General features: G+C 69.5%; 56 protein-coding genes and 4 tRNA genes (2 of these 60 only partly in view). 28 read left to right on the forward strand and 32 right to left on the reverse strand.

Annotation, left to right across the window (positions count from 1 at the left end; translation table 11 throughout):
- The 6 genes from AC0NZN_RS02145 to AC0NZN_RS02170 form a co-directional block, all read left to right on the forward strand.
- Window positions 1-466, forward strand: partial view of an ABC transporter ATP-binding protein gene (locus AC0NZN_RS02145; RefSeq protein WP_474590614.1) — the 3' end only. Its footprint begins 656 nt before the window's first position; 466 of the gene's 1,122 nt are visible here — the last part of the coding sequence; its start codon lies beyond the left edge, outside the window; its stop codon occupies window positions 464-466.
- Between the two features lie 28 nt (window positions 467-494).
- Window positions 495-1,676, forward strand: a complete 1,182-nt coding sequence (locus tag AC0NZN_RS02150) for an ABC transporter substrate-binding protein (RefSeq protein WP_474590615.1) — start codon at window positions 495-497, stop codon at window positions 1,674-1,676.
- Window positions 1,676-2,578: an ABC transporter permease gene (locus AC0NZN_RS02155; RefSeq protein ID WP_474590616.1), complete on the forward strand. Its 903-nt coding sequence runs from the start codon at window positions 1,676-1,678 to the stop codon at window positions 2,576-2,578. The genes AC0NZN_RS02150 and AC0NZN_RS02155 overlap by 1 nt, the downstream gene beginning before the upstream one ends.
- An 11-nt stretch (window positions 2,579-2,589) precedes the next feature.
- Entirely contained in the window at window positions 2,590-3,384 is a 795-nt protein-coding gene (locus AC0NZN_RS02160; protein ID WP_474590617.1) for an ABC transporter permease, read from the forward strand.
- 112 nt (window positions 3,385-3,496) lie between these two features.
- A complete protein-coding gene (valS, locus tag AC0NZN_RS02165) occupies window positions 3,497-6,073 on the forward strand; it encodes a valine--tRNA ligase (protein ID WP_474590618.1) in 2,577 nt (858 codons plus the stop codon).
- Between the two features lies 1 nt (window position 6,074).
- Complete coding sequence (locus AC0NZN_RS02170) at window positions 6,075-6,314, forward strand: hypothetical protein (RefSeq protein WP_474590619.1); 240 nt, start codon at window positions 6,075-6,077, stop codon at window positions 6,312-6,314.
- A gap of 27 nt (window positions 6,315-6,341) precedes the next feature.
- Here AC0NZN_RS02170 and AC0NZN_RS02175 read toward each other — a convergent pair whose 3' ends face one another.
- Genes AC0NZN_RS02175 through AC0NZN_RS02185 form a run of 3 tightly spaced genes read right to left on the reverse strand, consistent with a single transcriptional unit; the run spans window position 6,342 to window position 8,516 of the window.
- On the reverse strand, window positions 6,342-7,673 hold the full coding sequence (locus tag AC0NZN_RS02175) for an MFS transporter (RefSeq protein ID WP_474590620.1): 1,332 nt from the start codon (window positions 7,671-7,673) through the stop codon (window positions 6,342-6,344).
- Window positions 7,670-7,888: a hypothetical protein gene (locus AC0NZN_RS02180; RefSeq protein ID WP_474590621.1), complete on the reverse strand. Its 219-nt coding sequence runs from the start codon at window positions 7,886-7,888 to the stop codon at window positions 7,670-7,672. Before AC0NZN_RS02180 ends, AC0NZN_RS02175 begins: the two co-directional genes overlap by 4 nt.
- Window position 7,889: 1 nt before the next feature.
- On the reverse strand, window positions 7,890-8,516 hold the full coding sequence (locus AC0NZN_RS02185) for a winged helix-turn-helix domain-containing protein (RefSeq protein ID WP_474590622.1): 627 nt from the start codon (window positions 8,514-8,516) through the stop codon (window positions 7,890-7,892).
- Between the two features lie 94 nt (window positions 8,517-8,610).
- Between AC0NZN_RS02185 and AC0NZN_RS02190 the strand changes: the two genes are divergently transcribed.
- Complete coding sequence (locus AC0NZN_RS02190; RefSeq protein ID WP_474590623.1) at window positions 8,611-10,668, forward strand: M3 family metallopeptidase; 2,058 nt, start codon at window positions 8,611-8,613, stop codon at window positions 10,666-10,668.
- Here the strand turns inward: AC0NZN_RS02190 and AC0NZN_RS02195 are convergent.
- From AC0NZN_RS02195 to AC0NZN_RS02225, 7 genes are all read right to left on the reverse strand, one after another.
- Window positions 10,643-11,833 carry an epoxide hydrolase family protein gene (locus AC0NZN_RS02195; RefSeq protein WP_474590624.1) on the reverse strand — a complete coding sequence of 397 codons (1,191 nt, stop codon included), beginning with the start codon at window positions 11,831-11,833 and terminating at the stop codon, window positions 10,643-10,645. The genes AC0NZN_RS02190 and AC0NZN_RS02195 overlap by 26 nt on opposite strands.
- A gap of 44 nt (window positions 11,834-11,877) precedes the next feature.
- Complete coding sequence (locus tag AC0NZN_RS02200; protein ID WP_474590625.1) at window positions 11,878-13,080, reverse strand: benzoate/H(+) symporter BenE family transporter; 1,203 nt, start codon at window positions 13,078-13,080, stop codon at window positions 11,878-11,880.
- Between the two features lie 4 nt (window positions 13,081-13,084).
- Window positions 13,085-14,353 carry an ATP-dependent Clp protease ATP-binding subunit ClpX gene (clpX, locus tag AC0NZN_RS02205; protein WP_474590626.1) on the reverse strand — a complete coding sequence of 423 codons (1,269 nt, stop codon included), beginning with the start codon at window positions 14,351-14,353 and terminating at the stop codon, window positions 13,085-13,087.
- Window positions 14,354-14,498: 145 nt separating this feature from the next.
- Window positions 14,499-15,218, reverse strand: coding sequence for an ATP-dependent Clp protease proteolytic subunit (locus tag AC0NZN_RS02210; RefSeq protein ID WP_474590627.1), 720 nt, complete (start codon window positions 15,216-15,218; stop codon window positions 14,499-14,501).
- Between the two features lie 28 nt (window positions 15,219-15,246).
- Window positions 15,247-15,831 carry an ATP-dependent Clp protease proteolytic subunit gene (locus tag AC0NZN_RS02215; protein ID WP_474590628.1) on the reverse strand — a complete coding sequence of 195 codons (585 nt, stop codon included), beginning with the start codon at window positions 15,829-15,831 and terminating at the stop codon, window positions 15,247-15,249.
- Window positions 15,832-15,985: 154 nt separating this feature from the next.
- A complete protein-coding gene (gene tig / locus AC0NZN_RS02220; RefSeq protein ID WP_474590629.1) occupies window positions 15,986-17,413 on the reverse strand; it encodes a trigger factor in 1,428 nt (475 codons plus the stop codon).
- Between the two features lie 71 nt (window positions 17,414-17,484).
- Window positions 17,485-17,558, reverse strand: a tRNA-Pro gene (locus AC0NZN_RS02225).
- Between the two features lie 147 nt (window positions 17,559-17,705).
- Between AC0NZN_RS02225 and AC0NZN_RS02230 the strand changes: the two genes are divergently transcribed.
- Window positions 17,706-17,779 (forward strand) — tRNA-Gly (locus tag AC0NZN_RS02230).
- Between the two features lie 37 nt (window positions 17,780-17,816).
- Here the strand turns inward: AC0NZN_RS02230 and AC0NZN_RS02235 are convergent.
- Window positions 17,817-19,016 carry a site-specific integrase gene (locus AC0NZN_RS02235; protein ID WP_474590630.1) on the reverse strand — a complete coding sequence of 400 codons (1,200 nt, stop codon included), beginning with the start codon at window positions 19,014-19,016 and terminating at the stop codon, window positions 17,817-17,819.
- Window positions 19,016-19,675 (reverse strand): hypothetical protein, encoded by a 660-nt coding sequence (locus AC0NZN_RS02240; protein ID WP_474590631.1) that lies wholly within the window; start codon window positions 19,673-19,675, stop codon window positions 19,016-19,018. Before AC0NZN_RS02240 ends, AC0NZN_RS02235 begins: the two co-directional genes overlap by 1 nt.
- Window positions 19,676-19,759: 84 nt before the next feature.
- On the opposite strand from AC0NZN_RS02240, the gene AC0NZN_RS02245 reads away from it, so the two are divergent.
- From AC0NZN_RS02245 to AC0NZN_RS02265, 5 genes are all read left to right on the forward strand, one after another.
- Window positions 19,760-19,990 (forward strand): hypothetical protein, encoded by a 231-nt coding sequence (locus AC0NZN_RS02245; protein WP_474590632.1) that lies wholly within the window; start codon window positions 19,760-19,762, stop codon window positions 19,988-19,990.
- 123 nt (window positions 19,991-20,113) lie between these two features.
- Window positions 20,114-21,910: an AAA family ATPase gene (locus tag AC0NZN_RS02250; RefSeq protein ID WP_474590633.1), complete on the forward strand. Its 1,797-nt coding sequence runs from the start codon at window positions 20,114-20,116 to the stop codon at window positions 21,908-21,910.
- A 225-nt stretch (window positions 21,911-22,135) separates the two neighbouring features.
- Window positions 22,136-22,381 (forward strand): hypothetical protein, encoded by a 246-nt coding sequence (locus AC0NZN_RS02255; protein WP_474590634.1) that lies wholly within the window; start codon window positions 22,136-22,138, stop codon window positions 22,379-22,381.
- Between the two features lie 219 nt (window positions 22,382-22,600).
- Entirely contained in the window at window positions 22,601-22,903 is a 303-nt protein-coding gene (locus AC0NZN_RS02260; protein WP_474590635.1) for a hypothetical protein, read from the forward strand.
- A gap of 16 nt (window positions 22,904-22,919) precedes the next feature.
- Entirely contained in the window at window positions 22,920-23,906 is a 987-nt protein-coding gene (locus AC0NZN_RS02265) for a hypothetical protein (RefSeq protein ID WP_474590636.1), read from the forward strand.
- Window positions 23,907-23,971: 65 nt separating this feature from the next.
- Here AC0NZN_RS02265 and AC0NZN_RS02270 read toward each other — a convergent pair whose 3' ends face one another.
- The 3 genes from AC0NZN_RS02270 to AC0NZN_RS02280 all read right to left on the reverse strand — a co-directional run bounded on the left by AC0NZN_RS02270 (window position 23,972) and on the right by AC0NZN_RS02280 (window position 25,669).
- Window positions 23,972-24,481, reverse strand: coding sequence for a hypothetical protein (locus AC0NZN_RS02270; protein WP_474590637.1), 510 nt, complete (start codon window positions 24,479-24,481; stop codon window positions 23,972-23,974).
- A gap of 157 nt (window positions 24,482-24,638) precedes the next feature.
- Window positions 24,639-24,995 (reverse strand): hypothetical protein, encoded by a 357-nt coding sequence (locus tag AC0NZN_RS02275; protein ID WP_474590638.1) that lies wholly within the window; start codon window positions 24,993-24,995, stop codon window positions 24,639-24,641.
- A 38-nt stretch (window positions 24,996-25,033) separates the two neighbouring features.
- Window positions 25,034-25,669 carry a hypothetical protein gene (locus AC0NZN_RS02280; protein ID WP_474590639.1) on the reverse strand — a complete coding sequence of 212 codons (636 nt, stop codon included), beginning with the start codon at window positions 25,667-25,669 and terminating at the stop codon, window positions 25,034-25,036.
- Window positions 25,670-26,096: 427 nt separating this feature from the next.
- Here AC0NZN_RS02280 and AC0NZN_RS02285 point away from each other — a divergent pair, with 427 nt between their 5' ends.
- Window positions 26,097-26,999 carry an alpha/beta fold hydrolase gene (locus tag AC0NZN_RS02285; protein WP_474590640.1) on the forward strand — a complete coding sequence of 301 codons (903 nt, stop codon included), beginning with the start codon at window positions 26,097-26,099 and terminating at the stop codon, window positions 26,997-26,999.
- A 14-nt stretch (window positions 27,000-27,013) separates the two neighbouring features.
- Here the strand turns inward: AC0NZN_RS02285 and AC0NZN_RS02290 are convergent, their stop codons facing one another.
- Window positions 27,014-27,859, reverse strand: a complete 846-nt coding sequence (locus AC0NZN_RS02290; RefSeq protein WP_474590641.1) for a LysR substrate-binding domain-containing protein — start codon at window positions 27,857-27,859, stop codon at window positions 27,014-27,016.
- A gap of 114 nt (window positions 27,860-27,973) precedes the next feature.
- Here AC0NZN_RS02290 and AC0NZN_RS02295 point away from each other — a divergent pair, with 114 nt between their 5' ends.
- Window positions 27,974-29,314 carry an MFS transporter gene (locus tag AC0NZN_RS02295; protein ID WP_474590642.1) on the forward strand — a complete coding sequence of 447 codons (1,341 nt, stop codon included), beginning with the start codon at window positions 27,974-27,976 and terminating at the stop codon, window positions 29,312-29,314.
- Window positions 29,315-29,321: 7 nt separating this feature from the next.
- On the opposite strand, the gene AC0NZN_RS02300 is transcribed toward AC0NZN_RS02295, so the two are convergent.
- Genes AC0NZN_RS02300 through AC0NZN_RS02320 form a run of 5 tightly spaced genes read right to left on the reverse strand, consistent with a single transcriptional unit; the run spans window position 29,322 to window position 33,577 of the window.
- Entirely contained in the window at window positions 29,322-29,858 is a 537-nt protein-coding gene (locus tag AC0NZN_RS02300; RefSeq protein WP_474590643.1) for a gamma carbonic anhydrase family protein, read from the reverse strand.
- Between the two features lie 46 nt (window positions 29,859-29,904).
- On the reverse strand, window positions 29,905-31,389 hold the full coding sequence (locus AC0NZN_RS02305; RefSeq protein ID WP_474590644.1) for an amidohydrolase: 1,485 nt from the start codon (window positions 31,387-31,389) through the stop codon (window positions 29,905-29,907).
- Entirely contained in the window at window positions 31,386-32,030 is a 645-nt protein-coding gene (locus AC0NZN_RS02310; RefSeq protein ID WP_474590645.1) for an FMN-binding negative transcriptional regulator, read from the reverse strand. The genes AC0NZN_RS02305 and AC0NZN_RS02310 overlap by 4 nt, the downstream gene beginning before the upstream one ends.
- Window positions 32,031-32,039: 9 nt before the next feature.
- A complete protein-coding gene (locus AC0NZN_RS02315) occupies window positions 32,040-33,038 on the reverse strand; it encodes an Fpg/Nei family DNA glycosylase (protein WP_474590646.1) in 999 nt (332 codons plus the stop codon).
- Entirely contained in the window at window positions 33,038-33,577 is a 540-nt protein-coding gene (locus tag AC0NZN_RS02320; RefSeq protein ID WP_474590647.1) for a ribose-5-phosphate isomerase, read from the reverse strand. Before AC0NZN_RS02320 ends, AC0NZN_RS02315 begins: the two co-directional genes overlap by 1 nt.
- A 99-nt stretch (window positions 33,578-33,676) precedes the next feature.
- On the opposite strand from AC0NZN_RS02320, the gene pepN reads away from it, so the two are divergent.
- From pepN to AC0NZN_RS02340, 4 genes are all read left to right on the forward strand, one after another.
- Window positions 33,677-36,235, forward strand: a complete 2,559-nt coding sequence (pepN, locus tag AC0NZN_RS02325; RefSeq protein WP_474590648.1) for an aminopeptidase N — start codon at window positions 33,677-33,679, stop codon at window positions 36,233-36,235.
- A 139-nt stretch (window positions 36,236-36,374) separates the two neighbouring features.
- Window positions 36,375-37,466, forward strand: a complete 1,092-nt coding sequence (locus AC0NZN_RS02330; protein WP_474590649.1) for a mechanosensitive ion channel family protein — start codon at window positions 36,375-36,377, stop codon at window positions 37,464-37,466.
- Window positions 37,463-37,900: a globin gene (locus AC0NZN_RS02335; RefSeq protein ID WP_474590650.1), complete on the forward strand. Its 438-nt coding sequence runs from the start codon at window positions 37,463-37,465 to the stop codon at window positions 37,898-37,900. The genes AC0NZN_RS02330 and AC0NZN_RS02335 overlap by 4 nt, the downstream gene beginning before the upstream one ends.
- Window positions 37,897-39,561, forward strand: a complete 1,665-nt coding sequence (locus AC0NZN_RS02340) for an FAD-binding dehydrogenase (protein ID WP_474590651.1) — start codon at window positions 37,897-37,899, stop codon at window positions 39,559-39,561. The genes AC0NZN_RS02335 and AC0NZN_RS02340 overlap by 4 nt, the downstream gene beginning before the upstream one ends.
- A 29-nt stretch (window positions 39,562-39,590) precedes the next feature.
- On the opposite strand, the gene AC0NZN_RS02345 is transcribed toward AC0NZN_RS02340, so the two are convergent.
- Window positions 39,591-40,262 (reverse strand): DUF8185 domain-containing protein, encoded by a 672-nt coding sequence (locus AC0NZN_RS02345; protein ID WP_474590652.1) that lies wholly within the window; start codon window positions 40,260-40,262, stop codon window positions 39,591-39,593.
- Window positions 40,263-40,363: 101 nt separating this feature from the next.
- Between AC0NZN_RS02345 and AC0NZN_RS02350 the strand changes: the two genes are divergently transcribed.
- The gene (locus AC0NZN_RS02350; RefSeq protein WP_474590749.1) at window positions 40,364-41,212 is read left to right on the forward strand and encodes an acyl-CoA thioesterase; all 849 of its coding nucleotides are present in this window, start codon (window positions 40,364-40,366) and stop codon (window positions 41,210-41,212) included.
- Between the two features lie 10 nt (window positions 41,213-41,222).
- Here AC0NZN_RS02350 and AC0NZN_RS02355 read toward each other — a convergent pair whose 3' ends face one another.
- The 4 genes from AC0NZN_RS02355 to AC0NZN_RS02370 are packed head-to-tail and all read right to left on the reverse strand — an operon-like array spanning window position 41,223 to window position 44,628.
- Window positions 41,223-41,732, reverse strand: a complete 510-nt coding sequence (locus AC0NZN_RS02355) for an acyl-CoA thioesterase (protein WP_474590653.1) — start codon at window positions 41,730-41,732, stop codon at window positions 41,223-41,225.
- Complete coding sequence (gene ettA / locus AC0NZN_RS02360; protein ID WP_474590654.1) at window positions 41,725-43,404, reverse strand: energy-dependent translational throttle protein EttA; 1,680 nt, start codon at window positions 43,402-43,404, stop codon at window positions 41,725-41,727. Before ettA ends, AC0NZN_RS02355 begins: the two co-directional genes overlap by 8 nt.
- A gap of 36 nt (window positions 43,405-43,440) precedes the next feature.
- Window positions 43,441-44,001, reverse strand: a complete 561-nt coding sequence (locus AC0NZN_RS02365; protein WP_474590655.1) for a DUF6993 domain-containing protein — start codon at window positions 43,999-44,001, stop codon at window positions 43,441-43,443.
- 51 nt (window positions 44,002-44,052) lie between these two features.
- Window positions 44,053-44,628 carry a single-stranded DNA-binding protein gene (locus AC0NZN_RS02370; RefSeq protein WP_474590656.1) on the reverse strand — a complete coding sequence of 192 codons (576 nt, stop codon included), beginning with the start codon at window positions 44,626-44,628 and terminating at the stop codon, window positions 44,053-44,055.
- Between the two features lie 233 nt (window positions 44,629-44,861).
- On the opposite strand from AC0NZN_RS02370, the gene AC0NZN_RS02375 reads away from it, so the two are divergent.
- Entirely contained in the window at window positions 44,862-45,122 is a 261-nt protein-coding gene (locus tag AC0NZN_RS02375; protein ID WP_474590657.1) for a hypothetical protein, read from the forward strand.
- A gap of 25 nt (window positions 45,123-45,147) precedes the next feature.
- Here the strand turns inward: AC0NZN_RS02375 and yczR are convergent, their stop codons facing one another.
- Window positions 45,148-46,584: a MocR-like transcription factor YczR gene (gene yczR / locus AC0NZN_RS02380; protein ID WP_474590658.1), complete on the reverse strand. Its 1,437-nt coding sequence runs from the start codon at window positions 46,582-46,584 to the stop codon at window positions 45,148-45,150.
- A gap of 61 nt (window positions 46,585-46,645) precedes the next feature.
- Here yczR and yczE point away from each other — a divergent pair, with 61 nt between their 5' ends.
- From yczE to AC0NZN_RS02415, 7 genes are all read left to right on the forward strand, one after another.
- Complete coding sequence (gene yczE, locus AC0NZN_RS02385; RefSeq protein WP_474590659.1) at window positions 46,646-47,278, forward strand: membrane protein YczE; 633 nt, start codon at window positions 46,646-46,648, stop codon at window positions 47,276-47,278.
- Window positions 47,269-47,341 (forward strand) — tRNA-Arg (locus tag AC0NZN_RS02390). The genes yczE and AC0NZN_RS02390 overlap by 10 nt, the downstream gene beginning before the upstream one ends.
- A 64-nt stretch (window positions 47,342-47,405) precedes the next feature.
- Window positions 47,406-48,032 (forward strand): oligoribonuclease, encoded by a 627-nt coding sequence (gene orn, locus AC0NZN_RS02395; RefSeq protein ID WP_474590660.1) that lies wholly within the window; start codon window positions 47,406-47,408, stop codon window positions 48,030-48,032.
- A gap of 39 nt (window positions 48,033-48,071) precedes the next feature.
- Window positions 48,072-48,147, forward strand: a tRNA-His gene (locus tag AC0NZN_RS02400).
- Between the two features lie 53 nt (window positions 48,148-48,200).
- On the forward strand, window positions 48,201-48,551 hold the full coding sequence (locus tag AC0NZN_RS02405; RefSeq protein ID WP_474590661.1) for a metallopeptidase family protein: 351 nt from the start codon (window positions 48,201-48,203) through the stop codon (window positions 48,549-48,551).
- On the forward strand, window positions 48,548-48,838 hold the full coding sequence (gene clpS / locus AC0NZN_RS02410; protein WP_474590662.1) for an ATP-dependent Clp protease adapter ClpS: 291 nt from the start codon (window positions 48,548-48,550) through the stop codon (window positions 48,836-48,838). Before AC0NZN_RS02405 ends, clpS begins: the two co-directional genes overlap by 4 nt.
- On the forward strand, window positions 48,835-49,329 hold the full coding sequence (locus tag AC0NZN_RS02415; RefSeq protein WP_474590663.1) for a DUF2017 family protein: 495 nt from the start codon (window positions 48,835-48,837) through the stop codon (window positions 49,327-49,329). The genes clpS and AC0NZN_RS02415 overlap by 4 nt, the downstream gene beginning before the upstream one ends.
- A 17-nt stretch (window positions 49,330-49,346) precedes the next feature.
- On the opposite strand, the gene AC0NZN_RS02420 is transcribed toward AC0NZN_RS02415, so the two are convergent.
- The 5 genes in view from AC0NZN_RS02420 to gatA are tightly spaced (at most 48 nt apart) and all read right to left on the reverse strand, a layout consistent with a single transcriptional unit that may run on beyond the window.
- Window positions 49,347-49,940 carry a nucleoside/nucleotide kinase family protein gene (locus AC0NZN_RS02420; protein ID WP_474590664.1) on the reverse strand — a complete coding sequence of 198 codons (594 nt, stop codon included), beginning with the start codon at window positions 49,938-49,940 and terminating at the stop codon, window positions 49,347-49,349.
- Window positions 49,918-50,256 (reverse strand): hypothetical protein, encoded by a 339-nt coding sequence (locus AC0NZN_RS02425; RefSeq protein ID WP_474590665.1) that lies wholly within the window; start codon window positions 50,254-50,256, stop codon window positions 49,918-49,920. Before AC0NZN_RS02425 ends, AC0NZN_RS02420 begins: the two co-directional genes overlap by 23 nt.
- Window positions 50,257-50,304: 48 nt before the next feature.
- Entirely contained in the window at window positions 50,305-51,561 is a 1,257-nt protein-coding gene (locus AC0NZN_RS02430; protein WP_474590666.1) for a DNA polymerase IV, read from the reverse strand.
- Window positions 51,562-51,608: 47 nt separating this feature from the next.
- Window positions 51,609-53,123, reverse strand: a complete 1,515-nt coding sequence (gatB, locus tag AC0NZN_RS02435; protein ID WP_474590667.1) for an Asp-tRNA(Asn)/Glu-tRNA(Gln) amidotransferase subunit GatB — start codon at window positions 53,121-53,123, stop codon at window positions 51,609-51,611.
- Window positions 53,123-54,349, reverse strand: the 3' portion of a protein-coding gene (gatA, locus tag AC0NZN_RS02440) for an Asp-tRNA(Asn)/Glu-tRNA(Gln) amidotransferase subunit GatA (protein ID WP_474590668.1). It continues 294 nt past the right edge of the window; the window shows 1,227 of its 1,521 coding nt (coding positions 295-1,521); its start codon lies beyond the right edge, outside the window; the stop codon is at window positions 53,123-53,125. The genes gatB and gatA overlap by 1 nt, the downstream gene beginning before the upstream one ends.

The raw sequence follows: 54,349 nt of genomic DNA on the forward strand, positions 1-54,349 counted from the left end.
CGTCTTCAACGCCGGGCGTATCGAACAGCTGGGCACTCCTGCCGAGCTCTACGAGCGACCCGCTTCGCACTTCGTCGCCGACTTCGTCGGCACATCGAACCTCTTCGACGAGACGATGTCGTTCTCGCTGCTCGGGCGACACGGCACCCACTCCCTGCGACCCGAGAAGATCACGGCCTCGACCGAGGCGGCCACGGGCCCGGGCGTCCGCAGCGCCCGCGGGACGATCGCCGAGGTCATCTACCTGGGCAGCGCCGTGCGGATCGTTGTCGACCTCGACGCGGGCATGCGCATCACGGCCCTGGAGCAGAACGTCCGCGGTCGCGCCGTCGGCGGGCGGGGCGACGCCGTGCACGTCTCGTGGCACGACGACGACGTCGTGGCGATCGCCGGATCGCCGGGCGCGCCCCTGGACCCCATCACCGCAGAACCTCTCACCTCGCTTCTGCCGGGCGTGTCCGGCTGAAGCACCACCCGAAAGACAGGAGAACCCCATGATCGGATCGACGGCGCGACGACGCGCCACGATCATCGGCGTCGCCGTGGCATCCCTCGCGCTGCTCACGGCATGCGGTACCAGCGGCGCCTCGAACAGCGCGGCGACGAGCTCAGCCGCGCAGAAGCTCGGCAAGAACGAGGGCTCGATCTCGATCCTCGCGTGGCCGGGCTACGTCGAGGACGGCTCCAACGACCCGAAGGTCGACTGGATCCACCCGTTCGAGAAGGCGACGGGCTGCCAGGTCAACGCCAAGACGTTCGGCACGTCCGACGAGGCGTTCAACCTCATGAAGACCGGCGAGTACGACGTCGTGTCGGCCTCCGGAGACGCCTCCCTGCGGCTCATCGCCTCGGACACCGTGCAGCCGGTGAACACCGCCCTCATCCCGAACTACAAGGACGTCTACCCGTTCCTCAAGATGCAGAAGTGGAACTCGTTCGCGGGCAAGTCGTACGGCGTCCCGCACGGCTACGGCGCGAACGTGCTCATGTACAACACCGACAAGTTCACGACGGCCCCCACCTCGTGGGACGTCGTCTTCGACAAGTCGTCCCAGAACGCGGGCAAGGTCACCGCGTACGACTCGCCGATCTACATCGCGGATGCCGCGCTGTACCTGATGAAGCACAAGCCCGAGCTCAAGATCACGAACCCGTACGCGCTCGACAAGGATCAGCTCGCGGCATCCGTCGCCCTCCTGAAGCAGCAGCGACCGAACATCGGCGAGTACTGGTCGGACTCCGTCAAGGAGGGCTCGTCGTTCCAGTCCGGTGACACGGTCGTCGGCACGTCGTGGCAGATCGTGCAGAACACGATCGCGAGCGACGGAGCCAAGACCGCCGTCACGATCCCCTCCGAGGGCGCGACCGGCTGGTCGGACACGTGGATGATCGCATCCAAGACCAAGCACCCGAACTGCGCGTACGCGTGGCTGAACTACATCATCAGCCCCCAGGCCAACGGCGAGGCGACCGGCTACTTCGGCGAGGCCCCGGCGACCCCGAAGGCGTGCGACTACCGCACCGACTGCGCGGACTACCACGCCGGCGACGCCGACTACGCGTCCAAGATCTGGTACTGGACGACGCCGATCGCGAAGTGCGTCGACGGGCGCACCGACGTGCAGTGCACGGACTACTCCGCCTGGACCCAGGCGTGGCAGGAGATCAAGGGCTGATGACGGCTCTCACCGCGGTCCCCCGCCCGCGTCGCACGGCGGCGCGGGCGGGCTCCGCCTTCCTCGCGACGCATCCCCGCGTGCGTCTCGGGCTGCTGCTGACCGCACCCCTCTTCTGGCTGGGCATCGTCTACATCGTGGCGCTCGCGCTGCTGCTCGTGACGGCCTTCTGGTCGGTCGACAGCTTCACGGGCGAGATCCACACGACGTTCACGCTCGACAACATCATCGAGGTGCTCACCGGGTCGCTCTATCAGACCGTGACGCTGCGCACCGTCGGGGTAGCCGTCGCGGTCACGGCCATCGACGTCATCGTCGCCCTGCCGATCGCGTTCTTCATGGCGAAGGTGGCCTCGCCGCGGTGGCAGCGCATCCTCCTCATCATGGTGCTGATGCCCCTGTGGGCGTCGTACCTGGTCAAGGCGTACGCGTGGCGCTCCGTGCTCTCGCACGACGGCATCCTGCAGTGGATCCTCGCGCCCTTCGGCGGCCACACCCCCGGCTACGGACTGACCGCCACCATCATCACGCTCTCGTACCTCTGGCTGCCGTACGTGATCCTGCCGATCTACGCGGGGTTCGAGCGCGTGCCGGACAACCTCCTCGAGGCGTCGGCCGACCTGGGCGGCAAGACGTGGAAGACCGTGCGCTTCGTCGTCCTCCCCATGGCCATGCCCGCCATCATCGCGGGCACGATCTTCGCGTTCTCGCTCTCTCTGGGCGACTACATCACGGTGACCATCGTCGGGGGCACGAGCCAGATGCTCGGAAACCTCGTGTACACGAACGTGGGCGCGGCCAACAACCTCCCGCTCGCGTCGGCGATCGCGCTCATCCCGATCGTGATCATCTTCGGCTACCTGCTCCTCGTGCGCCGCACCGGCGCCCTCGACAACCTGTAGGAGCGCGGCCCATGCGTCTGTCCCGCACCGCCCGGATCGTCCTCGGCGTCGTCGTCGTCGCGATCCTCGTAGTCGTCTACGTCCCTCTGTTCGTCGTGCTCGTGAACTCCTTCTCGACGTCGAAGTCGCTGGCCTGGCCGCCCCCGGGCTTCACGCTCGAGTGGTGGGCCAAGGCGTTCCGCAGCGAGGGTGCCCTGACCGCCGTGGGCACGAGCGTCGTCGTGGCGATCGTGGCGACCGCGGTGGCGCTCATCCTGGGCACGCTCATCTCGCTCGCCCTGCAGCGGTTCGCGTTCTTCGGCCGCGACGCCATCAGCCTGCTCGTCATCCTTCCCATCGCCCTTCCCGGCATCATCACCGGCATCGCGCTGAACAACTTCTTCCGCACGATCATGGGCGTGCCGCTGTCGATCTGGACCGTGGTCATCGCGCACGCGACGTTCTGCATCGTGACCGTGTTCAACAACGTCATCGCGCGGCTGCGCCGCACGGGCACCAATCTCGAGGAGGCGTCGGCCGACCTGGGCGCCGGCGTGTGGACGACCTTCCGACTGGTGACCTTCCCTCAGCTGCGATCGGCTCTGCTCGCCGGCGGTCTCCTGGCCTTCGCCCTGTCGTTCGACGAGATCATCGTGACGACCTTCACCGCCGGATCGGGCGTCGAGACCCTGCCCATCTTCATCCTCGACAACATGTTCCGACCGAACCAGGCGCCCATCGTCTCCGTGATCGCGGTCGTCCTCGTCATCGTCTCCATCGTCCCCATCTGGATCGCGCAGCGTCTCTCCGACGACAAACGGGCGTAGCACGTGGGCATGCCGGCCGCGGACTCGGCGGGGGCCACCCGGTAGACTGGCCGGACATCCCACACTCAGGCACGCTCACACAGTGCCGCACATATCGCTCGAGGAGAGACGCATGAGCATTCCCGAAAAGCCGGCACTGGAAGGCCTCGAGCAGAAGTGGGATGCCGCGTGGCAGGAGCGGGGCACGTACCTGTTCGACCGCGCCCAGGCGAAGCAGCGCGGCCGCGCCGGCGTCTACTCGGTCGACACGCCTCCTCCCACCGCCTCAGGGAGCCTGCACATCGGGCACGTCTTCAGCTACACGCACACCGACATCAAGGTGCGGTTCGAGCGGATGCGGGGCAAGACGGTGTTCTATCCGATGGGCTGGGACGACAACGGCCTGCCCACCGAGCGCCGTGTGCAGAACTACTACGGCGTGCGCTGCGACCCCGGCCTGCCGTACGACCCCGGCTTCGCTCCCCCCTTCGAGGGCGGCGAGGGCAAGTCCAGCAAGCCGGGCGACCAGCTGCCGATCAGCCGCCGCAACTTCATCGAGCTGTGCGGCCGGCTGACCGTCGAGGACGAGAGGCAGTTCGAGGAGCTCTTCCGCCAGCTCGGTCTCAGCGTCGACTGGACCCAGACGTACCGGACGATCTCCGACGAGACGATCCGCACGAGCCAGTTCGCGTTCCTGCGCAACCTCGAGCGCGGTGAGGCCTACCAGTCGCTCGCGCCGACACTGTGGGACATCGACTTCCGCTCCGCGATCGCCCAGGCCGAGCTCGAGGACCGCGACCAGCCCGCGGCGTACCACCGCATCGCCTTCCACGGCGCCGGCGGCGACGTGTTCATCGAGACCACCCGTCCGGAGCTGCTGCCCGCGTGCGTCGCGCTCGTGGCGCACCCGGATGACGAGCGCTACCAGCCCCTTTTCGGCACGACGGTGCGCACGCCGCTGTTCGACGTCGAGGTGCCGGTCCTCGCCCACCCCCTCGCCCAGCAGGACAAGGGCTCCGGCATCGCCATGATCTGCACCTTCGGCGACGTGACCGACATCATCTGGTGGCGGGAGCTCGATCTCCCGAACCGCACGATCCTCGGCCAGGACGGCCGGGTCATCGCCGACGCCCCGGACGTCATCGTCTCCGACGCCGGCAGGGCGGCCTACGCGGAGCTCGCGGGCAAGACGGTGTTCAGCGCCAAGAAGCGCATCGTCGAGCTGCTGCAGGAGTCCGGCGAGATGGTCGGCGACCCGAAGCCGTTCACGCACGCCGTGAAGTTCTACGAGAAGGGCGACCGCCCGCTCGAGATCGTCTCGACACGCCAGTGGTACCTCCGCAACGGCGCGCGCGACGAGGGGCTGCGCGACCGCCTCGTGGAGTTGGGCCGCACCATGTCGTGGCATCCCGATTTCATGCGCGTGCGCTACGAGAACTGGGTCGGCGGCCTCACCGGCGACTGGCTCGTCAGCCGCCAGCGCTTCTTCGGCGTGCCGATCCCGGTCTGGTACGGCTTGGACGAGCACGGCGAGCGCGACTACGACCGTGTGATCGTGCCGGATGCCGCGAGCCTTCCCGTCGACCCCACCACCGATGTGCCCGCCGGCTACACCGAGGACCAGCGCGGCGTGCCGGGCGGGTTCGATGCCGAGCGCGACATCTTCGACACCTGGGCGACCTCCTCGCTGACCCCGAAGCTCGCGGGCGGCTGGCAGCGCGACGAGGAGCTCTGGAGCCTCGTGGCGCCCTTCGATGTGCGCCCGCAGGGCCAGGACATCATCCGCACCTGGCTGTTCTCCACCATGCTGCGCAGCGTCCTCGAGCACGACCGGGCGCCGTGGACGGACGCATCCATCTCCGGCTTCATCGTCGACCCGGACCGCAAGAAGATGTCGAAATCGAAGGGCAACGTCGTCACGCCCGCCGACATCCTCACGCAGCACGGGACGGATGCGGTGCGCTACTGGGCCGCGTCGAGCCGGCTCGGTGCGGACGCGGCGTTCGACCCGCAGAACCCGACGCAGGTGAAGATCGGCCGCCGCCTGGCGATCAAGGTGCTCAACGCCGCGAAGTTCGTGCTGTCGTTCCCCGTGCCCGAGGACGCCGAGATCACGCACGCGCTGGATGCGTCGATGCTCGCGACGCTCCACCGGGTCGTGCGCGAGGCCACGAGGGCGTTCGAGGCGTACGACCACGCCCGCGCGCTCGAGGTCACGGAGTCGTTCTTCTGGACGTTCTGCGACGACTACCTCGAGCTGGTCAAGGAGCGCGCGTACGATCGCACCGACGTCGGCCAGCCGTCGGCGGCGCTCGCGCTGCGACTCGCGCTCTCTGCCCTCCTGCGCCTGCTCGCCCCGGTGATCTCGTTCGCCGCCGAGGAGTCCTGGTCGTGGTTCAACGACGGCTCTGTGCACACCGCCCCGTGGCCGGTCGCGCCCGACGAGGAGTCCGGCGACCCGGCGATCCTCTCCACCGTGGGCGAAGCACTCATCGGCGTCCGCCGCGCGAAGACGGAGGCGAAGGCGTCGCAGAAGACCCCGGTCGCGCGCGTCGTGATCGCCGCGCCCGCTGAGGCGATCCAGCGGCTGCGCCTCGCGGAGGGCGACCTCCGGGCCGTCGGCCGCATCCGGGCCGTGGAGTACGTCGAATCCGACAGCATCGGCGTCGCCGAGATCGAGCTGGCGCCCGAGCACGTGACGGAGGCCTGACATGCAGCTCGGCACACGCTGGACCGCCGGCGACCAGCCGCCGGCGGCGGTCCCCGCATCCCTTCACCCGCAGATCTCGGCGGTCGAGGCGACCCTGCCTCCCGGAACCCCCGCGCCGCGCTGGACGCTCACGTGGCTCGAGGGCCGGCCGGTGGTCGAGCTCGACACCGGCGTGATCGTCACCCTCGACCGCGACGGCTCGGTCGTGGTGCGCCACGACGACGAGGACGACTTCGCCTGATCCGCGACCGTCGCGCGTCGCGGCCGCTCAGACGGCCGCGGCGTCTCCGGCCTCGGCACCCGCGCGGCGCGTCCCCGTGACGAGCAGCTTCAGGGCGAGCAGCGTCGCGACGGCCACGACGACTCCCGAGATGATGAACGGCAGCTGAAGGCTCGCGCGCGAGACCAGGCCGCCCAGCAGCGTCGCGATCGGGAACAGTCCCCAGGTGAGCATCCGGATGATGCCGAGCACACGCCCGAACATGTGCGGCGGGACGATCTGCTGGCGCAGCGCTCCCCACGGCACGTTCCAGATCGAGACCGCGAAGGCCATGAGCGCGTAGGCCGCGATCGCGCCGTAGAGGTTCGGGGCGAGGCCGGTGAGCACCGATGACACCGCGACGATCACGTTCGCGGCGACCATCACGGGGCCCCGTCCGAAGCGGGCGACGAACCGCGAGGCGACGATCGATCCGACAAGCGCGCCGATCCCGATGCCGGCCGTGACGAAGCCGATGGCCGGCGCAGCGACGTGGTGCACGTCGAGGAAGAAGAGGATGGTGGCGGCCTGCGCGAACGACAGGCAGCATCCGACGACAGAGGTGAAGAGCACCATCGCCCGCAGGTAGTGGTTGTTCCAGAGGAAGCGCACAGCCTCGCGCGCCGACACCGACGTGTGCGCGATCGGCGTGGCGACCGGCTCGGCGATGACGGAGACCTCGACGTCCGGCGCATCCGGATCGGGCACCGTCACGCGCTCCCGCTGGCTGGCGGGCGCCCGGAGCGAGTGGGCGGCCGCGGCCGGCAGCATCAGGGCGAGCGCGATCGGCACCAGGTACGCTGCGCCGCCGATCCACAGCGGGAGGGCCAGCGCCACACCGAACAGCACCCCTCCGATGGGCGTGGCGATGAAACTGTCGATCGTGACCTGGGCGGCCTGCATCCATCCGTTCGCCCTGTCCAGCTGTTCGCGCGTGACCACGCCCGGGATGACGGCGTTGGTGGCGTTGTCGAAGAGCGTCTCGCCGAGCCCGAAGACGAGCGTGCCGGCGAACAGCGCCCAGATCGACAGGGTGCCTGTGACGGTGAACACCGCGAGCGCGAGTGCGGCGCCGCCGCGCACGGTGTTTGCGACGGCCATGACGATGCGTCGGTCGAAGCGGTCGACGATCATGCCCGCGGGCAGCCCGAAGAGGAGCCACGGCAGGAACGCGAGCGCGCCGATCACCGAGATCAGGAACGGGTCGTCCGTGAGCGTCGTGGCGATGAGCGGGACCGCCGTGCGTCCGATGCCGTCGGCCAGGTTGCTGAATGCCGCAGCCGTCCACAGCTCGCCGAACGCCCGCCCGAGCGTGGTACGCGGCGCGGTGGCCGTCGTCATCGCGGGAGCAGCGAGAGGTTGCCGGCGGCCTGGGCGTCGCGTCGCGTGTCCGCGTCCCGCGAACGGCGGCGCTCGACGTCGGCCGAACGCTCGCGGCGCTGCATGTGACGCACCGCGATGCCCTCCAGGGCGGCCGACCCCTCGAGGAGGAGGCGTTCGAGGGCCGTCGGCGCGGCGGCACGGGTGGAAAGGGTGCGAACGGTGACGGTGCTCATCTCAGTGTCCTTCCTCGGGAAGCGGGAAGACGTCGGCGCGGATCGTGATGTTCCGGGCTCCTTCGACGTCCTGGGTGCGGTACTTGTCGACCGTCTCGTTGATGATCGCCTGCATGCGCTCGGTCAGCTCCTCGAGCTGCGTCTGCGTGAGCTGGACGGTCGCGGTGGAGATCATGGCGCCGTCGTGCCACTGCTCGGTGTCGGTCATGAGCCCACGGCCGACGTACTGCATGAGCTGCTGATGCCGCCGGTTGAGGAACTCCGTCATGACCACCTGGGTCGCTGCGCGTCCCGACGGCGTCTTCATGGCCTCGGGGTTCGTGAACGAGATGGAGCCGCGTGGGCGCTCCCACCAGCGCTCGCGCGCGGTTCCTCGTCCGTCGACCTCGCGGATGAGATCGTGCTTGGCGAGCGCCCGCAGGTGGTAGCTGGTCGCCCCCGACGACTCCCCCGTCAGCGCCGCCAGCGTGCTCGCCGTCTGCGGTCCGTACTGGCTGATGATGTCGTAGATCTGCACGCGCAGCGGGTGTGCCAGCGCACGGAGGGCGCCGGCATCCAGCACGCGCTCTGCACGCTCCGTCCGCTCCGGGTGCTGTTCCCCGAGTTCTTGCGGCTCCGCGTCGGTCATGGTTACAAAGATAGCTTTGCATCACATACTTTGCAAGCATTTCTTTGCAACGGATTGTTTGCGAACGCTCCGAGCGTCTGTCTACGCTGGAGGGATGACGGATGCCGCTGCCAATCCCCTCCTCGCGCCGACCCCTCTCCCCTACGACCTCCCGCCCTACGGTGACATCCGGCCCGAGCACTACCTCCCTGCCTTCGGCGCCGCGTTCGCCGAGCACCTGGATGCGGTGGCACGCATCACCGGCGACGAGTCGGACCCGACGTTCGAGAACACCATCGAGTCGCTCGAGCGCAGCGGCGCGCTCCTGGACCGCGTCGCACGCACCTTCTACACCGTGTCCTCCGCGGACGCCACGGACGAGATCCAGGCGATCGAGGAAGAGCTCGCTCCCCTCATGTCGGCGCACGCCGACGCCATCCAGCTCGACGCTGCGCTATACGAGCGGATCACGACGATCCACGACCAGCTGGACGAGCTCGACCTGACGCCCGAGCAGCGCTACCTCGTCGAACGCCGGCACCGCGAGATGTCCCATGCCGGAGCCGCGCTCGACGACGAGGCGAAGGCGCGGCTCACGGAGCTGAACGGCCGCATCTCGGTGCTCACGACCACCTTCGAGAAGAATCTGCTCGCCGACACCAATGATCTGGCCGTCGTCTTCGAGGATGTGTCCGAGCTCGACGGACTGACCGAGGGCGAGATCTCCGCGGCGGCGCAGTCGGCCGCCGATCGCGGCCTCGACGGGAGCTACGTCGTCACGCTCACGCTCTTCACGGGCCACCCGTACCTCTCGTCGCTCACCAACCGGGAGAGCCGCCGCCGGCTGCTCGAGGCATCCCGCTCCCGCGCTTCCCGCGGCAACGAGAACGACAACCGCGATACCCTGCGTGAGATCGCCCGCCTGCGCGCGGAGCGCGCGGCCCTGCTCGGCTACGACACGCACGCCGGGTACATCACGTCCGACGAGACGGCGGGATCGCCGGAGGCGGTTCACGCGCTGCTGCGCCGCCTGGCGGCGCCCGCTGCGGAGAACGCGCGGCGTGAGCAGGCGGCGCTCCAGGAGATCATCGACGCCGACGCAGACCCGTTCACCCTCGAGGCGCACGACTGGGCGTACTACACCGAGCGCGTGCGCGCGGACCGCTACGACCTGGATCGCGCCGCGCTCCGTCCGTGGTTCGAGGCTGAGCGCGTCCTGCGCGACGGCGTGTTCGAGGCCGCACACCGCCTCTACGGCCTGACCTTCGTGGAGCGCCCGGACCTTCCCGCCTACCACCCCGACGCCCGCGTGTTCGAGGTGTTCAACGAAGACGGCTCCGCCCTCGGGCTCTACATCCTCGACCTCTACACCCGCGACACGAAGCGCGGCGGCGCGTGGATGAACTCGATCGTCGACCAGTCCCATCTGCGCGGCGGCAAGCCCGTCGTCGTCAACAATCTCAACGTCCCCAAGCCCGCACCGGGGACGCCCACCCTCCTCACGCTGGACGAGGTGACGACGCTCTTCCACGAGTTCGGGCACGCGCTGCACGGCCTGTTCGCGACCGTGACCTATCCGCACTTCGCCGGGACCGCGGTGTTCCGCGACTTCGTGGAGTTCCCGAGCCAGGTCAACGAGATGTGGATCTATTGGCCGGAGATCCTCGACCGCTACGCGCGTCATATCGAGACCGGCGAGGCCCTGCCCGCCGAGGTGGTCGAGAAGCTGCACGCCTCGGAGACGTTCAACCAGGGCTTCGCGACCAGCGAGTACCTCGCCGCGTCATGGCTCGACCAGGCATGGCACTCGCTGACGGCCAAGCAGGCGGCGAAGGAGCTGGATGTCGCCGAGTTCGAGGCATCCGCCCTCGCCGACATCGGCCTGGGGAACCCCGCCGTGCCCACCCGGTACTCGTCGACGTACTTCGCGCACGTGTTCTCCGGCGGTTACAGTGCCGGCTACTACTCCTACATCTGGAGCGAGGTGCTGGATGCCGACACCGTCGAGTGGTTCGGTGAGAACGGCGGCCTCACGCGCGAGAATGGTGACCGGTTCCGTCAGCGCCTGCTCGGAGTCGGCGGCTCGAAGGATCCCCTCGAGGCCTACCGCGATTTCCGCGGGCGGGATGCCGACATCCAACCGCTCCTCACGCGCCGCGGCCTGGACGGCTGACGGGCGAGGGACGGACCGGGATTCCGGAGCGCCCCTCCCCCGCCTGCAGCAACCCGAGCTCTCGCGCGAAGGCCCGCGCGCGCTCGGCCATGACCTCGGGAACCTCGGCGATCGCGAAGTGCCCGCCCTCCTCGAGCCGCTCGAACGTGCGCAGATCACGATAGAACGCACGCGCGACGCTCTCCGGGTTGTCGTGCTCGTGCCGCTGGATGTGCACGGACGCGGGTACGGTCACGGGCGGCACCGGCGCCTCTCCCCGCGGCTCGAAGTAGGGCCGGAACGACGATGCGATGGTCTGCGTCACCCAGTAGATCGTCGCCTCGGTGAGGATGCGCTCGCGGGAGATGCGACGCTCGACCAGCCGCGGATCGCCCGCCGGCGTGTCACTCCACTCCACGAGCTTCTCGGTGATCCAGGCGAGCAAGCCCGCAGGCGAGTCGTTCAGTGCGGCGGCGAGCGTGTCCGGCCGCGTGCCCTGCTCGTGCGCGTACCCGCTCATCGCGTAGAGGTCGGCGTCGAGCCGCGCGAAGAACGCCACCGCCGCCGGATCGTCGAGGCTCGCGCGCTCCTGCATGGTCGGGAAGTGCGCATGCGTGACGAGCACGCCCTGCACCGACTCGGGATGCGTCGCCGCCAGCAGGTCGTTGACGTCGGCCGACACGTCCTCGCCGTAGGTGAGGTATCGGTCATAGCCGAGCAAATCCGTCATCAGCCGGTTCATGGTGTCGGCCAGGCGCTGGTTCTCCATGAACCCCGACCGGTACGGCGACGAGAATGCGAACCCCGGAAGGCTCGCCACGACGACGTGGAAGTCGGTCAATCGGTCGGCGAACGCGAGCTGCAGGGCGAAGGTGTGCGGCCAGCCGTGCATCACGAGGAGGGCGGGCGCGTTCGCGTCAGCGGCGCGCAGGTGAACGAGGTGGAGCGTCACGTCACCGAGATCGACCAGATACTGCGGATGCTCGTTCAGCCACGCCTCCCGTTCTCGCCAGTCGAATTCCCGCCACGAGGTGACGAGCTCGGCGACATAGGCCGCCGACATGCCGGATGCCGGTCTCCCCGGAGAGTCCGGCAGCAGGCGGGTGTGCCCGAGCCTCGCTCGAAGATCGGCGAGAACCTCGCCGGGGACGTCGATGGAGAACGGCTGGGGCTCGGGAGTCGGCATCCCGTCACGCTACGCGCGGGGTGCGACAGCGGCGGCAGTCCCTCTCACGCCGGAGTGGGCGGCCGTCCCGCGCGCAGCACCAGCCACATGACGCCGCCCACCACGAGACCCCAGAAAGCCGAGCCGAGCCCGGCGACGACGATGCCGGAGGCGACCGTCACGAACGTGCCGATGGCGACCAGGCGTCCGTCGGGATCGGCGAGCGCGCCCGTGATCGCGGTGATCAGCGCTCCCAGGAGTGCCAGTCCGGCGACCGATTCGATGAGGATCGGCGGGCTCGCCGCGACGAGGGAGCCGGCCACGCCCGCACCGAGCCCGAGCAGGATGTAGCAGCAGCCGGCGGTGACCGTGGCGATCCACCGACGGTCCTTCGGCGTGTGCCGGTCGCCGACCATGATGGCCGCCGACAGCGCCGACAGGTTGATCGTCTGAGCCCCGAGCGCCGAGATGGCGGCGCTGCCGAGGCCCGTCGACGTCAGGATGAGGCGTGCAGGGACCGGCTGGTAGCCGTACGTGTGCAGCACGGTGAACCCCGCGATGTTCTGCCCCGCCATCGTCACGAGGTAGAGCGGAACGGCGAGCGACACGACGACGAGCGGGTCGAACACCGGAGCGACCACCTCGAGGTGCGGCGCGAAGGCGGCGTGCGCGGCCCAGTCCGGACCCGCTGCGACGACCACCGCCACGGCCGTCACCGCCACGGCCGCCGGCACCGCCCACCGCGGGGCGACCCGGGAGAGAACGAGCCAGACCACGATCGGCGGCAGTGCGAGCAGCGGCAGCTGGACCGCGGCCTGCACGGGCGAGATGCAGATGGGAAGCAGGATGCCGGCCAGCATGGCACTCGCGATGGGCGGCGGGATGCGGGTCATCTGCCGTGCGAGCCACGGCCACAGTCCCGTCATCGCGATGAGGAGCCCTGCGACGAGGAACGCCGCCACGGCGACGCCGAAGTCGCGGGTGAGCACGCCGGCCGTGATGAGCACCGCGGACCCGGGCGTCGACCAGGCGATGGAGATCGGCAGACGCGTCGTGAGCGACAGCACGATGGCCAGAGCGCCCTGCATGACGCACAGGGCGAGAAGGCCGGAGGCCGCTTGCGCGGTCGTCGCCCCGACAGCGCCGGCACCGGCGAGGACGAGCGCGAACGACGACGCGAAGCCGGTGACGGAGCCGACGACGCCGGCCAGGATCGGGTGCACGAGCGATCCGCCGGAGGCATCTCCGGCCGGTCGGTCCTCGCTCACTCGTTCAGGCGCTCTTGCGCTTCTGGCGCAGCACCAGCGTCGGCGGCGCGCCCTCGTCGACCGCGGCACGGGTCACGATGACCTTGTCGACGTCCTCGGTGGACGGGATCTCGAACATGATCGGACCGAGCACGTCCTCGAGGATCGCCCGGAGCCCGCGGGCCCCCGTCTTGCGGGCCACGGCGAGGTCCGCGATGACCTCGAGCGCCTCGCGGTCGAATTCGAGCGTCACGCCGTCGAGCTCGAACATGCGGTGGTACTGCTTGACGAGCGCGTTCTTGGGCTCCGTGAGGATCTCCATGAGCGCCTCGCGGTCGAGCGGCGAGACCGAGGCGACCACCGGGAGGCGGCCGATGAACTCCGGGATCAGCCCGAACTTGTGGAGGTCTTCCGGCTGCACCTCGCTGAAGAGGTTGAGATCCTCGTCCTTGCGATGCAGGGAGGCGCCGAAACCCACGCCGTGCTTTCCGACGCGCGCGGAGATGATGTCCTCGAGACCCGCGAACGCACCGGCCACGATGAACAGCACGTTCGTCGTGTCGATCTGGATGAACTCCTGGTGCGGGTGCTTGCGGCCGCCCTGCGGCGGCACGGACGCCACCGTCCCTTCGAGGATCTTCAGGAGAGCCTGCTGGACGCCCTCGCCCGAGACGTCGCGCGTGATCGAGGGGTTCTCGGCCTTGCGGGCGATCTTGTCGACCTCGTCGATGTAGATGATGCCGGTCTCGGCGCGCTTCGTGTCGAAGTCCGCGGCCTGAAGGAGCTTGAGCAGGATGTTCTCGACGTCTTCGCCGACGTACCCGGCCTCGGTGAGGGCGGTGGCATCCGCGACGGCGAAGGGCACATTGAGCCGCTTCGCGAGCGTCTGCGCGAGGTAGGTCTTGCCGCATCCCGTGGGACCGAGCAGCAGGATGTTGCTCTTGGCGATCTCGATCTCGTCGGCGCGCTGCTCGGCGGACTGGATCGTGCCGTGCGCCCGCACGCGCTTGTAGTGGTTGTAGACCGCGACGGATAGGGCGCGCTTGGCATCGTCCTGCCCGACCACGTACTCCTCGAGGAACGCGAAGATCTCGCGGGGCTTCGGAAGGTCGAAGTCCGAGACGATGCCCGAGCCGGACTCTGCCATCCGCTCTTCGATGATCTCGTTGCACAGCTCGACGCACTCGTCGCAGATGTACACGCCCGGGCCCGCGATCAGCTGCTGGACCTGCTTCTGGCTCTTGCCGCAGAACGAGCACTTGAACAGGTCCGCGCTCTCACCGATGCGTGCCATGGGCTCCCCCTCCGGTTTCGGCACTCGAGGCGCCGATCGGTCTCGACACGGCAGTGCCGATCGATTCCGAGCCTATCCGCTGACGGGGACATCCGGTCGGATTGCGCCCAGCCTGTGGACGCCGTGCCGGATGCCCCGCCGCGGTTCACTTCGAGATGGCCGCCTGGCCCCGCTTGCGGGTCGTCAGGACCTGGTCGACCAGGCCGTAGTCGACCGACTCGGACGCCGACAGGATCTTGTCGCGGTCGATGTCCTTGTGGACGTCTTCGATCGAGTGGTTGGAGTGCTTCGACAGCGTCTCCTCCAGCCACGTGCGCATGCGCATGATCTCGTTCGCCTGGATCTCGATGTCCGAGGCCTGACCGTGGCCCGCCTCGCCCATCGCCGGCTGGTGGATCAGGATGCGCGCGTTCGGCAGTGCGAGACGCTTTCCCGGCGCACCGGCCGCGAGCAGGACGGCGGCCGCCGAGGCCGCCTGACCCAGGACGACCGTCTGGATCTGCGGCGACACGTACTGCATCGTGTCGTAGATCGCGGTCATGGCCGTGAACGAACCGCCCGGCGAGTTGATGTACATGATGATGTCGCGGTCGGGGTCCTGGCTCTCCAGCACGAGCAGCTGGGCCATGACGTCATCCGCCGACGCGTCGTCGACCTGCACGCCGAGGAAGATGACGCGGTCCTCGAACAGCTTGTTGTAGGGGTCCTGGCGCTTGAAGCCGTACGCTGTGCGCTCCTCGAACTGCGGCAGGATGTAGCGGCTGTTCGGCATCTGCAGTCCCTGGTGGCGCGCGCCCGCGAGCCGGGGGTCTGGGGCGGAGCCCCAGTGGGCGCTGCTCGGCATCCCGAAGGTCGGAGTGTTCATTCCCTGTCTCTCTCTTTCCCTCGTCGCCTTACTTGGAGGTTCCGCCGCCGCCGATGACGTCGACGGCGGACTCGCGGATGTGGTCCACGAACCCGTACTCGAGCGCCTCCTGCGCGGTGAACCACCGGTCGCGGTCGCCGTCGGCGTTGATCTGCTCGACGGTCTTGCCCGTCTGGGCAGCGGTGATCTCGGCGAGCCGCTTCTTCATGTCGAGGATCAGCTGCGCCTGGGTCTGGATGTCGCTCGCCGTGCCGCCGAAGCCGCCGTGCGGCTGGTGCAGGAGGACCCGCGCGTTCGGCGTGATGTAGCGCTTGCCCTTGGTGCCTGCGGTCAGCAGAAGCTGACCCATGGATGCGGCCATGCCGATGCCGACGGTGACGATGTCGTTCGGCACGAACTGCATCGTGTCGTAGATCGCCATGCCCGCGGTGATGGAGCCGCCGGGCGAGTTGACGTACAGGTAGATGTCCTTCTGCGAGTCCTCCGCCGCGAGCAGCAGGATCTTCGCGCAGATCTCGTTCGCGTTGTCGTCGCGCACCTCCGATCCCAGCCAGATGATGCGGTCCTTCAGCAGCCTGTCGAACACACTGGTTGCGACAAGGGGTTCAGCCATGAGAGCTCCCGTTCGTTACGTGGGTTCGAATCTACCGGCGCGGCGCAGGCGATCCGCCCGTGTTCGCCCTGGGCAGAGTGAAGCCCGCCGAACAGCCGCCGGAGACGACGAGAGGGTGGATGCGAGTCGCATCCACCCTCTCGTTCTCGAGTCGTTACTCGGCCTTCTTGGCGCGCGACTTCCGCGCGGGCTTCGCCGCCTCGGCCTCTTCGGCCGCGACGATCTCGTCGGCGTCGGCCGCGGCATCCGCGAGCTCCTGCGCCTCCTCGACGACCTCTTCCTCGGCCTCGGCCTCGGTCTCGTCGGCGGTGGCGACGAACCCCGTCAGGTCGACGGCCTTGCCGTCGGTGTCGACGACGTTCACGGTGCCCAGAGCGACCGCGAGGGCCTTGTTGCGGGCGACCTCGCCGACGATCGCCGGCAGCTGGTTGCCCTGCTGCAGCGCGTTGATGAAGTCCTGCGGCGCCATGCCGTACTGGGCGGCCGACTGCACGATGTACTGGGTCAGCTCGTCCTGCGACACCTGCACCTGGTGGCGCTCGGCGATCTTGTCGAGCAGCATCTGCGTGCGGAACTGCTTCTCGCTGGCCTCGGTGACCTCGGCGCGGTGCTCGTCGTCCTCGAGGCGCCCCTCGGACTCGAGGTGGCTGTGCACCTCACCCTCGACGAACTGCGGCGGCACCGGGATGTCGACCTGCTCGAGCAGCTGCTCGACGAACTTGTCGCGCGCGGCCGACGCCTGGGTGAACACACCCTGCTCGCCGACCCGCTCGACGAGGCTCGCACGGAGCTCGGCGATGGTGTCGAACTCGCTCGCGATCTGAGCGAAGTCGTCGTCGGCCTCGGGGAGCTCGCGCTCCTTGACCGCCTTGACGGTGACCGAGACCTCGGCCTCCTCGCCGGCGTGGTCGCCGCCGATGAGCGTCGAGCGGAACGTCGTGTCCTCACCCGCGGTGAGCGAGTCGATGGCCTCGTCGATGCCCTCGAGCAGCTCGCCCGAGCCGAGCTCGTACGAGACGCCCTCGGCGCGGTCGATCTCGGCGTCGTCGATAGTGGCGACGAGGTCGAGCTCCACGAAATCACCCGTGGATGCCGGGCGGTCGACGGTGACGAGCGTCCCGAAGCGCGCGCGCAGGCGGTCGAGCTCGGCGTCGACGGCGGCCTCGTCCACCGGGACGGCGTCGACGGTGAGGGTGGTGCCCTCGTAGTCGGGCAGCTCGAACTCGGGGCGGACGTCCACCTCGACCTCGACCTTGAGGTCGCCCGAGAAGTCCTTCTCGCTGGGCCACTCGATGACATCGGCGCTCGGGCGGCCGACCGCGCGGACGTCGTGGGCCTCCATCGCCTCGCGGTAGAAGGCGTCCAGGCCGTCGCTGACGGCGTGCTCCAGAACGGCGCCGCGGCCGATGCGCTGGTTGATGATCGGGGCGGGAACCTTGCCCTTGCGGAAGCCGGGGACCTGCACGTCCTGCCCGATGTGCTCGTACGCGTGATCGATGCTGGGCTTCAGCTCGTCCGGGGTGACCGTGATGTGGAGCTTCACCCGCGTGGGGGTCAGCTGCTCGACGGTGCTGGTGACCATACCTGTTCGTTCTCCTCTGATTCCCGCACGCGGGCGCGGCGGCTGAGTCGGGGTCTGTGGGGCCGGTTGTGTCGGGGCGACAGGATTTGAACCTGCGGCCTCCCGCTCCCAAAGCGGGCGCTCTACCAAGCTGAGCTACGCCCCGGGCATGCATACGCGCGCGTACGCCGGAATCGGCCCCGGCAAGTCTAGCCGACACCGCCGAGCGGTTCCTGCGCACAGCCTGGCGGGCCGCGTCAAGGTCATGCGTCCGCATCCAGTAGACTCGTCCGCGGTGCGCTTGCGCGCCTGCGGGGCGGTAGCTCAATGGTAGAGCCTCAGTCTTCCAAACTGATTACGCGGGTTCGATTCCCGTCCGCCCCTCCACCAGAGAAACCCCCGGTCAGCCGGGGGTTTCTGCGTTCTAGCGCGTGCCATCCTCGAGTGCTCGGCGGTCTGTTCGTGCCACCCGCGTGCCACTAGTGCCCCCGAAAGCGTCGCCCGCGAGGGCATCCATCGCGCTCGCAAGGAGTGCGTTTCGCTCCTCTGCGACGTGCTGATAGACCATGGCTGCGGCCGTCGTGCGGTGCCCGGCGCGCGCCATGAGTTCGCGCGTCGTCGCGCCCGCCTGCGCGGCCGTCGTGAGGCTTGAGTGCCGCACGTCGTGCAGGTGGAAATGCGGCACACCGAGGCGCGTCGTCGCGGTCCGCCACGCGGTCTGAATCTGCGTGCGCGTGTACGGCTGCCCGCTGCCCTTCGTGAACATCGGCGAGCGTCCGAATCCCGACGTAGCTGCGAGGTGCTCGGCGAGCATCGCTGCGATCGTCGGCGGCAGCGTGACCGTGCGCGCGTGGCCGGTCTTCGTGGGCGTGATCTCGACCGCTCCCCCGATCTCGACGGCCTGGCGCTCGATGTGCAGGGCGCCGGTCGCCGGGTCGAAGTCGCCACGCTGCAGCGCCACGAGTTCGCCGAGGCGCAGGTGTGCGCCGAACATCGTTCGCAGCGGTGTCGCGTAGTGCTCGGGCATCGCAGCCACGATCGCCGCGAGGACATCGGGCGCGAGGTAGGGGCGCTCGGGCGCCTGCGCGATGCCTGCGCCGACGATGAGGCACGGGTTCTCGCCGATGAGCCGATCACGTACGGCGGTCGCCATGATCGAGCGCAGGAGCGCGTACGCCTGCCGAATGCGAGCATCCCCCGTCCCGCCGCGCTTCGCTGCACGTTCGGCCGTCTCGCGGCGCGCACGGCTGTACCAGCGGCGCACCTCGGCGGGCGTGATCGCTGACAGCGCCAGCGGTCCGAAATGCTCGAGGTCGCGCGCCACGAGATCGCGATACAGCGCCGTCGTGCGCGGTGCGAGCTTGCCGCGGGATCCGCCGTTGTCGATCCACTCGACCGCGTAAGCGCCGAACGCCTGCGCGCCGTCGCGATGATCGCGGTACACACCGCGCATCCGGTCCGCCTGCACGCCCGCGAGGTGATCCAGCGCTTCGCGCTTCGTGCCGAACGTGACCGGCGCCGTCATCGGGCGCCCCGCCTGATCGCGATAGCGAGCCTGCCAGCGTCCCGAGGGCAGCTGCCTAACGCTGCCGAACGCCTGCCGATTCTGTTTCCTGCCGCTCATCACTGCTGCTCCCCTTCGTTCCCTGTACGTGTGTCGATCGAGCCGCGCCCTCGGCTGCGCCCGGTCCGCCTGTCGCGCTCCTCCGGCGTGCGCGGAAAGCCTGCGAAGGGCTCGCGATCCGGCTTCGGCTGCGTGACCGCCGCTGCGTTCGCGGTCGTCGTCGGAATCGGCCGCGCGCCGTGCTCGCGCTCCCAGCGGCGCGCGTTCGCGCTGTACTGCTTCGCCCGGTCGCGGCCGACCTGCGCCGCGTCCGCGATGGCCGCGATGGCGGACCGGCCGTGCGCCTGCGCCTCGGCCGAGATCGCGAGGATCGCGCGGTGCCATTCGTCGCTGCCGCCTCGCGTGTACGGCGGCAGCGCGACCGGTCCACGCAGCCCGAGCAACGAGTCGAATGCGGCGTTAACGCGCCCGCTGCCAAGGCCGCTCCTGTCGGCGACGAGAGCGGCGATGCGCTGCGAGGGCACACGCGCGAGCCGCTCTGCCGTTAGGGCGATCGGCGCGGCGTTCGGATCGAGCGGCACGATGCGAAAACTCACGAGTGCCGGGCGGCCGTTGATGAGCGCGACCTCGACACCTTCGAAGCGGTGTTCCGGCCAGCCGTCCACGTTCCACACGACATGCCCTCGAGCGGCGTCGAGTTCGTACGTCGGCGACTTCATACCCCAACACTACACCACAGCCTGAGTTGGGGTGTAATACATCGCGCCAGGCTGGACCTGTCCGAAACGAAAGAGAGGGGCACCATGGCCGTGAACGTAGACCGCCCGACCGGACGCAAGCCGTCGGTACTCGATGCACAGGCAGCGCTCCGTGAGCGTGACTTCGTGGACGTGCCGACGCTGGCCGCCGCGACGGAACAGAGCATCCACGTCATCCGCGAGGCGATCGCACGGGGCGAGATTAAGACTGTGCGCCTCGGCCGGTCGATCCGCATTCCCACGGCGCCGCTGCGCCGCGCGTGGGGACTCGATTAGCCGTGACGAAGCCGCGACACGTCCGCGTAGCCGCGGCGCGTGAACGGGTCCAGCGAGCGAACGCGAACGCCCGATGGATCCGCCATGTCGAGAGCCTGCCCGAGCGCCGAGAGGAGGCGAATAATGCCGAGCGCGACCATATCCACGACGGCGTACGACCGACTGACTGAAGCGCTGCGCGCCCACGGCAGCCGCGTGCGCGAGCACGGCGGAGATCGAGCACTTGCACAGTGCCCCGCACACGACGACGGCGAAGCGTCGCTCTCGATCACTCACCGACCCGGCATGCCCGGCCGCGTCCTCGCATACTGCCACGCGGGATGCCAGACCGCCGACGTCGTCGCCACGCTCGGCCTCGAGTTGCGCGACCTGTACGACGGATCGCCCGAGCGGATCGCCTACCCATACGACAACGGCCGAACCGTCACGCGCGAGTATCCGCAAGGGGCGCGAGGCAAGCGCATCCGCCAGACGAACACCGATCGCCCCGCCGAGCTATGGCGCCTCGGTACAGTGCGCGAGGCCATCGCTGCTGGCGCTGACGTCTTCATCGCCGAGGGCGAAGAGGACGCCCTCACGCTCGACGCACTCGCGCTCGCGGCAGGCACGCAGATCGCTGCCACGACCGCGCCGCAGGGCGCAGCCAACTGGGGCAAGGTCGACTATTCACCGCTCGCTGGCGCGTGCGTCGTCATCGTCGCCGACAACGACCCGGCAGGCATGGCACGCGCCGTTGCTCTCGCCAATCACCTGCCGACCGTCGGCGCAGAGGTACGCGCCGTCATGACCGCGCCCGCGGGACTCAACGACGTAACGGATGCGCTCGCGGCGTGGACCGGCGCCGAGCCGATGACGCTCAACGATCTACGCGCCGAGAATATCGGCGACTACCTCACGCGTACGCAGCCGATCGAGGCCGAACACTCGGGGTCATCCGTGGATCTCGCCGCGGCATCGCGGCTGATCACGGGCGGCGGGTTCGTGCTCGACACGCCCGACCACGCATCCGCGATCTGGGGCGACGGCGAACGCGTCGCGTGGGCCGAGGGCGAATCCTGCATGATCTACAGCCCGCCTGGCACAGGCAAGACAACCCTCTCCGGATTGCTGCTGCGCGGCCGTCTCGGGCTTCAGCCGAGCGTGCTCGGCATGCGCGTACGCCCCGGCGCGGGTCGCGTCCTCTATCTCGCGATGGACCGGCCACAGCAGATCGCCCGAGCGCTGCGCCGCCAGTTCGACCCGAGCGAGCGGGATGCACTTGACGACCGCCTGACAGTCTGGCGCGGGCCGCTGCCCTCCGATCTCGCGAGTCAGCCGACGCTACTGCTCGACCTCGCACGAGCGGCCGAGGCTGACACCGTCATCGTGGATTCGCTGAAGGATGCCGCGGCGCGACTGGCCGAGGACGAAGGCGGCCGACAGTACAACCTCGCACGGCAGCACGCCCTAGCCGAGGGCGTCGAGCTGCTCGAGCTGCACCACGCCCGGAAGGCGACGTCAGAGGGGCGCAAGGGTCTCTCACTCGATGACGTCTACGGCTCGACGTGGATCACCGCAGGCGCCGGATCCGTCCTCGCGATCATCGGCGAGCCGGGCGACACGGCCGTAGAGATCCGCGGCGTGAAGACTGCACGCGGCGACGTCGGGCCGCTGCGCGTGACGGTCGATCGTGAGGCAGGCACCATGACGGCCGAGGCGACGCCGAGCGTTCTCGACGCACTGCGCGGACAGGGCGCACTCCTCGCGAAGGTCGTATCGCAACTCGTCCACGGACGCGACAACGTGTCCGCCGCCGAGGTCTCACGCACGCGCCGCGAACTCGAGCGCATGAGCGACGCGGGCGCCGTCGAGCGACTCCCGATCGCACCTATCGGCGGCGGCCCCGAACGGGTCGCATACCGGCTGCAGGAGGAGTCATGAGAACAGCCAAAAGCACGCACGCGAGCACGCACGCACGTTTTCCGCGCGACCACGCACGCGAGCACGCACGCCGACGCACGCACGCCGCGAATTCCGCGGAATCACGCTGCACGCGAGCACGCACGCACCCTGCACTACCGACCGACCGCCATGCACGCACGCAAGCGCCCCTCTTTAGAGAGGGCGTGCGCGTGTGTGGTCAGCATTCACGAGAGGACCAAACCGATGAACCGACGCACGCGCAGGCACCCGGCGCGACCCGCACCCGCACCGCTGGCGCCGCCGCCTATCCGGCACCTCGAGGGCTGGACGCTCGACCAGCTCGCCGAGGCGGCGGGCATCCCGAGAGTGCAGGCGCTGCGCGTTCTCATTCCAGAAATCGCCGCGGGCCGCATCGCAGAAATCCGCTGCGGCGGTCGAACGCTGTACGCCCGCGTCGGCGGCGGCTCGGTCAAAGAGATCGTGCGATGACGGCCACGCCGGCACCGCGCCCGTCGCTCGGGGCTCCACCCTCAGGTCCAACGACGTCCGTCGATCTAAGAGCTGCGCCGCGTGCTGCACCGGATCGACGCATCCCCGCGCCACCGCGGCTAGTGTGCGCCACGCTCGCGGCGGCAGGGCTCACAGTGTCCGACGCATGGTGCGTCGACTGGCTGCAGCGTGCAGCCGAACTCAGGAAAGGAACGAACGATGACGAGTGACGAGACGTCAGCTCGAGTGATCGAGGCGTGGACGGCAGCTCAGCTTGCGGCGGCGGCGGACACGCCGAATATCTCGGAGCTGGAGGCCGAGGTGATGCTCGACACAGCTACGGCGGAGGGCTACGCGGTGCGTCTCAGCTCCGGCGGCCATACGTTCTACATCGGCGCTCGCCTCGGTATCGTGCTCGAGACGCTCGGTGCCATGCCGGTGTCGCCTGTCGAGGTGGCTCGGATGCAGGCTCGCATCTACGAGGGACTGCACGCTGCGCGACGGGGTGGGCGCCGTGGCTGAGTCCCTCGGAATCACGATGGTGCAGAAGCGCACGCTCGCGGAGCGCATGCGCGACATGCACGAGCGCGAGAGGATCGCTGCCGAGCTGGCGCGCGACCTGCCCGCCGGTTACTGCTCAGCATGCGGCGGCATCGTCAATGCCGGGACGGGCACGCTCGCGAAACCGAACTCGTGGGCGTCGCCAGTCGAGCGCGGCGAATGGGATCGGCTCGATATCGAGCGCGTCGGGGACGGGCGGCTGCCGTTGTTCGGCTGGCGACGGCGGCATGCTGGCTGCCAGACCGCGGCTGACGTTGTCGCGGCGCTCGTCGGCGTTGATGTGTCCTCCGAGGTCGCGGCCGACGCGCTGGGACGCCTGAGGACGCCCACCCTGGCATGGGAGGCGTATCGCTCGAGCATCGCCGCGGACCTTGCGATGCGGTCGAACGTGCGGCCGTGGGCGCACGTCGACGCGCTCGCGCGCACACTGCTGCGCCGCGCCGTCGACAACGCCCGTGCGCAGGTCGAGCCGACGCGTTGCAAGGACGGCGCGTGCGCTTGGTGCGGAGTCTCGACGTCGATCGGTTGGCGATCCTGCCCCGAAACGTGGTCGGACGGGCGCTCAGCGCCCCTCTGCCGCGATTGCGCGGAGGTTTGGGATCTCCGTGCCCGGCCGCGCGATCGGGACGGCCTGCGGGCGTGCGCACTCGAAGCGCTCAGCGGCGCAACGTCCATCGGTTCGACCGGGCTCGGCATCCGCACGTATTGCGATCTCGCGAGCGATCGAGGTACGGGTACCGCCGAGCGGTGGGCATATGCGCCCGAGGCGCTTCCGTCGCTCCGCGAGCGTGCGCGGCTCACCTGGCCCCATTCGCTGCCCGGCGAGCTGGCGGCCGAGTACGGGCCGAAGGCGGCGCGGAAGCGCGCCGAAGCGCTCGAGGCTGCGGTGACCGCACTCGAACGCGACGTAACCGAAGCACGGTCCGCGGCGGCGGCCGCCGAGGGCTGGCCGACGACGGTCTAGAGACAGGCGCCCGCCCGCGCCGTAAGGGGCAGTGGGCGGGCGCCTCGCCGACGACCGGCGTGCAGTCAATCCAAGGGCTCGAGTGCGTCGGCCCGGCTGTGGTCATAGGACGAGTCCACAGGCAACACGTCGAGATCGATAACCTCGGCATCCTCGAGCATCTCGCGACCCGAGCGCCGGACAAGGGTTTCCACGATGCGGTCAAGCTCGACCTCGCCAGGCGTGATCTCGTACTTCGTCGGTGCGTCGAGCCCGTCGAGTTGGGCGGCACGATGGGCCACGGCCACCGCGGCGCGAGTCGCGCCAGCTCGCCCGTTCTCGACATCGCGCACGGCGAGCGGCCAGAGATACTCGAGACGATCGCGCCACATCGAGCGTAGCTCGGGCATCTCAGGCTTGGGCACCTTGCCGATGTAGTTACGCACCGCGCGCATGGCATTCTGCGGATTGGCGTAGCCCAGCGCCCGCGCGATCTGATCCCATGTGGCCCCGCGTACCCGCATCGCGTAGGCGTCGGCGACTCGCTGCATGGCCGAGGCGTAAGCCTTGTGTGTCAATGGAGTGTCATTGCCCATGATCCGAAAGAGTACCCCCGGGGGGTATGCGGTGCCGCGCGGAAACGCTCGGCGCGCCGCGGGCGCGCTTCACGAGTCCGACCAACCTAGGTGAACCCTCATGCTGCCGTCCGAGTCTCGGCGCGCCGTGGGGCTCATCGCGTGAGCGGTAGCGGCTCTACTGCGAAACCTTCGACCCACCCAGCTTGCTGATGATGTCGTTCTTCTCGCTTGACGCCAGCCATCGGTCACCGCCATAACTGACCATCTTCGAATCTCCGGTTCGGGCGAGGTAACGATTCTTGGCCTCATCGCTGTCGAACACGATGAGGAACGTTATGGGGTTTGAGCAGAGCAGGCCATGCGCCCCCTCGGAGAGCATGTTCTCGTCGACCTTCAATGGATGGGTGCAGTTGCCTCCCGCGTTCACGTACGCGCTCTTCATCGATTCCGCGGAGCTGTACGTCGTGCCGCCGCTGCATCCGGCCAACACAAGAGCGGTTCCCAAAACTGCAATGATCCCCAGGTTCTTCATACCCGGAGACTATCCATCAGATAGGACCCCAATGCCATTCAAAGCCTCGTCAACGCCGCGTTGGCGGGCTTCGACTCGTTATGCATGCGATTCAGCAACGCCTGACCACTCGTCGCCAGTCTCCCGTTGGCTGTACGCATCCACCGACCGCCGTTCGCATCGGTGAACTCGATCATCAATCCGGTCCGCACGTCCATGGCCTCGCCGCTGTATTCCGGCCCGGTCACGTACCAATCGCCCGGCGGGACCATCGTGTGCCAGACCGGCAGGCGGATCGGCTTGTCCGCAGGCCAGTGCCCCCAGGCGCCTGCATACGCGACAAGGACGTTGTGGATGGTCGATCCCGAGTCGTTGCGAATCACAATGATCGGGCGCTCATCCCAGGGCTGCTCCGTGACGCCATCGAGGTCGTCCGTTGCACCCGCCTGTGCCTGAAAGGCCACAGGGTGCAAGACGTTCCTTGGTATCCGTGGATCCATCTCTCCTGGCCACGCGGTGACGCGCGATGCTTCGGCGCGCTTGCCGTCACGCACTGCACGTCCCGCCACCCAGACGGAGAAGAACACCGCGAGAAGCGTCCCCAGCGCGGCGAGGGTGGACACCACAAGGGCCAACACGTCGAACCAGTCTCGAGTGATGTCCACCGGGATTGGGATGGGAAGCGCCATCAGCATGGACCGAGGCTAGCGGCTGGTCACGATCGGCTAGGTGCAAATCGTGTCCTAGTTGGATCCCGCCCGACCATGGCAATGCGGGGAGACGAAGAGCGAACTCGGCGACCCCGCAGGCCGAAACGGGTCACCTGGGGGTCTGGCTCTCAGACTCACGCGCGCGTGCCACCCGCGTGCCACAAGGAGTGGCATGAACCTGACTCAGCCCGACACAGGATGCAACGGAGCTTTGCGAGGCTGACCGGCCCTTCTTTGAGTTCGCGCGACACACCGCGAGCGCGTGCACCTGTCTTCCAAACTGATTACGCGGGTTCGATTCCCGTCCGCCCCTCCACGCTTTCTCCTCCTCCCGGACGCGCCTCTGGCGCGGGCGAGGCTTCCCACGGCAGACTGAGCAGGCATCGTCCCATGTCGCCCTGAGGGAGTCGTCATGAGCAGTCAGAAGTCCGCATCCCGCCCCGCTCAACCGCGGAAGGTGCCGCGCAAGCCGGCCTCCGGCCTGTCCGAGAGGTGGACGCGCATCGACGGCGTCGACGTCTTCTACCGCGAGTCCCCCGTCGTGCCGCAGGACCAGCGCGTGATGGCGCACATCCACGGCTTCGGGCTGTCGGGGCGCTACCTCCTGCCCACCGCCGAACGGCTCGCGGACCAGTTCCACACCTATGTGCCCGACCTGCCCGGCTTCGGCCGGAGCGGCAAGCGCAGGGACATGCTCGACATCCCGGATCTCGCACGGGCGGCCATCGACTTCTTCGACGATCGCGGCGTGGAGAAGGCGACCCTCGTCGGCAACTCGATGGGATGCCCGGTCATCATCGAGTGCGCCCACCGCTACCCCGAGCGCATCGACCGGGCGGTGCTCGTGTCGCCCGCGGGCGGGCTCTTCAATCAGCCGCTGCGGCGCGCGATGCGTCAGCTGACGGCGGACGCGCCGCGGGAGCCGCTCAGGATGGCGCGCGTCGCCGTCCCCGACTATGTCCGATTCGGGGTGCCCAGCACCGTGCGGATGTTCCGGTCGCTGACGCAGTATCCGACGCTGCAGCGACTGCTCGAGATGCACATCCCGACGCTCGTCGTGATGGGCCAGCGCGACCCGCTCCTCCCCCACGCCCACCGGGTCGACGAGATTGCGAGCCAGACCGACAGCCACGTCCTGGTCGTGCTGCTCGAGGGCGCCGCGCACGCCATCAACTTCAGTCACCCGGATCAGCTCGCTCACGTCATCCGCAGCTTCATGGACGACAGGCCGATCGAGAACGACCCGCAGTGGCCCGGGCACGTGCGCCTGTACGAGGTGCACCGCGGCAAGAACCATCCGCCGGCTCGAGCCTGATCCGCCCCCACCGCTCAGTGCAGCGTGCGCCCCATGATGGCGCGCGTGAGCGCCGCCGTGGGCTCGGCCGGCGCGCGTGGCCCCACCCGCAGCGTGAACTCCACCTCGCCGAGCGGCGGAAGCCCGAGCCGGTTCGTCACCGTGGCGAGATCGCCGGGGATGAGTGAGCGGGGGAACGGCGCGACACCGAGGCCGGCCCGCACCGCAGCGAGGACGCCGTTGACCTCGCGCGTGTTGCACGTGATCCGCCACACCCGACCCGCCGCCTCCAGCGCGTCGATCGCCATCCGCCGGCTGACGCTCGGGTCCTGGTAGGCGATGAGCGGCACCGGCGCGTCGGGCGCCAACTCGGTGCGCTCCAGCCCCATCCAGACGAGGGCGTCACTGCTGACCCGATCGCCTTCGCCCTCCCCCTGCGCCTGCTTGATGAAGATGAGGTCGAGCTGACCCGCCTTCAGCCGGCGATCCAAGGGAGCCGACTGGCCGACAGTCAGCTCGAGGTTGATCTGGGGATACGCCTGGCGGAAATCGCGCAGGATGGTCGGGAGTCGCGTGATCGCAAGATCGTCCGCGACCCCGAACCGCAGGCGCCCCCGCATGGCCGTCCCGGCGAAGTAGCTGTCGGCGGCGGCGTGCGCGGCGAGGATCGTGCGCGCGAAGCCCAGCATGGCGTCGCCGTTGTCGGTCAGCCGAAGTCGCCGGGTGTCGCGATCGACGAGGTTGCGCCGGGCGGCCGCCTCCAGGCGTCGCACGTGCTGGCTCACCGTGGGCTGGCTGAGGCCGACCCGCTCCGCCGCCCGGGTGAAGCTGCCGGTCTCGGCGACGGCGACGAAGGTGGCGAGGAGCTCCGGATCCAGCATGCTCCCGAGCCTATTGCGAAAGCCAATGGTAGTTATAGGCCTGATTGGTCGCATGAATGGATGCCCCGCCCCTAGCGTGGACCGCATCCACCGCCGACCGCATACGGAACTCCTGTGACATCGACCGACGAATCGCTGCTGACCACTCCCATCCCCGTCCTGACCACCCGTCCCCGCTGGCGGGACACCTTCGTCTCACTTCGAGTGCCGAACTACCGGCTCTACGCCGGCGGGCAGATCGTCGCCACCACGGCCCTCGGCATGCAGCGCGTGACGCAGGACTGGCTCGTGCTGCAGCTGTCCGGAAGCGTCGCGGCGGTCGGGATCACGGTCGCGATGCAGTTCGCGCCGATGCTCCTGTTCGGCCTGCTGGGCGGGGTCATCGCCGATCGGTATTCCAAGCGCCTGCTGCTGATGATCACGCAGACGACGGCCGCGCTGATCTCCGCCGTCCTCGCCGTCCTCGTGCTCTGCGGCACGGTGCAGGTGTGGCACATCTGGGCGCTGGCGCTGCTCGGCGGATTCGTCACCGTGGTCGACAACCCCGCGCGACAGGTGTTCGTCAACGAGATCGTCGGGCCGAAGCTCCTGCGCAACGCCATCAGTCTCAACTCCTCGACGTTCCAGCTCGGTGCTCTCATCGGGCCGGCGATCGGCGGGCTCGCCATCACCGCCGTCGGAAGCGGCTGGGCATTCGCGATCAACGCCGTCGCCTGCGGCCTCGTCGTGCTCTCACTCGCACTGATGGATGCCTCGGCCCTGCACCACACGCCGGTCAGGCCGCGGGCGAAGGGACAGCTCAAGGAAGGGCTGCGCTACGTGGGCGGCAAGCCGGCGATCCTGTTCACCATCGTGATGCTGGGTGCTGTGGCGTTCTTCGCGTACACGATGCCGGTACTGCTCGCCGCCTATGCGAACGACGTCTTCAAGGTGGGCGCCGCGGGCTACGGACTCTTCAACGCGCTCGTCGCCGTCGGCGCGCTGACCGGCGCCGTGCTGTCCACGCGCCGGCTCGCGGTCAGCCTGCGGCTCGTGGTCGGCGGTGCGGCCGTCCTCGGGGTGGTGCAGGCGACCACCGCGCTCGCGCCGGGCCTCGTCGTGTTCGCACTGCTCATCACGGCCGGCGGGGCGGCGAGCCTCCTGTTCCTCACGAGCGCGAACTCGCTCGTGCAGCAGTCGACGAACCTCGGCGTCCGCGGCCGCGTGATGGCGCTCTACATCCTGGTGCAGCTCGGCGGACAGGCGCTCGGCGGCCCGCTCATGGGCTGGATCGTGGAGCGCGTCGGCCCGGCGGCCGGCATGGCCGTTTCGGGAATCGTGCCGTTCGCAGCCGCCCTCGTCATCGCGATCGTGGTGATGGTGCGGGGCCACCTGCGCCTGGCGCTGTGTCGCGACGGCCGACTGCCCTCGCTGCGTCTGGTGACGCCGGCGACGGACGCCGCCTCACCCCGCTGAGGACGTCTCAGGCGGGCGTCGCATCCTCGTGGTCGGCCAGGTGCGAGCGATACGTCTCGGCGTTGCGCACCAGTGCCGCGCGCTCGTCCTCGCTGAGCTCCCGGCGCACCTTCGCAGGGACGCCGGCGACGAGGGAGCCGGGCGGGATCACGGCTCCCTCCAGCACGACCGCTCCACCGGCGACGAGAGAGCCGGCGCCGATCACCGCGCCGTTGAGCACGACGGCGCCCATGCCGATGAGCGAGCCGTCCTCGATCGTGCAGCCGTGCACGACCGCGTTGTGACCGACGGACACGTTCTCGCCGATGACGACCGGCTTGCCGTGGTCGACGTGCACCGACACGTTGTCCTGCAGATTGCTGCCCGCGCCGACGGTGATCGAGTCGCCGTCCGCGCGCAGCACCGCGTTGTACCAGACACTCGATCCCTCGCCCAGGTGCACGTCTCCGACGACGCGCGCACCGGCCGCGACGAAAGCGGAGGTGTCGATGACGGGCGTCCTGCCCGACACCGAGAGGACTGAGGCACCGTCGGCGATCGTCATGACCAGACTCTCTCACGTACCGGCGACGGCCGGTGCGATCAGCCGATCAGCCGCCGTGGGTCAGGCGGCCCCCCACGAGAGTGGCAGACACCCGCATGCCGCGCAGTGACGGCTCGTCCGCAGCCAGAGGATCGGCGTCGCAGAGGACGAGGTCTGCCCGAGCTCCCGGCGCCAGGGCGTCCGGGTCGGCGGAACCCGCGTGCGTGGAGGCCGCGAGGGCGGTCGCCGCATCCACGGATTCCTCGCCATGCCAGGCGGCGCGCCCGTCACGCGTCCGGTACACGGCCGCCGCCACCGCGGCCCACGGGTCGAGCGGCGACACCGGCGCGTCCGACCCGAAGACGAGCGGCGCGCCCGCGTCGGCGAACGACCGCAGCGGATACGCGAGGGAGGTCTGGCCGCCCCAGAGGGCATCGGCCATGTCCCGGTCATCGAGGGCGTGGGCCGGCTGCACGCTCGCGGCGACGCCGAGGCGGGCAAAACGCGGGATGTCGGCGTGGGCGACGAGCTGCGCGTGCTCGATGGTCCCCCACGCGCCCGTGGCGGCGAAGGCGTCGAGGGCGTGCGAATTCGCCACATCGCCGATCGCGTGCACTGCGCAGCGCAGCCCCGCGGCCGTCGCCTCCGTCATCAAGCCGACGAGCTCCATCGGCTGCACCGTGAGCATGCCGTGGTTGTGCTCGTCGCCCGGGTAGGCGTATCGCGCAGCGGCGGTCCGGGTGCCGAGCGATCCGTCGGTGATGACCTTCAGCGGGCCGACGGTGACGAGGTCGGAGTCCGCGCCGCGCACGGCGTCGCCGCTGCGCAGCCCCTCCGCGATCGCGCGCGGGAGCAGATCGGGGTACACGCCGAACTCCACGCGCAGCGTGTCGAAGCCCGCGGCGAGCCGTCGCGCCCAGGACTCCTCGTTCCAGGCCATGTCGAGATCGACGATCCCGACGATGCCGCGGGCCGCCGCATCCCTCGCCATCTCGGCGACGAGGCGATCGGCGACGTCGGGCTCGACCGCGTTCAGCAGCTTCGAGACGGCGAACGCGGGCTCCTCGCGCAGGATGCCGTCATCCCCTGTCGTGACGCCTTCGCGGCGCTGCGCGGCCGAATTCAGCCACATGCTGTGGGCGTCCGCGTTCAGAAGGTAGGTCGGCGTGTCGCCCGTCAGCTCGTCGAGGAGAGCAAGCGAGGGCCGGTCCGCCCACAGCGCGTCCCGGAAGCCGGCGCCCACGCGCCTCCCGTCGGGAAGAACAGTGGATGCCGCCGCCCGCCGTGCCGCGTCGCCCGCCGACTCGCTCCCGTCGAGGTCGGCGCGCTGCGCGGCCAGGGCCCACTGCGTGGTGTGCACGTGATGGTCCCACAGCCCGGGGATGAGGAACCGGCCGTCGGCGTCGAACGTCTCGCCGCGGGGGCGCAGGGCTCCGGCCGGCGCGATGTCGACGATGAGGCCGTCGGCGTGGAACACGTCGAACGGCCCCGAATCGGGAAGCATCTCGGTTCCGGGTCCGCGCAGCTGAGCGCGCCGGATCGTCGCGATCATGACGTCCGCGCCGCAGCCATGGCATCGCGCGCTCGTCGCATCTCGGCCGCGAGCGCGGAGTTCGCGTACGGACCCGTCCCCTCGAGCTCGAGGATCACCGACTCGACGACCTCGGGCGTCTTGTTCTGGCTGAGCTTCCGCTTCGCGACGATCTTCGTCGGGGTCAGCCGGAATCCGATCGTGCCCTTCTCCAGACGCTCGACGTAGGAGGCATCGTTGGGCCGCTCCCACATCAGCCGCGGGTCGTCGCGCTGCGACTCGAACCGCGCCACCAGCCGGTCGAGCACCTGCAGGTTCTCCTCCGTGGTCAGCAGCTCGGGGACCCCCGACAGGTGCACCGAGACGAAGTTCCACGTCGGGACCCCGGCGACGTCGCCGTACCACGCGGGCGAGATGTAGCCGTGCGGCCCCTGGAAGATCACCATCAGCTCGCGCTCGCCGAGACCGTGGAGCAGGTCGTCGGGTCGCCCGACGTGCCCGACGATCGTGAGGTCGTCGCGGTCGTCGTCCAGGAGCACCGCGTAGTGGGATGCGACCAGGCCGTCGGGTGCGGCGCTCACCAGTGTCGCCCACGGGTTCCGGGCGATGAGGCGACGCAGCTCGGCGACATCCGTCATCGCGAAGCTCGGATTCTGACGCATGTTCTCAGGCTATTCCTGGCAGGACGGGCACCAGTACAGCTTGCGGGCCCCCATCTCCTCGAGCACGATCGCCGTGCCGCAGGTGCGGCACGGCAGGCCCGCACGGCGGTACACCCAGTGCCGGTCGTCGCGGCTCGCCATCGCCTTGCGCCAGTCGCCGGGCGACAGATCGTCCATCGTCATCATCTGCCCGGTCTCGACCCCGACGCGCAGCAGGTGCGACCAGTCGCGCCACAGCTCGCGGACCGTGTCCTCCGGCACGTCGCGGCCAGGCGTGTGGGGGTCGAGGCGCGCCCGGTACAGCAGTTCCGCCCGGTACACGTTTCCGATGCCGCTGACGACGCTCTGGTCCATGAGGAGAAGGCCGATGGGCGTGGGCTTGCGCCGCACGACGCGCGTGAAGCGCTCCTCCCCCTCTTCGGGATCGTCCACGAGCGGGTCGGGCCCGAGCTTGGCGATCGTCGCGACGACCTCGTCCGGGGTCTGCAGCTCGCACGCCGTGGGGCCGCGGAGGTCGGCGCAGGTGTTCTCCGTCAGCAGGCGCAGCCGCACCTGTCCGACGACGGGAGGCGGCCACTCGTCCCCCTCGTCTGCGAGTCCGGTGGTCTGCTCGGACATGCGCACGTGCACGCGGGCGCGCCGCGGCGCGCCGATGGAGGACAGCGAGTTCTCGCGCGCGGCATCCATGATCTCGTCGTCCAGGACGGTGCCGCGCTGGTTGGTCTGGCCCATGCGCCCGTTGGCCGAGGCGATCGTGGGATCGACGAGGATCTCGCCGGCGAAGTCCCACGCCCCGTACATCCCGAGGTGCACGCGGAGCCAGACGTCACCCTCGAACTCGAGGAACATCTGCTTGCCGACCGCACGCACCGACTCGGCCTCACGGGCGTCGAGAATGGCCGCGCCCTCGACGAAACGGCCCTGGGGACTGGATGCAGCGACCCGGCGACCCACGAAGTTGCGCGCGAACTGCCGCGCGATGCGATGGACGGAGTGCCCCTCCGGCATCAGCCCGCCTCGGGGTCGAAGTCGCTCCTGTCGTCGGCGATGACATTCGGCGCGACGGCGCGGGGGTCGGGCTCCAGCGCACCGTCGATCTCGAACGCCGCGATCTGGGCGATGCGCCGGATGTGGCGCTCCTCGTCGCTGAACGGAACGGCGATGAAGGTGTCGATGAACGACAGCGCCTCCTCGAGCGTGTGCTGTCGCGCTCCGATGGCGATCACGTTCGCGTCGTTGTGCTGACGGGCGAGCTCGGCTGTCGACTGGTTCCACACGAGGGCCGCGCGGATGCCGCGCACCTTGTTCGCCGCGATCTGCTCGCCGTTGCCCGAGCCGCCGAAGACGACGCCGAGCGCCTCGACGCCCGCCGACTGGTCAGCGACGACGCCTTGCGCGGCCCGGATGCAGAACGCGGGGTAGTCGTCCAGCGCGTCGTACTCGATCGGACCGTGATCGATGACCTCGTGCCCCTGATCGGCGAGGTGGCGCTGCAGCCGGGTGGAGAACTCGAGGCCCGCATGATCGGTCGCGATGTGGATGCGCATGCGTCAATCCTAGGGAGCACCATAGGCTAGGACGGTTGTCGCCGGGCGCCACCCGCGCTCGTCCGCGGCATTACCCCCACACGCAACGGGAGCAACGCAGTGCCTGGAGAGAACCTCACCCGCATCGAAGCGCAGGAGCGACGCGCCATCGTCGATCCGTCGACCGAAGGGCTCGAGTACGACGTCGTCCTCGACCTGACCCGGGGCGCCGAGGTGTTCGGTTCGCACACCACCGTCCGCTTCGCCGCCGTTCCCGGCTCAGACACCTTCATCGACCTCATCGCGCGCGAGGTGCGCTCGATCACGCTGAACGGCGCCGAGCTCGATCCCGCAGAGGTCTTCGCCGACTCGCGCATCGCGCTGCGAGGCCTCGCCGAGCAGAACGAGCTCGTCGTCGACGCCGACTGCCTGTACACGAACACCGGCGAGGGCCTGCACCGCTTCGTCGACCCGGTCGACGACGAGGTCTACCTCTACTCGCAGTTCGAGGTGCCCGACTCGCGGCGCGTGTTCACGGTGTTCGAGCAGCCCGACCTCAAGGCGGGCTTCCTGTTCACCGTCACCGCCCCGGAGCCGTGGCGGGTCGTCTCGAACTCCCCCACCCCGGAGCCGAAGAAGCACGGCGACGGATCGGCGACGTGGGCCTTCGAGCGCACGCCCCGCATCTCGTCGTACATCACGGCGCTCATCGCCGGCCCGTATGAGGCGACGTTCTCGGAGCTGACGAGTGCCTCCGGGCGCGTCGTCCCCCTGGGCGTGTACGGCCGCAAGAGCCTGTGGCAGCACCTCGACGCCGACTACATCTTCGAGAAGACCCGCCAGGGCTTCGCGTACTTCGAGGAGAAGTTCGGCGTCGCCTACCCGTTCGCGAAGTACGACCAGCTCTTCGTGCCCGAGTTCAACGCGGGCGCCATGGAGAACGCGGGCGCGGTCACCTTCACTGAGACGTATGTCTTCCGCAGCAAGGTGACCGATGCCGTCAAGGAGCGTCGCGTCGTCACCATCCTGCACGAGCTCGCCCACATGTGGTTCGGCGACCTCGTCACCATGAAGTGGTGGAACGACCTCTGGCTGAACGAGTCGTTCGCCGAGTGGGCGTCCACCATCGCCACCGCCGAGGCGACCGAGTGGACCGAGGCGTGGACGACGTTCAACGCCATGGAGAAGACCTGGGCCTACCGCCAGGACCAGCTGCCCTCGACGCACCCCGTCGTCGCGACGATCAACGACCTCGAGGACGTGCAGGTCAACTTCGACGGAATCACCTACGCCAAGGGCGGCTCGGTGCTCAAGCAGCTGGCCGCATGGGTGGGCATCGACGCGTTCTTCGCCGGTGTCGGCGCCTACTTCCGCAAGCACCAGTGGGGCAACACCGAGCTCAGCGATCTTCTCACCGAGCTCGAGTCGACGAGCGGACGCGACCTGACCACGTGGTCGCGCAAGTGGCTCGAGACCGCGGGCGTCAACACCCTCTCCCCGGTCATCGACGAGGCCGGCGACGGCACGATCTCGCGGTTCGCGATCGTCCAGACGGCCCCGGCCGACTACCCGACGATCCGTCCGCACCGACTCGCCGTCGGCTTCTACAGCCTGCGCGGCGACACCCTCGTCCGGGTGCAGCGGATCGAGATCGACGTCGACGGCGACCGCACCGATGTCCCTGAGCTCAAGGGCATCGTCCGTCCCGACCTGGTGCTCCTGAACGATGACGATCTCGCGTACGCGAAGATCCGCCTCGACGGCCGGTCGCTGAAGACCGCGATCGCCCACCTCGCCAAGATCTCGGACCCGCTCGCGCGCTCGCTCGTGTGGGGTGCGGCCTGGGATCAGACGAGGGATGCCGAGTCCGCCGCATCCGACTACATCCACCTCGTGCTGCGCAACATCGGCAGTGAGACCGAGTCGACGACGGTGCGCACGACCCTCGGACAGCTGCTGCTGGCCGCGAGCTCGTACGTCGCTCCGGAGCGACGCGAGGCGGCGCGCGCATCCGTCGCCGAGGGCCTGTGGGAGCTGGCGAAGGCGGCCGAGGCCGGCAGCGACGGACAGCTGCAGCTGGTCACGTCATTCGCCGCCGCCGCGTCCACTCCCGCCCAGTGGGATCGCGTGCGCCGCGTGCGCGACGGCGAGCTTGCGTTCGACGGCCTCGAGATCGACACCGACCTCTCGTGGCAGCTTCTGGTCTCCCTGGCCGCAGGCGGGGTCGTGAGCGAGGACGAGATCGACGCCGCCCTGGCCGAGGACAACACCGCGAAGGGCGGCGAGTTCGCCGCGCAGGCCAAGGCCGCCCTGCCGACGCTGGAGGCGAAGCGCGCCGCGTGGGCGAGCCTCGTCGACAGCGATGAGCTGCCCAACACGGTGGTCCGCTCCGCCGCGCTCGGGTTCGTGAACCCGGCGTCGCGCGACCTGCTCGCCGAGTTCATCCAGCCGTACTTCGACATGCTGCTGCCGGTGTGGGAGTCGCGCACGTACCAGATCGCGCAGTACCTGATCACCGGGCTCTACCCCGCCGCGCTTGCGAACGTCGCCCTCCGCGACGCGACACGCGGCTGGCTCGCCGCGAACAAGGATGCCCCTGCGGCGCTGCGCCGCCTCGTCAGCGAGAACCTCGCCGGCGTCGAGCGCGCGCTCGCGGTGCAGGAGCGCGACGCCCAGTAGCGCCGAAGCCAGGGACGGATGCCTCGGCCGACGGGCCGAGGCTGGCCCCCGCGGCCCGACACTCCACGCGCCCGCGCGGGGAGTGTCGGGACCGTTGTTCTGACCGGACTCAGAGCCGCTGATCGTTAGGCTGTCGTCGATGCGTCTCCTCTCAAACATCACCATGCCCGACATCACGAGCCCGACCTTTTGGGACAAGGTCTGGCAGTTCCTGGTGGGCGTGGGCTGGAACCTCCTGCAGGTCGTCTGCATCATCGTGGGGACGCTCGTCGTCGTGTGGATCCTCCACGTCGTGATCCGTCGCGTCGTGTCGCGGATCGTGAACGGCGCCAAGTCCAAGGCGAACGTCGACGACACGCAGGCGCTGGAGCGCTCCCCGCTGGCCTCGGTGCGTCTCGTCCAGCGCACCCGCACCCTCGGGTCGATCCTCAAGAACATCGTCAACGTCGCCGCGGTGATCATCGCGCTGCTGCTGATCGTGAACATCCTGGCTCCGAACGCGCTCGGCTCCCTGACGCTGCTGACGGCCGCGATCGGCGCCGGCCTCGGCTTCGGGGCGCAGAACATCGTCAAGGACGTCCTGAACGGCATCTTCATCGTCGCCGAGGACCAGATCGGCATCGGCGATGTGGTCGACGTGGGGCTCGCGACGGGCATCGTCGAATCGGTGAGCGTGCGCATCACGCAGGTGCGGGATGTGAACGGCACGCTCTGGTACGTCCGCAACGGCGAGATCCTGCGCATCGGCAACATGTCGCTCGGCTGGTCGCGCGTGATCGTCGACCTGGCGGTGCCGGTGGATGCCGACATCGACGAGGTCGAGAAGGCGATGCTGGATGCCGCGCACTCGATCGCGAAGGATCCCAAGTGGCGCACGCGCGTCATCGAGGAGCCCGAGATCTGGGGCCTCGAGTCCGTCACGGGCGATGCCCTCGTCATCCGTCTCGTGATGAAGACGCGCGCAGGCGCCAAGGACGACGTCGCCCGCGAGCTGCGGATGCGCCTGAAGCACGCGATCGATGCGCTGGGATTGAAGCTCCCGCAGCTGAACTCCATCACCCTCTCCGGCTACGAGGCGGCGAGCCGCGTCCGCGGGGCGAACCCGCCGAAGACCAAGCCGGTGGCCGTGACCGGCACGGGCAAGCCCGAGGATGTCGTGTGGAAGGCGAAGCGCACGCCGGCACCCAAGAACACGAAGAAGAAGCCGCCCGAGGAGGACGAGACGACATGACGGATGGCTCCGCATCCCCTCCCGGCCCGCCGCGGTCGCGTGAGCCGATCACCTTCTACGAGGAGGTGGGCGGCCATGACACCTTCGTGCGGCTCGTCGATGCGTTCTACCGCGGTGTCGCGGAGGACGAGGTCCTGCGTCCCATGTACCCCGAGGAGGACCTCGGGCCTGCCGCCCACCGGCTGACGATGTTCCTCGAGCAGTACTGGGGAGGCCCGACGACGTACAGCGAACAGCGTGGCCACCCGCGTCTGCGCATGCGGCACATGCCCTTCCACGTCGACCCCGACGCCCGCGACCGGTGGCTCGGGCACATGCGGCAGGCGGTCGACGAGCTCGAGCTCTCCCCCCTGCACGAGACGACGCTGTGGGACTATCTGCAGCGAGCCGCTTTCGCCATGGTCAACACCTTCGAACCAGGACCCGCCCGATGACACCCACCTCCTACTCCGCCGACGTGCTCGTGATCGGCTGGGGTCTCGCCGGCCTCGTCGCCGCGGGCGAAGCCGTCGCCGCCGGCAAGAGCGTCGTCATCGTCGACCAGGAGCCCCGGACCAACCTCGGGGGGCAGGCCTGGTGGTCGTTCGGCGGCCTGTTCTTCGTCGACTCCCCCGAGCAGCGTCGCATGGGCATCCGCGACTCCTACGAGCTCGCCCGCCAGGACTGGTTCGCCACCGCGGGGTTCGACCGCGACGAGGACCGCTGGCCCCGGGCGTGGGCGGAGGCGTACCTCGCGTTCGCCAGCGGCGAGAAGCGCTCGTGGCTTCGGCAGAAGGGCGTCGGATTCTTCCCCGTCGTGGGATGGGCGGAGCGCGGGGGCTATACGGCACTCGGGCCGGGCAACTCGGTGCCCCGCTTCCACATCACGTGGGGCACCGGCCCGGGCATCGTCGCCCCGTTCCGCACGGCCGTCGAAGAGGCCGAGCTCAGCGGCCGGCTCACGATCCTCCCGCGGCATCGCGTGAGGACGCTTACGACGACGGAGGGGACCGTCACCGGCGCCTCCGGCGACGTGCTGGCGCCCTCCGGCGCTGCGCGAGGGGTGGCCACCTCTCGCGAGGTCGTCGACGCCTTCACCGTCGCCGCGGGCGCGACGATCATCTCCTCGGGTGGGATCGGCGGCAACCACGACCTCGTGCGGCGCAACTGGCCGGCGAGCCTCGGCACCCCGCCCACCGACATGGTCACCGGTGTGCCGGCGTATGTGGACGGTTCCATGCAGGAGCCGGCGGCCGGCGCAGGCGCCCGCCTCATCAACGGCGACCGCATGTGGCACTACGTCGAGGGCATCCAGAACTGGGATCCGGTGTGGCCCGGACACGGCATCCGCATCCTGCCCGGTCCGTCGTCGATCTGGCTGGACGCCACGGGCACGCGCCTGCCCGTCCCGCTCTTCCCGGGCTTCGATACGCTCGGCACACTCGAGCACCTGCGCACGACGGGGCACGACCACTCGTGGTTCGTGCTCTCGCAGCGCATCGTCGAGAAGGAGTTCACACTCTCCGGCAGCGAGCAGAACCCGGACCTCACGGGAAAGGACGTGCCGCTGCTCATGAAGTCGCGGCTCGGCAAGGGCGCATCCGGCCCAGTGCAGGCGTTCCTCGACCGAGGCGCCGACTTCGTCGTGCGCGACTCGCTCGACGAGCTGATCGAAGGGATGCGGGCGCTGCCCGGCGGCGACGCGCTCGACGCCGAGCAGGTGCGCCGCGAGGTCGAGGGGCGCGACCGCGAGATGCACAACGACTTCACCAAGGACGCGCAGGTGGCGATGCTGCGGTCGGCCCGGTCCTACCGGGGCGACAGGCTCATCCGCACCGCGGCGCCGCACCGCATCCTCGATCCCGAGGCCGGGCCGCTCATCGCCGTGAAGCTGCACGTTCTGACGCGCAAGTCGCTCGGCGGCATCGAGACGGACCTCTCCGGACGGGCACTCGGAGCGGACGGGCAGCCGGTTCCCGGCCTGTACGCGGTCGGCGAGGCCGCGGGCTTCGGGGGCGGCGGAGTCCACGGCTACCGTGCCCTCGAAGGCACGTTCCTCGGCGGCTGCCTGTTCTCCGGCCGTGCGGCCGGCCGTGCCGTCGCGGCCGCGCTGTAGTCACCGCGGGCGGGAGGCAGCTGAACCCGTCAGCCGCGTCCGGTGGGCCGCACGGCGGTGAGCCCGGTGACCGACGGTCCCCGCACGATCACGTGGCCGCGCGCGAGAGCGATGCGCGTCCAGGGGCCGGAGACGAGCACGCGCGCCTGCTCCGATCCCCCGATGAAGCCCAGGGCGAAGGCGGCGAAGGCGACGCCGATCGGCAGGCCGAGGAGGGTGTCGTCGGCCTGACCCCACACCTGCGCGCGCACTGCGCGCACCGCATCCTCACCCGCGTCGGTCGGCACCGATTCAGCGACCGCGGCGATCCCCCACTGGGCTCGGGCGGCCAGCTGCGCGGCGGCGATCTCGCCTCTGGGCTCCCAACCGGTCCGCGGGGGCTGGATGCCGGCCCACGAGGGTGCGAGCGCCGTCTCCGGCAGCACCACCTCGTTCGGGGCGTCAGGTGCCTGCTGCAGCGCGGACGCCTCGACGACGAGGTCGCATTCGAGCTCCGGGTCCACCGCCAGCGCCCGCATCCCGAGCACCGTCGGCGTCGTATCGAACAGCCCGCGCGGTGAGAGCGGAGCCGCTGTCGTCGTGAGCGTGCCGGCCGATGCGGTGAGGCGCACGGCCCCGTCGCCGAGGCGCGCGGCGCGCCCGGCGAAGGTGAGGAGATCGGCCGCTGCGAGCGGGTCGGGGAACAGAAGGCGCTCGGACATCCGCCCTAAACTACCAATCATGCGGCCGCCTGCGTCGCGAGACGGAGGCTTACGTGACATCTGATGACGGCGAGGCGCCCTCGATCGACCCCGTGTCGTCCATGCTCGCGGTGCTCGACCTCGCCGCATCGGATGCCCGCACGACCGAGGACATCTTCACCGGGGTCTCGCAGTCCATGCCGCTCGGTCGCGTGTACGGCGGACAGGTGCTCGCGCAGTCGATCGTGGCCGCCTCCCGCACCGTCGCGGAGGACCGCATCGCCCACAGCATGCACGGCTACTTCCTGCGCCCGGGCGATGCAGGCCAAGGAATCACGTTCGCGGTCGACCGGATCCACGACGGACGGTCCTTCTCGACCCGGCGCACGCAGGCGTACCAGGACGGCGTGCCGATCTTCTCGATGATCGCGTCCTTCCAGGACGTCGACCCGGGTCTCGAGCACCAGAAGCCCATGCCCGACGGCATCCCCGCCCCGCACGAGCTTCCCGCCGTCGAGGACTCGCTGACCGGCCTCCACCCGATGTCGAAGCGGTTCTACCGGGATCTTCCCGTCGACCTGCGGCACGTCCCCTCGCCGATCTATGCGCGGGTGGAAGGCGAGCACGTGCCGCGGCAGGCTGTGTGGATGCGGGCGCGGCGCGCGCTGCCCGACGACCCGGCGCTGCATCGCGCCGCGCTCGCGTACCTCAGCGATCTGACGATCCAGGAGTCGATCCTGCGCGCCCACGGTGTCTCGTGGGCGACGCCCGGCATCAAGGTCGCGAGCCTCGACCACGCGATGTGGTGGCACCGGCCCGGCCGTGTCGACGACTGGCTGCTGTACGTGCAGGAGTCGCCATCCGCTCGCGGCGGCCGCGGTCTCGCCCAGGGACGGATCTACGCCGAAACCGGGGATCTGCTCGCGAGCGTCGCCCAGGAGATCACGATCCGCGTGCCGATCGCCCCCTGACGCCGCCCGTTCAGCCGCGGTGGGTGAACGCGACCGGCGCTCCCTCGTACGGGCGCCAGGCCGCCCGCTCCTCGGGCGAGAGCCGCAGAGGACGGCCGGTGGCGGCATCCGCCTTCACGACCGTCGTGACGGCGCGGGCATAGAGCGTCTGCCCGTTCTCGCCCGCCGTCTCCCGGGGGCTGTAGACCTCGTAGCAGACGTCGATGCTCGAGCCGCCGAGCTTGCCGAACCACAGCTGCACGTCGAGCGGGTGCCGCTGGTAGGGCACCGGCGCGAGGTACTCGATCTCCTGCCGGGCGATGAGGGTCAGGATGCCGGCATTCAGCCCCGAGCTCAGCACGGCGGTCGGCGGAGCCTCCTCGCCGGGCTCCGGCAGCCAGAAGATGCGCACACGCGCCTCTTCGAGGAGCTTCAGCATCGACGTGTTGTTCACGTGGTTGAACGCGTCGAGGTCTCCCCACCGCAGGTGGATGGGAACGTGCAGACGCTGGCCGCCGGCGCTCGAATCCTGCTCAGTCACGCGTCAGCTTGCGATACGCGGTGCGGTGCGGGCGGGCCGCGTCCGGGCCGAGTCGCTCGATCTTGTTCTGCTCGTACGCCTCGAAGTTGCCCTCGAACCAATACCACTTGTCCGGGTCTTCGTCCGTCCCCTCGTAAGCGAGGATGTGCGTCGCGATGCGGTCGAGGAACCACCGGTCGTGCGTGATGACCACGGCACAGCCGGGGAACTCGAGCAGGGCGTTCTCCAGCGACTGCAGCGTCTCGACGTCGAGGTCGTTCGTCGGCTCGTCGAGAAGGAGCAGGTTGCCGCCCTCCTTGAGCGTGAGTGCGAGGTTCAGACGGTTGCGTTCACCGCCGGACAGGACTCCGGCCTTCTTCTGCTGGTCGGGCCCCTTGAAGCCGAACTTCGAGACGTAGGCGCGCGAGGGGATCTCCGTCTTGCCGACCGTGATGATGTCGAGACCGTCGGACACGACCTCCCACAGCGTCTTCTGCGGGTCGATATTCGCGCGGGACTGATCCACGTAGCTGATCTTGACCGTCTCGCCGATCTTCAGGTCGCCGCCGTCGAGTGGCTCGAGGCCGACGATCGTCTTGAAGAGCGTCGTCTTGCCGACGCCGTTGGGTCCGATCACGCCGACGATGCCGTTCGGGGGAAGGCTGAAGCTCAGGCCGTCGATGAGCGAGCGGCCGTCGAAGCCCTTCGCGAGCTTCTTCGCCTCGATCACGATGCTGCCCAGGCGCGGCCCCGGCGGGATCTGGATCTCCTCGAAGTCGAGCTTCCGCGTCCGGTCGGCCTCGGCGGCCATCTCCTCGTAGCGCGCGAGGCGCGCCTTCGACTTGGCCTGACGGCCCTTCGCGTTCGAGCGGACCCAGTCGAGCTCTTCGGACAGGCGCCTCGCGAGCTTGGCGTCCTTCTTGCCCTGAACCTCCAGTCGCTCGGACTTCTTCTCGAGATAGGTCGAGTAGTTGCCCTCGTAGCCGATGAGCCGGCCACGGTCGACCTCGGCGATCCACTCCGCGACGTTGTCGAGGAAGTAGCGGTCGTGGGTGATGGCGATGACGGCGCCGGCGTACTTCTGCAGGTGCTGCTCGAGCCAGAGCACGCTCTCGGCATCGAGGTGGTTGGTGGGCTCGTCCAGCAGGAGGAGGTCGGGCTTCTGGAGCAGGAGTTTCGTGAGCGCGACGCGGCGCTTCTCGCCGCCGGAGAGGTTCGAGACCTGCGCGTCGCCCGGCGGCGTGCGCAGCGCGTCCATCGCCTGGTCCAGCTGGGAGTCGAGGTCCCAGGCGTCGGCCGCGTCGATCTCCTCCTGAAGCTGGCCCATCTCGGCGAGGAGCGCGTCGAAGTCGGCGTCGGGGTCGGACATCAACCCCGAGATCTCGTTGAACCGGTCGACCTTCGCCTTGATCGCGATGCCGTCCTGGATGTTCCCGAGGACCGTCTTCGTCTCGTCGAGCACGGGCTCCTGCATGAGGATGCCCACACTGAAGCCTGGCGTCAGCTTCGCGTCGCCGTTGGACGGCTGATCGAGTCCCGCCATGATCTTGAGGATCGTCGACTTGCCGGCTCCGTTCGGACCGACCATGCCGATCTTGGCGCCGGGCAGGAACGCCATCGTGACGTCGTCGAGGATCAGCTTGTCGCCCACGGACTTGCGGGCACGAACCATCTGGTAGATGTACTCAGCCATAACCGGTCCAGTCTACGGGGCGGCCCGAAGCCGCTCTCACCAGTTGATCGGCCGCGTGTTCCCGAGAAGGCATGTGCCGCCGCCGAGGACGGGGAGGACAGCGGTGACCGGGTCTCCGATCGCGGGTCCGACCTGGCCGACGAGACACTGGTCGCCCATCCTGACGGAGAACTCGATGCTCTCCGCGGGGTTGCCCACTGTGGACTTGTCGTTGGTGACCTGCATGGCGCCCTTGTCGAACCCGGCCGCGACCAGGGCATCGACGTAGGCCCGCCCCTGCGCCTTCTGTGCTGACGCCCACACCTGCTCGACGGTCTGCGTGAAGATCGGGAGGTTCTGCTCGGCGGTGCCGTCGGGAATGAACGTGGCCGGGGGCGTCGGGGACGCGGAAGCTCCGGTCCCGCCGCCCGTCCCGCCCGAGCCGCCCATCCCGCTCGACCCGCCTGTCGTCGACCGTGCCGGCCCGGATCCCGTCGGCGTCGAGCCGCCCGGCGTGCAGCCGGCGAGGATGCCGGCGACGAGCACGAGCGCGACAACCGTGACGCCTCGCATCCGCCGCCGGGTTAGGAGCGCGCGGTGGGCGGTCGCGGTGGGCACGGCACGAGTCTACGTGCGCCGTCTGATCGCCCACCGCGACCGTCGCAGGGATCAGAAGGGAGCCTCCTCGGAGACGCCCGCGAGAGCGAGCGCACGATCCGTCTCCGGCAGCAGCTCGTCGAGGCCGCGCCGGGCCTCCTCGGCGTCGGCGTCGCCTTCGCTCTCGGCGGGAGTCAGTCCCGGCGCATTCCAGCCGTCGTCGTCCTTGCCTGCCTCGGCCGGCCCGGCATCCACCGTCCAGCCCTCGGTCTGACGGGACTCGCCCGGCGCGCCCTGCTCGAAGCGCCGGAAGACCGACGTGCCCCAGAGCAGGTCGTGCCCGACCGCGTCCGCATCGATCTCGGCGCTCGTGCCGCGCTTGGTCGGCGTCTCCCAGTCGCGCAGGCGCAACCGGCCCGTGACGATGACGCGCTCGCCGCGATGCAGCGACATATACGCGTGCTCGCCGAGCGCGCGGAAGGCAGACACGGTGTACCAGTTGGTCGCCGACTCCACCCACTTCTCACTCTCCTTGTCGAACCTCCGCTGACCCGCGGCCACGCGGAACGTCGTGACGGGGATGCCGCTCGCCGTCGTCCGCCGCTCGGGGGCCGTGGCGACGTTGCCCGTGATGGTGATGGTGTCCATGACGCAGTCCTTTCCTCCGGGGACTCTCCCCGGATGCTCCGGCGCCCCGTGCCCGTTCGGGCGCCGGAGCTGGGTCAACTGTGCGTGCGGGGTCCGGGCTCGAAAGCGGACGGCGGCAGCGCCGTGGAGAACGACATGCCGCGCCGTCATTGGGGAGGAGACCGAGCCAGCAGTCCGGCGGGAATGTCGGAGGTCGAATTTATCTTCTATATGAGGGGGTTTCAATGACGACGATGATCGAACGAACACTGCTCCGCGATGACTCTTTGACGCTCGACCGGAGCCTCGGCGTCCGCGCCATCCGCGTGGGCCCGGGTCGCTGGCGAATCCTCGATGCTGCGGGACGCGCGCTCGGGCACGTGACGATGGATGCTTCGCCGACCGATGTCCGCTACCGAGCGCAGCGCTTCCATGCGCCGACGCGCGTCTTCCGGGAGGTCGGGCAGTTCTGGTCCGCAGACGACGCGGTCGCGGCACTCCGGTACTCGCGATGAACCGCCTGCTGTCATCCCGATCCGGTCAGACCACCGCTTCGAGCCGGCCGACGAGATCGGCCGGCGCACCATCCCGAACGCGCTCCCAGCTGTCCGCGAGGATCTCCACCGCGCGCTCGAGGTCGGCGGGCGGAACCGTGTACGGCAGACGGAGGCGGGCGTCGTGTCCGCCGTCCACGCCGAACAGAGGTCCGGCTGAGACCAGGAGGCCCGAGGAGCGGGCATCGAGCACCAGACTCGTGCTGAGCGGTGCGTCCAGCCCGATCCACAGGGCGACTCCCCCCGATGGCCGCGGGACATCCCACGTGGGAAGCCGCTTCGCGAGGGCGGCGATCGCGGTATCGCGCCCGTCGCGCAGCAGGTCGGACCGCTGGGGAAGGATGGTGTCGAGCGACTCGACGAGGCGCTGGGCGATCGCCTGCTCGAGTTCGGGGGTTCCCAAGTCGTACGCAGAGCGGAGTGCCGCGAGACGGCGGATGAGCGACGCGTCCGCCCGGATCCATCCGACCCGCAGACCGCCCCACACGGTCTTGCCGAGGGAACCGATGCGCACCAGCTCGACGCCCCGCTCGCCGGCGCCGGCACCGAAGGGCGGGAGCAACTGCCCGCGGTCGATGTCGAGGTCGGCGGTCGTCTCGTCGATGACCAGGACGGTCCCCGACCGCGCCGCCGCGGAGATGATCGCCTCGCGCTCCTGGACGCCCATGGAGCTTCCGGTGGGGTTCTGGAAGTCCGGCATCAGGTACGCGACGGTGGGAAGGGTCCGCGCGAACGCCTGCGTCGCCCTGTCGATGTCCCAGCCGGACTCGGCCGACACAGGCACGGGCACGAGACGTGCTCCGGCCCGGCGCAACGCCTCCGCGGCATGCGGGTAGGTCGGCGTCTCGATCACGGCACGGTCGCCGCGGGAGACGAGAAGCGATGCGAGGAGGTGGATCGCGCTCTGCGCGCCCGAGGTCACCATGATCTCCTCCGGCGCCGTAGGCACGCCCGAGCGCGTGTAGCGATCGGCGATCGCCCGCCGCAGGCCGTTGCCACCGATGATGTCGTACCCGTGTCGGCCGAGGAGCGATGTGGCCGACGCCATCACATCGGACACGACACCGCCGAGGCCAGGCCACGCCGGCGGGCACGCCTGCTGGAGGTCGAGATCGCCCTCGCGCGCACCGAGTGCCGCCGCCCCGCCGGATCGCGCACCGGGCAGCGTGACACTGCCCGAGCCGCGGACGCTCTCGATGTGGCCGGAGTCGCGCAGGCTCCGGTACGCGGTGGCGATGGTCGTGCGGCTGACCCGCAGCGCCACCGCAAGTTCGCGCTCGGCGGGAAGCGCGGTGCGGGGTGCGATCCTGCCGTCGAGGCAGAGCACGCGGATGCCGTCGGCCAGGGCCTCGTAGGCGGGCTCGCGCGTGCGCCATCCGCCGAGCTGCATCGCGAGGGCACGGGCCGACAATCGGGAGTCCATGCATCCACAATATGTGAATTGGACCGTAGTGACCAGGCCACTTATGCGATTGGATTGCTCTATGTCGCGTCGTGTGATCCAGCTGCTCGTCGGGCTCGCCCTCTACGGCTTCGCCGACGGACTCTGCGTGCAGGCAGGGCTCGGGCTCGACCCGTGGACGGTCTTCGCGCAGGGCGTGTCGGTGCACACGGGCATCGGCATCGGCTGGATCACCAACATCATCGGACTCCTCGTGCTGCTGCTGTGGATCCCGCTGCGGCAGAAGCCCGGCCTCGGCACGATTCTCAACATCCTGCTCGTAGGCACGGTCATCCAGCTGACGGTCACGGTCGTGCCCGTGGCATCCAGTCTGCCCGCGCAGATCGCGATGCTCCTGACGGGGGTGATCCTCGTGGCCGTCGCCAGCGGCCTCTACATCGGCGCCCACTTCGGCCCTGGGCCGCGCGACGGGCTCATGACGGGGATGCACTCGCGGTTCGGCTGGCCGATCTGGGCGTGCCGGCTGGGCGTCGAGTCGACCGTTCTCGTCGTGGGATGGTTCCTCGGCGGCACCGTGGGCATCGGGACGGTCATCTTCGCCCTCGGCATCGGCCCGCTCGTGCACGTGGCGCTGCCGCTCTTCGACTCGCGCAGGCGGTGGGGTCGTCGCACCCGCGGGGCGGAAGGTAGCCTGGAGGGACCTCTCCCCCAGTAGCTCAGTGGATAGAGCAGCGGCCTTCTAATCCGCCGGTCAGGTGTTCGAATCACCTCTGGGGGGCCGCATCCGTCGTCGCCGTCCGCCGCCTGGACGGGGTGTCCGGCGCCGTCGTTAGGATGGGCGCATGGTGGGAAGCTCCGAGAACGACCGGCTCGTCTGGATCGACTGCGAGATGACGGGCCTCGATCCGGAGATCGACGAGCTCGTGGAGATCGCGGTCATCGTCACGGACTTCGAGCTGCGACCTCTCGACGACGGCTTCCAGATCGTCATCAAGCCCGATGCCTCGGCACTCGAGCACATGAGCGACTTCGTCACCAACATGCACCGCGCCTCGGGACTCCTGGACGAGATCCCCCACGGCGTCACGACGGCGGACGCCGAGTTCCAGGTGCTCGAATACATCCAGCGCTTCGTGGTCACCGAAGGCAAGGCTCCGCTCGCTGGGAACACGATCGGGACGGACCGCATGTTCCTCGCCAAGTACATGCCGCGAGTCGACCGATGGCTGCACTACCGGAACATCGATGTGTCGAGCGTCAAAGAGCTCTCCCGCCGCTGGTTCCCGCGTGCGTACATCCACGCCCCGGTCAAGGACGGCGGCCATCGCGCCCTCGCCGACATCCGCGAGTCGGTCCGCGAGCTCGCCTATTATCGCCAGGCGGTCTTCGTCCCGCAGCCCGGACCGACGAGCGAGACGGCGCGGGCCGCGGCCGATGCCGCCGTGTCGTCGTACGCTCCGCAGATGTGAGAGAATCGTCTGGCTGCCCGCGCGAGCGGGTGTGACTTGGTGGGTATAGCTCAGTTGGTAGAGCACCTGGTTGTGGTCCAGGGGGTCGCGGGTTCAAGTCCCGTTACTCACCCCAATCGAACGGGGCGCCCAGGCGCCCCGTTCGCGTAAGAAGCGAATGAGCGCCGCATGGTGGAGATGGATGCCGAGACCTTCGAGGCGCTCGTGATCGATGAGCTCGACCAGCTCCCGGACGACATGGTCGACGGCCTCGAGAACGTCGTCTTCGCCGTGGAGGCCCGTCCCGAGGACGGCAGTCTCGACCTCCTCGGACTGTACGACGGCCTCGCACTGACCGAGCGCGACCGCTACGGGATGGGCGAGCTGCCCGACCGCATCATCGTGTACCGCGAACCGCATCTGGCGGCATGCGACGACGAGGACGAACTGCGCGACGAGGTGCACACGACGCTCGTCCACGAGATCGCCCACTTCTACGGCATCGACGACGACCGGCTCCACGAGCTGGGGTGGGCATGATCGCCGGCACGGCACCCGACATCCGCGAGGACATCGACCTCGCCGATCTCGCGTCGTCGCCCTGGCAGACCGTGGTCTGGAACGACCCCGTGAACCTGATGTCCTACGTCGTGCATGTGTTCCGCACGTACTTCGGCTACTCCACGCCCGAGGCCACGCGACTCATGCTGGCCGTGCACAACGACGGGCACGCCGTCGTCGCCGAGGGCGCCCGCGAGCAGATGGAGTTGCACACGCAGGCGATGCACGACTACGGCCTGTGGGCCACGGTGCGGAGGGCCGGATGACCGATCTGATCGTCGACATGAGCCGGATCGAGGCCGCGCACCTCATGGGGCTCGTCGGCCAGTTCCTCGATGTCCTGGATGCGTCGGCCCCCGGCGACTCCACGGATCCCGCCGTCCACCGCCTCACCCCGGACGCCTACCCGGAGGATGGCGACGCATCCGCCGAATTCCGCTCCATGACGCAGTCGGACCTGCTCGACCGCCGTCGCGGCGACGCCCGCGTCGTACTCGCAGGTCTCGCGAACGCGGGCGCCGACCCCGAGGCCCTCACCGAGGAGAACTCTCTCGACATCGTCTCGCTCCGCCTCTCGACGGACGACATCGCATCGTGGCTGCGTGCGCTCGCCGCCCTGCGGCTCGTCCTCGCCGAGCGGCTCGGGATCGCCAGCGAGGACGATCACGACGATCAAGACCCGCGATTCGCCGTCTACGATTGGCTCGGCTACCGCCTGGACGCGCTCGTCCAAGAAGTCGACTCCCTGGAGGAGTGACCCGCCCGCCCGTCCGGTCAGGGGATGCGGAAGACGTGCGTCGCCAGCCCGGCCGGCTCGTCGCGCGCGAGGTGACGTTCCTCCTGCTCGGCCCAGCGCGTCCAGTGCGGGCGGAATGTGTCGCCGTCGCGCGTGAGCGCACGGTGCTTGCGAGAGGACTCCGGCGACTCCAGCCACACGCGGATGTCGCTCATCCGACTGGTCCGCGGAGTGAGGATGCCGCATCCCTCGATCACCAGCGGAAGCGCGGGATCCACGGCATGCGACTCGGCGTAGGCGTCGGCATCCCACGCCCACCGCTGCCAGGTGCCGACCAGCCCGCGCGCGTGCGGCGCGAGAATCAGCTCGCGCGCGGTCTCGACGCCGTCGGCCATACCGTCCCACCCCGGGTACAGAGAGTCGAGCGCCACGTACTGCACGGGCCCGCGCAAGGGCCACCGCGCGACCAGTTCGCGGGCGAGACTCGTCTTGCCTGCCCCGCTGCGCCCGTCGATGAGCACGACGGGATTCGACGCCGACACGGCGCGCACGGCGTCGACGAGGGTGGATGCCGCGGCATCCAGCGCGATCTGGACCGGGTCGGGATTCCTACTTGAAGGCGCGGATGACACGGCTGATGGCGCGACCCGCGCGGCCGATGGCGAAGCCGGCGACGAACAGGAACGGCACGGCGACCGCCAGGAGGGCGACGGGGTTCGGCTCGAACCGGACGCTCCCACCGCTGCCGATGTACGCGCCGACCGGGACGGCGTAGCCGCCCCCACCGCCACCGCCGTTGCCGGCCTCATCCGAACCGCCGCCGAAGCCTGACCAGGTCATCGCCACGGGGATCACAGTGACGCCGTCGACATCCTGCTTCTCACCGTAGGCGCTCTTCACGCCGAAGTCCGTTGCCTGCCGACCGAGATCGAGTGCGAGATTGGGCATGCGTCCACGGTAGCGCGCTCACGCCCGCGGCGGGATGGCGTATCGCCGTCACTGCGAAGACGGCCGGGGATTCGACGGCAGCGACCCGCCGCCGCGGGAGGGGCCGAGGTGAGTCGCACGCGTCACCGCACCCCGCCCGAACCGGGCCGTCGCTCCGTCCAGCGCGTCCTCGACGCGGCGCCAGTCCTCGTCGTCGTCCCACAGCGCGAGGCCGTTGGCCTCTGCGACCTGCAGCCGTTCGCCGCGCACACCGATGAGCCGGACGGGCTGGTAGCGGTCGACGGACTCGAAGAGCTCCACCGCCGCCTCCCCGATCCGCTGGCTCACCGAGGTGGGCTCGGGCAGCGTCTGCGACCGACTGATCGTCGTGAAGTCGGCGAACCGCAGCTTGAGCGCCACCGTCCTCGCCTCCCATCCTCCCTGACGAAGACGCGCCCCGACGCGGTCGGCCAGCCGCCGCAGTTCGGATCGCAGGATGACCGCATCCGAGATGTCCTCGTGGAAGGTCTCCTCGTGGCCGATGCTCTTCTCGATCCGCTGCGTATCGACCTCCCGCGCGTCGATGCCGCGGGCCAAGTGCCAGATCCGTTCGCCCATCGCCGGCCCCAGGGCACGGTCGAGCACCGGCCGCGGAGTGGCCAGCACATCGGCGACCGTGTGGATGCCCCGCCCCTCGAGGGCCTCGGCCGACTTGGGACCGACTCCCCAGAGCGCGCGGACCGGGCGGGCGGCGAGGAAGGCCTGCGTGTCGGGGCCGGCGACGATCAGCAGTCCGTCGGGCTTGCTGATCGTGGAGGCCATCTTCGCGACGTGTTTGGTGGCGGCCACCCCGATGCTGCAGGTCAGTCCGGTCTCGTCGAGCACCCGGGCCCGCAGCATGCGGGCGATGCGACCCGGACTCCCCCACAGCCGGCGCGCACCGCGCACGTCGAGGAACGCCTCATCGATCGACAGCGGCTCGACGAGCGGCGTGACGGACCGGAAGATGTCCATCACCCGCCGCGACAGCTCGACGTAGCGGTCGAAGTGCGGCTGCACGACGATCGCGGTCGGGCACAGGCGCAGCGCCTGAGAGACCGGCATCGCCGAGCGCACGCCGAAGCGGCGCGCCTCATACGATGCGCTGGAAACGACGCTCCGGCCCTCGGGCGCGCCCACGATGATCGGCTTGCCCTGCAGGGTCGGGTCATCGAGGACCTCCACCGAGGCGTAGAACGCATCCATGTCGACGTGCAGGATGCCGGTATCCGTGTCGTCCGCGTCGTCGGGCGAGACGATGCGTCCCGATCCGTCGCCGCGTCCCATGGTCCGATTCTCTCTCGCACGGCCGACACACAGCGGTGCCGCCGTCGCTACTGCTGCGCGCGCTCCAGGACGAGCTCGCGTACGCGTGCGGCGTCGGCCTGACCCTTCATCGCCTTCATCACGGCGCCGATGACCGCGCCGGCGGCCTGCACCTTGCCGTCGCGGATCTTCTCGAGCACATCGGGCTGGGCAGCGAGGGCGTCGTCGATCGCCGCGATGAGCGCGCCGTCGTCCGATACGACCGCGAGGCCGCGGGCATCCACGACCTCCTGCGGCGAGCCTTCACCGGCGATCATGCCCTCGAGCACCTGGCGGGCGAGCTTGTCGGTGAGCGTGCCAGCCTCGACGAGACCCTGCAACTGGGCGACGCCCTCGGGAGTGACGAGGTCGGAGGCGTCGCGCTGCTGCTCGTTCGCGACACGGGTGATCTCGCCCGTCCACCACTTGCGGGCGGCAGCGGGCGTGGCGCCCGCCGCGACCGTCGCTTCGACGACCTCGACCAGACCGCCGTTGGCGACGTCCTGGAACTCGAGATCAGTGAAGCCCCAGTCGGCCTTCAGGCGGCGTCGGCGCACAGCGGGCTGCTCGGGAAGGGCCGCGCGCAGCTCCTCGATCAGCTCAGGTGCGGGGACGACAGGGAGCAGATCGGGCTCGGGGAAGTATCGATAATCGTCGGCGTCGGACTTGGGACGCCCGGGTGAGGTCGTGCCGGTGTCCTCGTGCCAGTGGCGGGTCTCCTGGATGATCGTGCCGCCGGCGGCGAGGATCGCGGCCTGGCGCTGGATCTCGTAACGGACGGCGCGCTCGACCGAGCGCATCGAGTTGACGTTCTTCGTCTCGGTGCGGGTGCCGAGCTTCTCCTGACCGTGCGGCCGCAGCGAGACGTTCGCGTCGCAGCGCAGGTTGCCGCGCTCCATGCGCGCCTCCGAGATGCCGAGGCCGATCACGATCTCGCGGATCGCGCGGACATAGGCGGCGGCGAGCTTCGGCGCACGGCCCTCCGCGCCGAAGATCGGCTTCGTGACGATCTCGATGAGCGGCACGCCCGCGCGGTTGTAGTCCACGAGCGAGTACTCCGCGCCCTGGATCCGCCCGGTGGAGCCGCCGATGTGCGTCAGCTTGCCGGCATCCTCTTCCATGTGCGCACGCTCGATCGGGACCTGGAAGAGCGTGCCGTCCTCGAGCTCGATCTCGACTTCGCCCTCGAACGCGATGGGTTCGTCGTACTGCGAGATCTGGTAGTTCTTGCCGAGGTCGGGGTAGAAGTAGTTCTTCCGGGCGAAGCGGCTCGACGGCGCGATCGAGCAGCCGAGAGCGAGACCCAGGCTGATCGAGTAGCGCACCGCCTGCTCGTTGACGACCGGGAGCGCACCGGGCAGACCCATGTCGACGGGCGCGACCAGCGTGTTCGGCGCCGCGTCGTGCTGTGCGGGATGCGCCGGGTTCGGCGCGGCCGAGAACATCTTGGTCTCGGTGTTCAGCTCGACGTGCACTTCGAAGCCGAGGACGGGCTCGAACCGCTCGAGCGCCTCGTCGAAGTCCATCAGCGCGTCCTTCGCCATCAGCGGGACCCTCCGTTCGCAGTGAGCACCGGGGCGCGGTCGAGCAGGGGACCGCCCCATCCGTCTTCGAGGATCGCCTCGAGCGCCGCACCCACGCGGTACAGGCGCGCGTCCTTGCGGACCGGGGCGAGGAACTGGATGCCGACGGGCAGCCCGTCCTCGGCGGCGAGCCCGGACGGCACCGAGATGCCGGGGACTCCGGCGAGGTTCGCCGGGATCGTCGTCACATCGTTGAGGTACATCTGCATCGGGTCGTCGATCTTCTCGCCGAGGCGGAAGGCCGTGGTGGGCGCCGACGGCGTCGCGATGATGTCGACCTGTGCGAACGCCTCGTCGAAGTCGCGCTGGATCAGGGTGCGCACCTTCTGCGCCGAGCCGTAGTAGGCGTCGTAGTAGCCCGCCGACAGCGCGTAGGTGCCGAGGATGACGCGGCGCTTGACCTCGTCGCCGAATCCCGCGTCGCGCGTGGCGGCCATGACGTCCTCGACGGTGCCGCCGGCCACGTCGACGCGGAGGCCGAAGCGCACCGAGTCGAACTTCGCGAGGTTGCTGGATGCCTCGGCCGGAAGGATCAGGTAGTAGGCGGCGACGCCGTACTCGAAGTGCGGAGCGCTGATCTCGACGATCTCGGCGCCCTGCGCCGCCATCACGGCCAGGGCCTCGCGGAACGACGCCGAGACGCCAGGCTGGAAGCCTGCATCCGGAAGCTCGCGGATGACGCCGACCTTCAGGCCCTTGAGCACGTCGCCTCGTGCGCCTTCGCGAGCAGCGGCGGCGAACGACGGCCAGGTCTCGGCGAGCGAGGTCGAGTCGTGCCGGTCGTGGCCGCCGATGACGTCGTGGAGGAGCCCGGCGTCGAGCACCGTCCGCGTCACGGGGCCGACCTGGTCGAGACTCGAGGCGAGGGCGATCGCGCCGTAGCGGCTGACGCCGCCGTACGTCGGCTTGACGCCGACCGTGCCGGTCACGTGCGCCGGCTGGCGGATGGAGCCGCCGGTGTCGGAGCCGAGTGCCAGCGGCGCCTCGAAGGAGGCCACGGCCGCGGCGGAGCCGCCGCCGGAGCCGCCCGGGATGCGGTCGAGGTCCCACGGGTTGTGCGTGGGGCCGTACGCCGAGTGCTCGGTGGAGGAGCCCATGGCGAACTCGTCCATGTTGGTCTTGCCGAGCGGCACCAGGCCCGCGGCGCGCGAGCGGGCGACGACGGTCGCGTCGTAGGGCGACATGTA

The organism is Microbacterium sp. sgz311019 (assembly GCF_056135325.1).

What these genes read in the sequence shown, in the direction of transcription:
- AC0NZN_RS02345 (WP_474590652.1), bottom strand. Translation starts at nt 40,262, where the DNA reads ATGTCCGAGCGCCTTCTGTTCCCCGACCCGCTCGCAGCGGCCGATCTC.
- ettA (WP_474590654.1), bottom strand. Translation starts at nt 43,404, where the DNA reads ATGGCTGAGTACATCTACCAGATGGTTCGTGCCCGCAAGTCCGTGGGC.
- yczR (WP_474590658.1), bottom strand. Translation starts at nt 46,584, where the DNA reads ATGGACTCCCGATTGTCGGCCCGTGCCCTCGCGATGCAGCTCGGCGGA.
- AC0NZN_RS02310 (WP_474590645.1), bottom strand. Translation starts at nt 32,030, where the DNA reads ATGCGTCAGAATCCGAGCTTCGCGATGACGGATGTCGCCGAGCTGCGT.
- valS (WP_474590618.1), top strand. Translation starts at nt 3,497, where the DNA reads ATGAGCATTCCCGAAAAGCCGGCACTGGAAGGCCTCGAGCAGAAGTGG.
- AC0NZN_RS02170 (WP_474590619.1), top strand. Translation starts at nt 6,075, where the DNA reads ATGCAGCTCGGCACACGCTGGACCGCCGGCGACCAGCCGCCGGCGGCG.
- AC0NZN_RS02315 (WP_474590646.1), bottom strand. Translation starts at nt 33,038, where the DNA reads ATGCCGGAGGGGCACTCCGTCCATCGCATCGCGCGGCAGTTCGCGCGC.
- AC0NZN_RS02175 (WP_474590620.1), bottom strand. Translation starts at nt 7,673, where the DNA reads ATGACGACGGCCACCGCGCCGCGTACCACGCTCGGGCGGGCGTTCGGC.
- AC0NZN_RS02150 (WP_474590615.1), top strand. Translation starts at nt 495, where the DNA reads ATGATCGGATCGACGGCGCGACGACGCGCCACGATCATCGGCGTCGCC.
- clpS (WP_474590662.1), top strand. Translation starts at nt 48,548, where the DNA reads ATGATCGCCGGCACGGCACCCGACATCCGCGAGGACATCGACCTCGCC.
- AC0NZN_RS02275 (WP_474590638.1), bottom strand. Translation starts at nt 24,995, where the DNA reads ATGAAGAACCTGGGGATCATTGCAGTTTTGGGAACCGCTCTTGTGTTG.
- AC0NZN_RS02250 (WP_474590633.1), top strand. Translation starts at nt 20,114, where the DNA reads ATGCCGAGCGCGACCATATCCACGACGGCGTACGACCGACTGACTGAA.
- AC0NZN_RS02215 (WP_474590628.1), bottom strand. Translation starts at nt 15,831, where the DNA reads ATGGCTGAACCCCTTGTCGCAACCAGTGTGTTCGACAGGCTGCTGAAG.
- AC0NZN_RS02265 (WP_474590636.1), top strand. Translation starts at nt 22,920, where the DNA reads ATGGTGCAGAAGCGCACGCTCGCGGAGCGCATGCGCGACATGCACGAG.
- AC0NZN_RS02260 (WP_474590635.1), top strand. Translation starts at nt 22,601, where the DNA reads ATGACGAGTGACGAGACGTCAGCTCGAGTGATCGAGGCGTGGACGGCA.
- tig (WP_474590629.1), bottom strand. Translation starts at nt 17,413, where the DNA reads ATGGTCACCAGCACCGTCGAGCAGCTGACCCCCACGCGGGTGAAGCTC.
- AC0NZN_RS02375 (WP_474590657.1), top strand. Translation starts at nt 44,862, where the DNA reads ATGATCGAACGAACACTGCTCCGCGATGACTCTTTGACGCTCGACCGG.
- AC0NZN_RS02425 (WP_474590665.1), bottom strand. Translation starts at nt 50,256, where the DNA reads ATGCCCAATCTCGCACTCGATCTCGGTCGGCAGGCAACGGACTTCGGC.
- AC0NZN_RS02430 (WP_474590666.1), bottom strand. Translation starts at nt 51,561, where the DNA reads ATGGGACGCGGCGACGGATCGGGACGCATCGTCTCGCCCGACGACGCG.
- AC0NZN_RS02255 (WP_474590634.1), top strand. Translation starts at nt 22,136, where the DNA reads ATGAACCGACGCACGCGCAGGCACCCGGCGCGACCCGCACCCGCACCG.
- AC0NZN_RS02180 (WP_474590621.1), bottom strand. Translation starts at nt 7,888, where the DNA reads ATGAGCACCGTCACCGTTCGCACCCTTTCCACCCGTGCCGCCGCGCCG.
- AC0NZN_RS02370 (WP_474590656.1), bottom strand. Translation starts at nt 44,628, where the DNA reads ATGGACACCATCACCATCACGGGCAACGTCGCCACGGCCCCCGAGCGG.
- yczE (WP_474590659.1), top strand. Translation starts at nt 46,646, where the DNA reads ATGTCGCGTCGTGTGATCCAGCTGCTCGTCGGGCTCGCCCTCTACGGC.
- AC0NZN_RS02280 (WP_474590639.1), bottom strand. Translation starts at nt 25,669, where the DNA reads ATGCTGATGGCGCTTCCCATCCCAATCCCGGTGGACATCACTCGAGAC.
- AC0NZN_RS02285 (WP_474590640.1), top strand. Translation starts at nt 26,097, where the DNA reads ATGAGCAGTCAGAAGTCCGCATCCCGCCCCGCTCAACCGCGGAAGGTG.
- AC0NZN_RS02330 (WP_474590649.1), top strand. Translation starts at nt 36,375, where the DNA reads ATGCGTCTCCTCTCAAACATCACCATGCCCGACATCACGAGCCCGACC.
- AC0NZN_RS02160 (WP_474590617.1), top strand. Translation starts at nt 2,590, where the DNA reads ATGCGTCTGTCCCGCACCGCCCGGATCGTCCTCGGCGTCGTCGTCGTC.
- clpX (WP_474590626.1), bottom strand. Translation starts at nt 14,353, where the DNA reads ATGGCACGCATCGGTGAGAGCGCGGACCTGTTCAAGTGCTCGTTCTGC.
- AC0NZN_RS02245 (WP_474590632.1), top strand. Translation starts at nt 19,760, where the DNA reads ATGGCCGTGAACGTAGACCGCCCGACCGGACGCAAGCCGTCGGTACTC.
- AC0NZN_RS02240 (WP_474590631.1), bottom strand. Translation starts at nt 19,675, where the DNA reads ATGAAGTCGCCGACGTACGAACTCGACGCCGCTCGAGGGCATGTCGTG.
- AC0NZN_RS02415 (WP_474590663.1), top strand. Translation starts at nt 48,835, where the DNA reads ATGACCGATCTGATCGTCGACATGAGCCGGATCGAGGCCGCGCACCTC.
- AC0NZN_RS02290 (WP_474590641.1), bottom strand. Translation starts at nt 27,859, where the DNA reads ATGCTGGATCCGGAGCTCCTCGCCACCTTCGTCGCCGTCGCCGAGACC.
- AC0NZN_RS02350 (WP_474590749.1), top strand. Translation starts at nt 40,364, where the DNA reads ATGCTCGCGGTGCTCGACCTCGCCGCATCGGATGCCCGCACGACCGAG.
- orn (WP_474590660.1), top strand. Translation starts at nt 47,406, where the DNA reads ATGGTGGGAAGCTCCGAGAACGACCGGCTCGTCTGGATCGACTGCGAG.
- AC0NZN_RS02195 (WP_474590624.1), bottom strand. Translation starts at nt 11,833, where the DNA reads ATGCCGACTCCCGAGCCCCAGCCGTTCTCCATCGACGTCCCCGGCGAG.
- AC0NZN_RS02190 (WP_474590623.1), top strand. Translation starts at nt 8,611, where the DNA reads ATGACGGATGCCGCTGCCAATCCCCTCCTCGCGCCGACCCCTCTCCCC.
- AC0NZN_RS02340 (WP_474590651.1), top strand. Translation starts at nt 37,897, where the DNA reads ATGACACCCACCTCCTACTCCGCCGACGTGCTCGTGATCGGCTGGGGT.
- gatB (WP_474590667.1), bottom strand. Translation starts at nt 53,123, where the DNA reads ATGGCGAAGGACGCGCTGATGGACTTCGACGAGGCGCTCGAGCGGTTC.
- AC0NZN_RS02320 (WP_474590647.1), bottom strand. Translation starts at nt 33,577, where the DNA reads ATGCGCATCCACATCGCGACCGATCATGCGGGCCTCGAGTTCTCCACC.
- AC0NZN_RS02270 (WP_474590637.1), bottom strand. Translation starts at nt 24,481, where the DNA reads ATGGGCAATGACACTCCATTGACACACAAGGCTTACGCCTCGGCCATG.
- AC0NZN_RS02155 (WP_474590616.1), top strand. Translation starts at nt 1,676, where the DNA reads ATGACGGCTCTCACCGCGGTCCCCCGCCCGCGTCGCACGGCGGCGCGG.
- AC0NZN_RS02185 (WP_474590622.1), bottom strand. Translation starts at nt 8,516, where the DNA reads ATGACCGACGCGGAGCCGCAAGAACTCGGGGAACAGCACCCGGAGCGG.
- AC0NZN_RS02210 (WP_474590627.1), bottom strand. Translation starts at nt 15,218, where the DNA reads ATGAACACTCCGACCTTCGGGATGCCGAGCAGCGCCCACTGGGGCTCC.
- AC0NZN_RS02335 (WP_474590650.1), top strand. Translation starts at nt 37,463, where the DNA reads ATGACGGATGGCTCCGCATCCCCTCCCGGCCCGCCGCGGTCGCGTGAG.
- AC0NZN_RS02300 (WP_474590643.1), bottom strand. Translation starts at nt 29,858, where the DNA reads ATGACGATCGCCGACGGTGCCTCAGTCCTCTCGGTGTCGGGCAGGACG.
- AC0NZN_RS02305 (WP_474590644.1), bottom strand. Translation starts at nt 31,389, where the DNA reads ATGATCGCGACGATCCGGCGCGCTCAGCTGCGCGGACCCGGAACCGAG.
- AC0NZN_RS02235 (WP_474590630.1), bottom strand. Translation starts at nt 19,016, where the DNA reads ATGAGCGGCAGGAAACAGAATCGGCAGGCGTTCGGCAGCGTTAGGCAG.
- AC0NZN_RS02405 (WP_474590661.1), top strand. Translation starts at nt 48,201, where the DNA reads ATGGTGGAGATGGATGCCGAGACCTTCGAGGCGCTCGTGATCGATGAG.